This is a genomic window from Sinomonas flava (assembly GCF_039531875.1).
GTDB classification, from domain to species: Bacteria; Actinomycetota; Actinomycetes; order Actinomycetales; family Micrococcaceae; genus Sinomonas; species Sinomonas flava.
This window is the reverse complement of record NZ_BAAAQW010000012.1, coordinates 24,064-74,266: the sequence shown is the minus strand read 5'-3', so window position 1 is coordinate 74,266 and position 50,203 is coordinate 24,064. Positions and strand designations below refer to the sequence as shown.

Here is a 50,203-nt window from a genome sequence, read left to right as displayed (position 1 = left end):
GGCGCCGGCCGTCGCCGTGCGTGCCCCGTGAGGGCCTCAGGCCCCGTCATGGGCCCGCGTCAGGTCAGCGGGCGCAGACCTTCGCGTAGTTCTTCGCGAGGGACTCGAGGGCCTGGGCGGACCGGTCGCCCGGGCGATCGAGGGTGGAGCCGAGGTCGAGGCAGGAGCCCGTCACCGCCGGGACCGAGACTGGCAGCGTCACCGTGGTACCCGACTCCAGCGCCGAGGCCACGAAGGTCCCGCCCTGCAGCGCGTACGGAGCGCGGAAGTCCAGGGCTGCCTTGCCGCCGGCCACCGCGAAGGTGCCGATGAGCCGTGGCTCGCCGGATGCCGGGTAGTAGGTGAGCGAGAGCTGCGTGTTCGTCGGCGAGCCGAGCGAGGTGAGGTCGAGGCCTTGCACGGTGACGGTGAGCTGCTGGCCGCCGGTGACGGTGGCGGGCGCGTTCAGGACCTCGGCGCTGCGCTTGGCGAAGTCCGGCGCGACCGGCTGGTGGCCGGACAGGTAGCCGATCCACGCGTCCCGGTCGATCAGGCCCGAGTCGCGCGTGGACGTGCCCTGCGCGAACACATGGAAGTTGTCCCCGCCCTGGGCGAGGAAGCTGAACGTGCCGACGCGGTACGAACGCTGCGGGTCGATCGGCGCACCGTTGATGCGGACGGATGTGATGCGGTCGCCCTCCGGCCGGGTCGAGTCAAAGGTGTAGGTGAGGTTCTTCGAGGTGCCCAGCTGCAGGTACGGACGGCTCGGGACCTTGCCCGCCGCGTCGCGCTGCCACTGCTGCTCGAGCATCGTCTTGACCTGGGCACCGGTGAGCGACGTGGTCCAGAGGTTGTTCACGAACGGCAGAACAGCGTTCGCCTCGGCGTACGTGACGACGCCGTCCGGCGCGTAGTAGAGCTCCGAGCGGAGGCCGCCCGGGTTCACGACGCCGATCTCCGCGCCGCCGAGGGTCGGATCCTTGAGCGAGTCGAGGAGCGAGTCGGCGACGAGGCCGCTGAGGGTGGACGACGACGCACGGTCGTCGCGAGTGCCCCCGGAGAACGCGGTGGTGATGTCGGCGGTGACCGCCCCCACCGGCGTCCCGCCGATCGCGTCGGCTGCCTTGAGCGCCTTGTCGACGATGCCCTGGACCGCGGCGACGCGCGGGTATGCGGCGACCAACCCGGCGTCGTCCGCGGTGGTGCGCTTGACGTTGCCCTGGGAGTAGGCGACGACCTGCTTGGTTGCCGTGTCGACGCTCAGGTCGATACTGCCGATCCTCTCGCCGTAGCTGCCCGTCTGCAGCACGGGGCGGGTCTTGCCCGGCTGCCCGGGAACGGGGCCGTCCCAGGCGTATTCCTTGTGGGTGTGGCCGGTGAGGATCGCCGACACGTCAGCGGACGTCTGGGTCACGAGCTTCGAGAAGGCGCCCCCCGCGGCGATCTCGGCCTCGAGCGTCGCGCCCTCCGGGGTGCCGGCGCCGGCACCGTCGTGGTATTCCGCCACGATCACGTCCGCCGCGTTGGAGGCCTTAATCTGGCCCGCGACGCGGTTGACGGCGTCCGTCGGGTCCCCGAAGTCGAGGCTGGCGATGCCTCCCGGGGAGACGAGCATGGGCGTTTCCTGGGTGACGACGCCGACCACGGCGACGCGCACGCCGTTCGCGTCGACGACCCGGTACTCCGGCAGGGCCGGCGTCTGGGTGCCCTTGAGGTAGACGTTCGCGCCGAGGTAGTCGAACCTCGCGTTCGCACCGCCGTCGACGACGCGGCCCGTCAGGTCCGCGAAGCCCTTGTCGAACTCGTGGTTGCCCACAGCGCTGGCCTTGAGGTCGAGCGCGTTGAGCACGTCGATGGTTGGTTGGTCTTCCTGGCTCGCGGAGGCGAACAGGGAAGCGCCGATGTTGTCCCCCGCGGAGAGCAGGACGGCATTGCCACCCGGCGCGGAGGCCTTGAGCTGCTCGATGGTCCCGGCGACCTTGACGGTGTTCTTGTCGATGCGGCCGTGGAAATCGTTGATGTTGATCAGGCGGACGTCCACCGTCGAGGCGGCGGCTGCCGGGGCGGCCAGGGCAGCCGAGACCGGGATCGCCGCGAGGGGGGTCGCGGCCACGGCAGCCGCGATGAGGCCGCCGGAGAGCGGGCGGAATCTGTGGTTCACAGTGTCATTCCTCCAGTGTGGGTTCGGGTCACTTCGCCTGCCCGGGCGGGTTCCCGGCGTTGTCGGACTTCGAGGTGAGGTTGAAGCCGATCACGAACGGGTCGTGGTCCGAGGACCGGAAGGGGCCCGGCGCGTAGTAGTCGGTGACGTTGTAGTTGAAGCGGCTGTACTCGAGGGCCACCGACTCGACCGAGTTGATGTTCCAGATGTCTGCGCCGCTCACGGTCGCGTCCGCCGCCGGGGAGGCCAGCACGTGGTCGAGCGAGCCGACCATGCCGCCGAAGGCGTACGAGTGCTTGCCGCCGGTGCGCGGTGCCTGGTCGATGTAGCCCGCCTCGGCGAGCACGGCCATCGGATCCTCGAAGGCATAGGAATTGAAGTCGCCCAGGAGGAACACCTTCTCCGTGTTGGCGGCGGCCTTCATCTGCTCCGCGAAGCCGACCAGCGCGCGGGCCTGGGCTGTGCGGGCGAGGTTCGAGGCGCCCTGGCCCTTGTCGGTGTCCTCCGGGGTGGCAGCGGAGCCCTTGGACTTGAAGTGGTTCACGATCGCCACGAACTTGGTCGCGTTGTTGCCGCCCACGGGCTTGAACGCCTGCGCGAGCGGCTGGCGGGCGAGCCCGGTATAGGCCGCGTCGTCGAGGATCACCGACTCGTCGATCGGCTGCGCCATGTGCTTCTTGTAGATGAAGGCCGTGCGGATCACGTCCTCCTGCGCGGGCACGACGGCGGGGCTCGGCACAAAGGCCCACGTGGCCTCGCCCGTCGCAGCGTTGAGCGCGTTCACCAGGTTCTCGACGGCGGCGTCGCGCGGGAGCCCGAACTTCACCGAGTTCTCGATCTCCTCGAGCGAGACGATGTCCGCGCCGGAGCCGTTGACCGCCGCGACGATCTTGGCCTGCTGCCGCCCGAAGCTCTCTGCGTTGGCGGCGCCACGCGCATCGCAGCCACCGCGGACGGTGACTGGATTACCGTCGCGGTCGGTGTAGTAGGTGCACCCCGTGAGCTGGTCGCCCGTGGTGGGGGAGTAGTTGAGCACGTTGAACGTGGCCAGCTTGAGGGTGCCGCCGACGTCGGCCGGCTTGTCCGCGCGGGTGTTGCCGAAGTGCGCGGGCTGGGCCGTTGCGGCGTTCGACGGCGTGAGCTGCTCGAGCGGCTGCAGCTTCCACGTGCTGTTGCGCCAGTCGAAGACCGTGTCGCCCGAGAACGTCACGGGCGAGCCGATCCGGACCGGATCGATGGCGGTGAGGTATGGGAGCGGCTGGGCCTTCGTCAGGGCGTTGCTGAGGAAGTTGGTCGTGGCGCCGTCGTCGAGCGTGATACGGCGTGCCGCATTGTCGGCGACTGCCGCGTTGTACGCGTCCGAGCCGAAGGGTGCGAGCGCCGTCGGCTGCACGAGCGCGGACGTGCCCGCGGCGAGGCCGATCTCGCCGTACTGGTTCAGCGAGTAGTTGTCCGTGACCGTGAAGGGGCCCTCGGGGGCGACGAGCATGCCCTCGAGCGCTTCCTTCGCCGATTCGGACAGGGGGAGGACGAACGGCGTCGCCTTGACCTCCGGCACCGCCTCAGAGAGGACCCTGAGGCCTGAGGCCGCCACGCTCATCTGGGTGAGGTTGAAGTACTCGCTCACCGGTCCGGTCACCTCGACGTAGTCACCGCGATGCACGCTGCCGGCCGTCACCGGGGAATACACGAAGATCGCGTCCGATCCTGTGCGCTCATCCGCCGGGGTCCCTCCAGTGCCGGGCGTCTGGATGTAGTAGCCGTTGAAGCCGCCGGTCGCGTAGGCGGCGGTGACCTTGCCGCGCGTTGTGACGGTCTGGCCCGCGAGGGGGCTCGCGGAACCCGTGCCCTGGATGTCGGCAATGGCCTTGACCGCCGGCTCGGGATCGGGAGTTGTGCCCGTGCCGGCGGACCCCGAATTCTGCGGGGTGATCGCGGTGCTCAGCGTGAAGTCCGCCGAGTTGTCGTCGGTGTCCCTGCCGCCGGTGCGGTTGAGGCTGCGCACATCGGTGGTGGCCGACGGCGCGGCGGCGGCTTTGGTCTCGAACGTGTTCGACGTGCCGTACCCGACCAGGTCGGCGACGTCCGGATTGCCGGTGAGGCTCCCGGTCGGCAGCGCGAGTGCGCTGGCCTTGCGGGCCAGGATGAGCGTGCCGGTGGTGGCGGAGGGGTTGAGCGAGGCGGAGGAGACGTCCGGTGTCGGGAGGTCTGCAGCTGTCGACGTGGCACTGTTCGTGGCACCTCCGACCAGCAGGTAGCCGCCAGCTTTGATGGTCTTTCCGCTCAGGCTCACCGTGGCGTTGGACAGGCCCGTCCCGGTCGCCGAGCGGTACTGCAGCGACCACGTGCTCAGGTCGACATCCTGGGCAGAGGTGTTGCGCAGCTCGACGAACTTGTTCTTGAACGCGGCGCCGGCGCTGCCCCCCGAGAGGTAGGCCTCGTTGATGACGACGCCGGGCGCAAGGTCGGCGGCCGCGGCTGGGAGCGCACTGACTAGCGGCGACGCAACGGCCACCGCGGAGAGGGCAAGGGCCGCTCTCCGTAAGGGATTCCCCATATTCAGTTCTCTTTCACAGGAGTGACAGGCAGTGATGGGACACGCCGTAGCAAACCAGCCGAATGTGAACGGAAGTTTTCAGGATGCGGGCGGGAGCGTGTCCGGGTGCGGGGGACACGCCCCGGGCCGGTCTACCCCTCGGCGCCTTGCTCCCCGCCCTGGCCGAGATCCTGCATGATCCGGAAGGGTGCGCCCATAGGGTCAGTGATGGCCGCCATGCGGCCGAACGGGGTGTCCGCAGCCGGCATGAGGACGGTGGACCCCATGGCCGTGGCCTTCTCGATGGCCTCGTCCGTGTTCTCGACGCCCCAGTAGACGGTCCAGTGCGACGGCACGCCCTCGGGCAGGTCGCGTGCCGCGTCGAAGATCCCGGCCTGGGAGTTCCGGCCCTCGCCGAGGGTGGTGTAGCGGAACTCTGGGGTGTCGCTCATCACCGAGGTCTTCCAGGCGAGCGCCCTCTGGTAGAAGTCCACGCTCCTGTCATAGTCCCGCGTGTGCAGCTCGAACCAGACGGGAGAGCCCGGCTCGGCGACCTTGCCGAAGCCCGTCATCCCGGTGGGCTGCCACACGCCGAACGCCGCGCCGCCGGCGTCGCCGAACACGGCCATGTGACCCTGCTCGGGCACCTCCATCGGGGCCAGGAAGACCTGCCCCCCAGCCTCGGCCACGGCATCTGCTGTCGCGTTGAGGTCCTCGCTCGCCAGGTACACCGTCCATACGTCCGGCATCCCGGGCTGGTCCTCCATCCGGCGCATGAGGCCTGCCACCGCCTGGCCGTCCTTCGACGCCGTGACGTAGCCTCCGTACGCCTCCTCGTCGCCGACCTCGTACGTCCAGCCGAAGAGCGTCCTGTAGAACTCCTTCGAGCGTTCGATGTCGCTCGTCATGAGGTCGGCCCAGCAGGGTGCGCCGGGGGTGAACTGTGGTGCGGGCATGGGAGGCTCCTCGAGGTGGTCGAGCGCGTGTCTAGCCGAACGCCTCCGACGCTATGCGCGGGGTCTGACACTTTTCAAGGCTCCCGTGAGCCTGACGCCGGGCCGGTCGCAGCCGCTCCTGCGCACGGACAGAAACAGGGAAGCGGTGCCGTCCGGACCTGGTCCGGAGGGCACCGCTTCCCCACCATGCACACGCGGAAGGTAAGGGATTTGAACCCTTGGTACGGGGTGACCGCACACTGGTTTTCAAGACCAGCTCCATAGGCCGCTCGGACAACCTTCCCTGTGCCTAGTAGTGTTTCACAGGCAAGCAATCTCGTGAAACCGACCCCTCCACCCGCAGAGGAGCGTCCAGCATGAAGGCCGTGTTCATCGCCGAGCCCGGTGGGCCCGACGTCCTGCAGGTGCGCGAGGTCGACGCGCCGGCGCCCGGCCCGGGCGAGGTGCTCATCGACGTCGTCGCCGCCGGCATCAACCGGGCTGACGTCCAGCAGCGGCGGGGCTTTTACCCCCCGCCCCCGGGCGCGTCGGAAATCCCCGGGCTGGAGGTCTCCGGGCGCATCGCGGGCTTCGGCCCCGACGTGGCGCGGCCCTTCTCGGCGGGCGACAAGGTCGTCGCGCTCCTGTCCGGCGGGGGCTACGCCGAACAGGTCGCGGTACCCGCGGAGCAGGTGCTCCGCATTCCCGAGGGCGTCGACCTGGTCACCGCGGCGGGCCTGCCGGAGACGGCCGCGACCGTCTACTCGAACCTCTTCATGACCGCCCAGCTGCAGCCCGGCGAGCTCCTCCTCGTGCACGGTGCGACCGGCGGGATCGGCACGATGGCCATCCAGCTCGCCAAGGCGTACGGGGCGCGGGTTGCGGCGACGGCCGGGACGGAGGAGAAGGTCTCGACGGCCCGGGCCTTCCTCGGCGTCGACGTCGCCATCAACTACCACGAGGAGGACTTCGTCCAGGCGGTGCGCGACGCTTCCGAGGGCCGCGGCGCGGACGTGATCCTCGACGTCGTCGGCGCGAAGTACCTCGAGCGCAACATCGAGGCGCTCGCCACGTACGGGCGCCTCGTCGTCATCGGCCTCCAGGGCGGCGCCAAGGCGGAGCTCAACCTGGGGATGCTCCTGAACAAGCGCGCCGCCGTGATCGGCACGGCACTGCGCCCGCGGCCTGTTGAGGAGAAGGGCGTCATCATGACGGCCGTCAAGGAGCACGTGTGGCCCCTCGTGACGGACGGGCGCATCAAGCCGCTCGTCGATAAGACCTTCCCCCTCGCGGAGGTCGCCGCGGCCCACGAGTACTTCGACTCGGGGGAGCACGTCGGCAAGGTGCTTCTCACCCTCTAGCGCCGCTCGTCGCGCTTCGGCTACCGCTCGTCGCACCGGATGGCAGGGCCCGGAACCCCGGCTCCCACTGCACGTTCCGTGTGGCTATGGTCGGGACCGTCTGATCACTTCGCTCGAGGAGGAGCACCATGAGTTCCGTCTCTCGCGACGCTGGGGGAGCGTCGGAGACCACACCCGGACGGGGGCCAGCCTTGGCCCAGGACCCGGCCCTGCCGCCGGTCGCCGTCGACCCCACCACGCTCGAGGCCGAGGACCGCAAGTGGACCCCGACCAAGATCGCGATCTGGGCTGCGATCGCCCTCGTCGGCGGGCTCGCCTGGGTCATGCTCGCCCTGGTCCGCGGCGAGACGGTGAACGCCATCTGGTTCGTGTTCGCCGCCGTCTGCACGTACCTCATCGGCTACCGGTTCTACTCGAAGTACATCGAGAAGTACCTGCTCAAGCCGAACGACATCCGGGCGACCCCGGCCGAGTACAAGGCCGACGGCAAGGACTACGTCCGCACCGACCGCAACGTGCTCTTCGGGCACCACTTCGCGGCGATCGCCGGGGCAGGCCCCCTCGTCGGACCGATCCTGGCCGCGCAGATGGGGTATCTGCCAGGCACACTGTGGATCATCGTCGGCGTGGTCCTTGCCGGCGCGGTGCAGGACTACCTCGTGATGTTCTTCTCGATGCGGCGGGGCGGCCGATCGCTCGGCCAGATGGCCCGCGAGGAACTCGGCGTAGTCGGTGGAACCGCTGCCCTCATCGCCACGCTGCTGATCATGATCATCATCGTCGCGATCCTCGCGCTCGTCGTCGTGAACGCACTCGGCGAGAGCCCATGGGGCGTCTTCTCGGTCGCCATGACCATCCCGATCGCGCTCTTCATGGGCGTGTACCTGCGGTTCATCCGCCCGGGCAAGGTCATGGAGGTCTCGATCATCGGCTTCGTGCTGCTCATGGCCGCCATCATCGGCGGCGGGGCCGTGGCGAACACCGGCTGGGGCCAGGCCCTCTTCCACCTGGACCGCCTCCCGATCGCCTGGGGGATCATCGTCTACGGCTTCATCGCTGCCGTGCTGCCCGTGTGGCTCCTGCTCGCCCCGCGCGACTATCTCTCGACCTTCATGAAGATCGGCGTCATCGCGCTCCTCGCGATCGCAATCATCGTGGTCCGCCCCGAGATCACAGTGCCCGCCTTCAGCGAGTACGCGTTCAAGGACAACGGCCCCGTGTTCGCGGGCGGCCTGTTCCCGTTCCTCTTCGTGACGATTGCGTGCGGCGCCCTCTCCGGATTCCACGCGCTCATCTCCTCCGGGACCACGCCCAAGCTCATCGAGAAGGAGCGCCAGACCCGCTTCATCGGCTACGGCGGCATGCTCATGGAGTCGTTCGTGGCGATCATGGCGCTCGTCGCGGCCGTGTCCATCGACCGAGGCCTGTACTTCGTCATGAACTCCCCGGCCAACCTGACCGGAGGGGCGGTCGAATCCGCGGCCGCGTGGGTCAACGGGCTCGGCCTGGCGGGCGTCAACGTGACCCCGGACCTCCTCGCCAGCACTGCGCAGAGTGTCGGTGAGCCCTCCATCGTCTCCCGCACCGGCGGCGCCCCGACCCTCGCCGTAGGCCTGAGCCACATCATGCAGCAGTTCATCGGCGGCGCGGGCCTGGCAGCGTTCTGGTACCACTTCGCGATCATGTTCGAGGCGCTGTTCATCCTCACTGCGGTCGACGCCGGCACCCGCGTGGCCCGCTTCATGCTGCAGGACTCGCTCGGCAACTTCATCCCGAAGTTCAAGGACACCTCGTGGCGTCCGGGCGCGTGGCTGTGCACGGCGATCATGGTCGCGGGCTGGGGCTACATCCTCATCCTCGGCGTGACCGATCCGCTCGGCGGCATCAATACGTTCTTCCCGCTGTTCGGCATCGCCAACCAGCTGCTGGCGGCCATCGCACTGGCGGTGTGCCTGGCCATCGCGGCCAAGCGCAGGTCGTTCAGGCACCTCTGGATCGTAGCGCTCCCGCTCGCCTTCGCGGCGGTCGTGACAATCACGGCGAGCGCTTACAAGATCTTCTCGCCCGTCCCGGCGGTGGGGTACTTCGCGCAGAACGCCGCGTTCGCCAAGGCCCTGGCCGACGGCAAGACCTCCTTCGGCACGGCCAAGACCGTTGCCGCGATGGAGGCCGTGGTCCGCAACACCATGGTGCAGGGGGTCCTGAGCGTCGTGTTCGTGGTGCTCTCGATCATCGTGATCATCACCGCGCTCATCGCGACGGTGAAGGCCTTCCGCGGCATCGGCGTGGACACGGACCAGGAGGACCCCGCCGTGCCCTCGCGTGTCTTCGCCCCAGAGGGGGTCGTCCCGACGACTGCCGAACGCGCGGTCCTCGCCCAGTGGAGGGACGCCGGCCTCGACACCACCCCAGCGGCGCACCACTGATGAGCGGCTCACCTCTCGCGCGCGGTGAGGGACGGACGACGGCGCTCGCCGCCGTCCGCTCGTCCCTCACCGCCGCGCGGGCGTACCTGCGCGGCGTCATGGGCGCGGACGCCTACGAGAAGTACCTCGAGCACCACCGCGCCGAGACGGCCGCCGGCCGGTGCGACCATGCGGCCATGACCGAGCGCGAGTTCTGGCGCGACCACGCCGACCGGCAGGACGCCAATCCGCAGGGCCGCTGCTGCTGACCGGGCCGGCGGCGACGCCGCCCGTCCCGGCCCGGCCAGCGATGGCCATCCAGCCGGGGAGGCGGCTCATGAGAGTATGGCCCCATGACTGAACCCGGGAACGAGAACACGCCTTCCAGTGGCCTCGGCGACCAGGCGGAGGAGGCGGTGGAGGGCACCCCCGTCGAGGGGCCCGCGGCCGTCGGCGACGCGCCGTCGTCCGTCCCGGGCCGCGAGCGGCGGGCGAGCCTTCAGGAGCTCGTGGACGAGCCGGCGAAGGTCATGCGGATCGGAACGATGATCCGCCAGCTGCTCGAGGAAGTGAAGGGTGCGCCGCTCGACGAGGCGGCACGGAACCGCTTGGCGGAGATCCACGAGCGCTCGATCGCGGAGCTCGAGGACGGCCTCGCGCCCGAGCTGGTCGAGGAGCTGCACCGCATCACTCTGCCGTTCTCGGACGAGGCCGTCCCCAGCGAAGGGGAGCTGCGGATTGCCCAGGCCCAGCTGGTGGGATGGCTCGAGGGACTCTTCCACGGGATCCAGACCGCGATCGCCGCGCAGCAGGCGGCCCACCAGCTCGCCGCGGCCCAGGTGCAGCTGCGGCAGCTCCCGCCGGGGACGATGATCGCCCCGGGCGTCGTCATCGGCGAGAACGGGGAGCCGCAGCGCTCACCGCGCGGCGCCGGCGTGCGGCCCGGGGAACGGCCGGACCACGGTCCGGGCCAGTACCTGTGAGCACGGCCGTGGGGCTCTTCAAGGCCGCCCTGTCGGGGCGGCGCGACGACGCAGAGCTCGGCAAGGGCCTCTGGCGCCGCGCCCACGACCGCTTCCGGCGGGGCCTCGACCGATTCCACCAGATGCTCGAAGGGATCGACGACGACACGCTGTACAGCGAGCTTGTGGTGATCGCGAACGCCCTCGCCGAGCTCCTTCCACGGGTGCGGGCGGTGTGCGTCGAGGCGCAGAAGCGAGCCCCGAGCGAGGGCTACGAGATCCCCGGCGACTTCGCCGCCCTCCATCGTGCCCTGTCCCGGGCGGGCAACGCCCTGGCGACCACGGCTGAAGCAGCTGCGATGCTGCGCCTCGCCGTCGGCCCGGTCCCCGTCGGCGCGCTCTCGGTGCAGCGCCGTGCTGCGACCGTCCTCGAGCACGTGGAAGAGGCCGAGGGAATCCTGCGCGGCTGAGGTCGGAGACCGGTTTCTATTCCCGCGTTCGCGGAGCGCGAATCTCGTCCGGCAATCCCGGCAAACTCCTTGCCGGCGTCACACACAGTGGCAGGATGGAGCGCATGACTTCCGCAGAAACCCTGACGTCATCCGTGCTCACGTTCCACGATGGGAACACCATCCCCCAGCTCGGCTACGGCGTGTGGCAGGTCGAGGACAGCGTCGCCGAGAAGGTGGTGGCCGAGGCCTTCCACGTCGGCTACCGGCACATCGACACCGCCGCGATCTACGGCAACGAGGAGGGCGTCGGCCGCGCCATCGCCTCGTCGGGCCTGCCCCGCGAGGACCTGTTCATCACCACCAAGCTGTGGAACGCCGACCAGGGCCGTGGCAAGGTGCAGCCCGCGTTCGAGGCGTCCCTCGACAAGCTCGGGCTCGACTATGTCGACCTCTACCTCATCCACTGGCTCCAGCCCAAGCGAGGCCTCTACGTCGAGACGTGGCAGGAGCTCGTGAAGCTCAAGGAGTCCGGGCGCGTCCGCTCGATCGGCGTCTCCAACTTCACGGTGGAGGCCCTCGAGGAAATCGAGCGGGAGACCGGCGTCCTGCCGGTCATCAACCAGGTCGAGACGCACCCCTACTTCCCGCAGGCCGAGCTGCGCGAGTTCGAGAAGTCCAAGGGGATCCTGCACGAGGCCTGGTCCCCGCTCGGCCAGGGCAAGGATCTCCTCGCCGATCCGGTGCTTGGCGGCATCGCCGAGAAGTACGGGGTCAGCATCCCGAACCTCGTGCTCGGCTGGCACCTCGCACTCGGCAACGTGGTGATCCCCAAGTCCGTGACGCCGGAGCGCATTGCACAGAACTGGACGGCACTCGCCCTCGACCTCGAGCCCGCGGACGTGGAGGCGATCTCGGCGCTCGACAAGGGAGCGTCCGGCCGCATCGGCGCCGACCCCGCCACGGCCGACTTCGCCTAACCGTCGGACTGGCCGCCCCCCGCATCCGTCTGGGGGTCACCTCCTGGGGGTCACGTGAGGTGACCTTCAGGATCTGACTCCCAGAACGTGACCCCCAGACGGGGATGGGGGAGGGGGCCGTCAGGCCACCCGGAACTGTTCGGCGTCCGCGTCCTTGAACGTCAGCCCGTTCCCCGGCCGGCCCGCGTCCGGGGTGATCGTGCCGCCGGCCGGGTCCAGCACCCCGTCGAACAGCATCGCCTCCAGACGCACATGGTCGTGGAACCACTCGAGGTGGCGGAGCGCCGGCGCGGCCGCGGCCGGTGCGGCCGAGATCGCTGGGGCGCAGTGCCCCGAGAACCCGACGGCATGCGCCTGCGCGACCGTGGCGGCCCGGAGCCAGCCCGTGATCCCCCCGCACCGCGTCACGTCGGCCTGGACGCAGTCCACGGCGCCCGCCGAGCACATGCGTTCGACGTCGGCGAGCCGGGTGAGGTATTCACCGGCGGCGACGTCCGCGGAGATGGACTCCCGCACGAAGCGCAGGCCCGAGAGGTCCTCACTCGAGACCGGCTCTTCGAACCACGAGAACCCCGCCCCGTGGGCGGCCACCGCCACACGCGCGGCCTGCTTGGGCGTGTAGGCGCCGTTCGCGTCGACGAACAGCTCGGCGTCCGGACCGATCGTCTCCCGGGCAACGAGCATCCGTTCGATGTCCCGCTGCTCGGCCGAGCCCCGGTCCTGGCCGATCTTGATCTTGACCCGCGGGATGCCCTGGTCCGCGACCCATCCGCCGAGCTGGTCCGACAGCTGGCCGTCCGTGTAGGTGGTGAAGCCGCCGCTGCCGTAGACCGGCACGTCCTCCCGCGCCGCTCCGAGGAACCGGTGGAGCGGAAGCCCCGCGAGCCGTGCGGCGAGGTCCCACAGCGCGCAGTCGACCGCCGACGCCGCGTAGGCGCCCCCGCCTGACTGCCCGATGTTGCGCAGAGCGCGGGCCATCGCCTCCGCGCAGGCGGGGACGGCGAACGCGTCTGATCCCACGACCACGGGCGCGAGCGCGTCCGAGACAAGGCTGACCAGCGCCGAGGGCCCGTATGTGTAGCCGACGCCCTCGGCGCCGCCGGCCTTCGCGTGCACGACCACGATGGTCGTCGAGTCCCATGCGAACGTCCCGTCCGCCTCGGGCAGGTCGGTGGGCACCGTGTAGGCCGCTGCCCGGACCTCCAAGACCGGCGCGCTGGAGACGGGCGCTCCCGACGCCGGGTCCTTCCCCCCGCTCATGAGCGGTGCCCGGGCAGCAGCTCCTGGACCTTGGTCTTGAGGCCCTCCTTGATGAAGTCCCACGCGTTGGGATCGCCCTTGATCGCGCTCTTGGCCGCATTCATGGCCTGTTCGAGCGTTGCATGGGGCGGGATGGGCGGCACGTTCGGATCGGTCCGGACGTCCAGCACGGTCGGACGGGTGGCTCCGAGGGCCTCGTCCCAGGCGGCGCCGAGGGCGTCAGGCGTGTCCACCGTGATGCCTCCCAGACCGAGGCTCGATGCGAAGTCCGCATATCCGACCTCGGGGAGCGCCTGGGTCATCGGCACGGTAGGGGAGCCGCTGAAGGCGCGCAGTTCCCACGTGACCTGGTTCAGGTCGTTGTTGTGGAGCACGACGACGACCAGACGCGGGTCCTCCCACTCACGCCAATAGCGCGAGACGGTGATGAGCTCGGCGAGGCCGTTCATCTGCATCGCCCCGTCGCCTTCGAACACGATGACTGGGCGTCCCGGATTGCCGAACTTGGCCCCGATCCCGTACGGGACGCCCGGACCCATCGTCGCGAGGTTCCCGGAGAGGCTGCCGCGGACTCCCGGTGGGAACCTGAGCTGACGCGCGTACCAGTTCGCGGCGCTGCCCGAATCCGCCGCGACGATCGCGTCCGCGGGCATGCGCTCTGAGAACTCGGAGAAGACCAGGAGCGGGTTGACCGGGTCGGCGTCGACCAGGGCCTCGTCCCGCATGGTCTGCCACCATCGGGAGACCTTGTCCTCGAGGTCCTCGCGCCAGCCGCGGTCCTCCTTGCGCTCCAGGAGCGGGATGAGCGCGCGGAGGGCCTCGCCGGCGTCGGCCACCAGATTGACCTCGTACGGGTAGCGGAGCCCGATCATGGTCGCGTCGAGGTCGATCTGCACCCCACGGGCCTGCCCTTCCTCGGGCATGAACTGCGTGTAGGGGAAGCTCGAGCCGATGGTCAGGAGCGTGTCGCAGTCGCGCATCATCTCGTAGCTCGGCCGCGTGCCGAGGAGCCCGATGGACCCCGTGACGTAGGGCAGCGTGTCCGGGAGGGAGTCCTTGCCCAGGAGCGCCTTGGCCACGCCTGCGCCGAGGAGCTCGGCGACCTCCTGCACCTCGGCGGCCGCGTGCCTGGCACCGTGGCCGATGAGGATCGCGACCTTCTCGCCCGCGTTCAGCAGGTCCGCCGCGCGGTGGACCGCCGCCGGGTCCGGGGCCATGCTGGGCCAGGAGGTGCCGAGGCTCGAGGGGACCATCTTCATGGCGTGGGTCGGAGCGGAGTACTCGAGCTCCTGGACGTCCGACGGGATGATGACGGCCGTCGGCGCGCGGCGGGCCTGCGCGATCCGCAGGGCACGGTCGAGGACGTTGGGGAGCTGCTCGGGGACGGTGACCATCTGGACATAGTCCGAGGCGACGTCCTTGAAGAGCGTCGGCAGGTCCACCTCCTGCTGGTAGGAGCCGCCGAGGGAAGTGCGCGCAGCGTGTCCGACGATCGCGACCACCGGCACGTGGTCGAGCTTCGCGTCGTACAGCCCGTTGAGGAGGTGGATCGCGCCCGGACCGGAGGTGGCCATGCAGACGCCAACCCGGCCGGTGAACTTCGCGTAGCCGACGGCTTCGAACGCGCTCATCTCCTCATGCCGAGCCTGCACGAACTTCGGCCCCTTGCCCGCCCCGAGGGCTGTCACGATGCCGTTGATGCCGTCGCCCGGATAGCCGAAGACCGTCTCGACATCCCACTCCGTGAGCCGGTCGAGCAGGTACTCTGCAACGTTCTGTGACGCCATGTCAGCTTCTCTCCTCTTGCTGGTTGACGCGCCGCCTCCACTCGGGTGCGGCGTCTGCCGCTGTACCCCCGGGCGGCGGTGCGAAACGCAACCAGGGGGTCGGTCTCCTCAAGGGGGTGCCCAGGCCAGGCGTACGCTGGGCCGCATGAGCCACGCCGGAACGCCTCAGGAGGCGCACGACGGCGGCGACGCGCCCGCCGTCGGCGGGTCACCGCCGGGGGCCGGCAGGGGCAGCGGTTCGTGGGCGTCGACGCCCGCGATCCGGAAGACGATGCTCGGTAACCGCTCCAGGGACACCGCGCCCGAGCTGCGCGTGCGGCGCGCCGTGCACGCCATGGGCCTGCGGTACCGGGTGGCGGTCAGGCCGGTTCCAACCCTGCGCCGCACAGCGGATCTCGTGTTCAGCCGTGCCCGCGTGGCCGTGTTCATCGACGGCTGCTACTGGCACGGCTGTCCCGAGCACTACATCGAGCCCGCCCGCAACGTTGACTACTGGCGGCCGAAGATCGCGCGCAACCGGGAGCGGGACGCGGAGACGACTGCCGCGCTCACCTCGGCGGGCTGGCGGGTCCTGCGCTTCTGGAGCCATGAGGACCCGCACGACGTCGCCGGGCGGATTGCGGCGACGGTCCGGACGGCCCGGAGCGAACCGGGCTCTTGATTGATTCGGCGGCAAGGGGGTAATCAGCCAGAAGCTGACCCACCCCAGGAGGTGCCCGCCATGGACTCAACCCAGCTCGCATGGCTCATAGTCGGGATCGCGGTCCTGATCGTGATCATCATCATCGTGGCCGTCGTCGCACGACGACGCTCCGCACAGCACAAGCAGCAGATGCACGAGCGCGCCGAGAAGATCCGTGCCGAGGCGGCCCAGCATGAACTCGACGTCCGCGAACGCGAGGCCAACGCCAAGGAGGCGCAGGCCCGCGCCGAGCGTGCTGAGGTCGAGGCGGCCCGGCTGCGCCAGCAGGCCGACGAGACCCAGGGCGCCACGCGCGAAGAACGCGAGCGCATCGCCGAACGGCGCCAGCACGCCGACAAGCTCGACCCGAACGTGCCCGACCGTCCGGACCGGTCAGGCCGCGGCGACGGTTCGCGCCACGACGACGTTCCGACAGCGGAGCACCAGCCGGTGCACGACCGCGGCTCCGAGGTCCGCGACGATGGGCGCCACGTCCAGGACGACGTCCGAACCGTGCAGGACGGCCACCCCGTGCAGGACGATCATCCAGTGCATGACGACGCTCGCCGGGAGGACGCGAACAGGGTTCCGGACCGTGAGCGTCGGGACGCCCCCGGTGCGACCCGCGAGACGGACAGTGACACCACTGCCGAGAGGCCGGACAGGAGGACACCGTGACCCACAGCGTGAACCCGATCCAGATCCAGAAGTTCCTCGAAGGCGTCGACTACCCCGCCGACCGGTCAGCGCTTCTCGACGCCGCGCGCAGCCACAACGCGGACGACAACGTCATCCGGGCCATCGAAGGGATCCCCGAGGGGTCCTACGAGAAGCCGACCGAGGTCAGCCAGGCGATCGTCGCGGCCGGCCGCAGGCACGACTGACCACGCGCGCCTGACGACGCGCGACCGAGCACTTCGGACACGGCGGGGCCGCGATCCCCAAGGATCGCGGCCCCGCCGCCGTTGTGCACCCATCGCTCAGAACGGTTTGCCACCTGTCACGGGGACGACCGCCCCGGAGATGTAGCTGCCCTCATTGGAGGCCAGGAGGACGTACGCCGGCGCGAGTTCCGCGGGCTGCGCCGCGCGTCCCAGCGGAGTGTCCTGCCCGAACTCCGGCACATGCTCAGGCCAGCCGGTGGACGGGATGAGGGGGGTCCAGACGGGCCCCGGAGCCACCGCGTTGATGCGGATGCCCTGCTGGCCGAGCTGGGGTGCCAATGCCTTCACTAGCGCTACCTGAGCCGCCTTGGTCATGGCGTAGTCGAACAGCCCCGCCGAGGGCTGCACCGACTGGATCGAGCTGGTGATGATGATCGACGCTCCCGACTCGAGGTGGGGGCAGCGCCGACCGAAGGATCCAGAACTGGCTGTACAGGTTCGTCCGCAGCACCCGGTCGAATTCCTCGGTGCTCACGGTGTCCACGCCGTCGCGCGCCTGCTGGTAGGCGGCGTTGAGGACGATCACGTCCAGGCGTCCGAGCTTCTCGCGCACCTGCTGCGGGAGCGATGCCGAGAAGTCCTCGTCGCGGAGGTCCCCCTCGATCGCCACGGCTGTGCGGCCAGCCGCCTCGATCTCGCGGACGGCTGCGTCGGCGTCGTCCTTCTCCGTGGGCTGGAACGTGAAGGCGACGTCGGCGCCCTCTCGGGCGAAGGCGATACCCACAGCCCGGCCGATTCCGGAGTCGCCGCCCGTGATGAGTGCGGCCTTGCCGCGCAGGCGGCCGTGGCCCTCGTAGGTCTGCTCGCCGTGGTCGGGCTGCGGCGTGGTCTCTGCGGTGGTTCCGGGGGCCTCCTGGTCCTGCGGGGGAGCGTCCACCTGGGGATGCTCGGACCGGGGATCGGGGCTCGGTGATGAACTGGGAAGCTGCTCCGTCATTGCTGCTCCTGAGTCGGTGTGCGCTGAACGGCCTCGGCTTGACCTGGGCCCCACGCTACGCGCCACCCGTGCCCCGCGGAAGGCGCACGCGGCTGGCAGCGGCCCGGAGACACCGGGTCCGGCAGCGGGCGCGGGGTTGGGCGGAGCGCAAGAGGGTAGTGAGGCCGTCATGGGGCGTGCGAACAGGAGGCGCCGCGGCGCCGTGTTGACCCGTCGTCGGGCGGGGAAGGGCTTCGTGTATCTCGACGACGAGGGGTCGCGCATCGACGACCCGCAGATCCTCGAGCGCATCAAGGCCCTGGCGATTCCGCCTGCGTGGCGTCGGGTGACCATCTCCGCCGCGCCGGGAGCGCGGCTCCAGGCGACCGGAATCGACGCAGCGGGCCGCCGCCAGTACCTCTACCACCCTTCGTGGCGCGAGCGCCAGGACGCGCGGAAGTTCGCCCGGGCGCTGCAGCTGGCGCGCAGGCTTCCCTCCGTGCGCCGGACGGTGACGCGTGACCTCCGCGGCGAACGGGGGCCGCGGCAGCAGGCGCTTGCCGCCGCCGTGCGACTCGTCGACAAGGCCGGCCTGCGCGTGGGAAGCCGCCGATACGCGCGCGAGAACGGCACTTTTGGCGCGACGACGCTCACCCGCGCGCATGTCAGCGTGGAGGGTGAGCGGGTCACCCTTGATTTCCCCGGCAAGTCTGGCGCCCGGTGGGCGGTCGACCTCGTCGACCCGGACCTTGCCCGCTACCTCGCACCGCACACGGCAGGGCGCTCGCGCCGCGCGGCACTCGGCTACGACGACGGCCATGGCTTCCAGCCGATCGGCCCTTCCGGCGTCAACGGCTACCTCCGGCAGATCTCGGGGCTCGGCGTGAGTGCCAAGGACCTGCGCACCTGGCGTGGGACTGCCGTGGCGGGCGCGTCCCTCGCCTGGAGCCACGACGCCGGCCTGGACGCGGAGACCGCGTGGCGTAAGGCGGTATCCGAGGCCGCGGAGTGGCTCAACAACACCCCCACGGTCGCCCGTGGCTCCTACCTCGACCCCCGGCTGCTCGTCGCGTATGAAGAGGGGCGCACAGCGCGTGGCCCCTCGGACGCCGCCGTGGCGGACCTCCTCGAAGAGGCCTCCGGGGGAGCCCCTGCCGTCGGCGATACGTGAGAGACGGCGTGGCGCCAGGACGGCGGGCCAGCCCCAGCCTCCGGCCCGCCGTCAGTCATCTGCCCGAAGCCGTCAGGGGCTCTCCGGGAATTCGTCGGTCGTGGTCCCCTCGGTGTCCCCGTCGCGCGGGGTGAGGTAGCGCTCGCCTTCCTCTGTGCGCTCGACGGCGTACTCCGCCTCGACGGCGTCCATCGCGGCCTGGTCCACCTCGGTGGGCGGCTTCACGGGGCCCGGGTTCGGCGTTCGCTCGGCGTCGCCCCAGACGGCCCCGAGGCCCTTGGACGAGGGCGTCACGTCCGTGGCCTCCGGGGCAGCCTCCTCGTCGTGCGGATTGCGGGGGACCGGCCTTCCCGGCTCCTCGCGCAGAGCGTCGCGGTCGAGATGTGGATCGCGGGCGTTCGTCATAGCGTGCGTCCTCTCCTCTGGGCCGTCGCAGAGCGCGGCATAAGCATTGACCTAGGTCCTTCCCCCGAAAGCCCAGGGCGAAACGAACAGTCGCCGGTTCGGTGCTAGCAACAGGAAACGCCCTCAAAATGGCGGCTGAGAGGCGCTGAAGCTTCTCCTTTGGGGGTTGTAGCGGCAAGAAGAGAGTGGGACGGTGGAAACGGAGTCAAGCAACCGGCCCCGAAATCATCAAGAGGACGGTGCTGACCGTGGAGCTTGGTACATCATGATCGTCAATGCGCGGCCGCTGCAGCGGAGAGCGCTGATGTTCTCGACTCTCCCACCCTTCACCAACGGCATCCATGCGGCCATCGGCTGCGCACTCCTTCTTCGAGCCTTGTTCTCGGGGCAGTCCCCTCTCGGCTCCACCCCTGCGAGGTGGAGCCGAGGAACACTTCAGCTCTGAGAGCCAGCGCTCCAACCCCAGCGAGGAGGAAACACTCGCCGTGAAGACCACTCACCAGGGGACTCGGACAACGTCTCCTTCATTCAGTCGACCTGACCGTGCAGCAGCCAAGGGGGTCGTGGCCCTGAGGACCCGTCCTGGCCCGCTCGTCCGGGCAGTGGCACCGGCCGCACTCGCCAGCCAGGCACTCACCGCCGGCCGCCTCGCCGTCGAATACCTCGGCGTCGCCGACGCCCTCGCCCGCCGATTCCGCTGCCCCGGGCACGACGCCGACGACCTCCGCCAGGTGGCCCGGCTCGGACTCATGAAGGCCGCCCAGAGGTACCGCGCCGCGCTCGGTCACGGATTCGTTCCGTACGCGGTGCCGACCATCACGGGCGAGCTCAAGCGCTATCTGCGTGACCAGTCCTGGGTGGTCCGCCCGCCCCGGGCCATCCAGGAGCTTCGGCTCAGGCTCAACTCCGTGCGACCAGGACTCGCCCAACGTCTCGGCCACGACCCCACGACGGCGGAGCTGAGCGACGAATCAGGGGTTCCGGTCGCGGAGGTCGCCGAAGCGCAGATTGCCGAGGCCGCGATGGTCGGCCAGCCGATCGAACACGGCGACTCGTCCGAGGACCCGGAGGAAAGGCGGGTCACCTACATCTTCGGGTCGGAGGACCCGGGGTACGAACGAGTCGAGCAGATGCAGGCCCTGGCGGGGGCCCTCGAAGGCGCGACGGAGGCGGACAAGCGTCTCCTCTACCTCCGCTTCGTCAAGGAGATGACCCAGGACGCGATTGCCGAGGAGCTCGGTGTGAGCCAGATGCAGGTTTCCCGGCTTCTGCGGAAGCTGCTCGACCGGCTGCGCAGGCGCATGGCCGCCTAGCGGGTCACACCTCCAGCCCTCGGCCGTGCTCGGCCGGGAAGACGCTCGACGCCGTTGCCCTGCTCAAGCCGCGCGACGGCGTCGAGCACGTGTCCCGGCATGACGGCCAGGATCGCCGGGTCCGGCTCGGCTGCAAACGGGTCGCCGCGCCGGACGGCCGCATCCGTGAGGACGATGTGCGGCCCGTCGGCGGGAGGCCCCCACTGCTCGGGGGCGGCAGGGCCGAACAGCACGACCGACGGAGTGCGGTAGGCGCTCGCGAGGTGTGCCGCAGAGGTGTCCGCCGTGATGACGACGCGCGCGGCGCGCACCGCGGCCGCGAACTCGTCGAGCGCCCACTCCCCCGCCACGCAGGCGCTCTCCGCGAGGCCCGCCGCCGTCGTCACGTCTTGGGCGCGCGGACGGTCGGCCGCCCCGCCAGTGACGACGACGTCGTGCCCGTCCGAGGCGAGCTGGCACGCCACGGCGGCGAACCTCTCAACGGGCCACTGCCGGCTCCCGTAGGCGGCCCCCACATGGACGATCGTGGCGCCGACCGCAGGGGTGCTCGCCTCAGGCTCGGCCAGGTGATAGTCCTCGGCGTCCGCCGCGATGCCGTGCCAGCGCAGGAGGCGGACCCACCGCTCGCGTTCGTGGAGCGTGTCATCCCAGACGGGGCCCGGCCACCCCTTCGCCTCGTGGCCCAGCCTGTGCGCAGGCTGGAGCTCCTCGAGGCGGGTCCGGCTCTCGATCCCCTTGCCATGCAGGTTCACGGCGACATCCACGGGTCCCAGCGGCGGGAGCGGATCGTCGAGCCCGGGGGTGGGAAGAAGCCTGTTGATGCCCCCGATGAGCGGGACGATGGGCTCGAGCCAGGAAGCCGCCGCGAGGACGAGCTCATGCTGGGGGAAGGCTCGCCGCAGACCGCGCAGCGCCGGGACGGCCACGAGCAGGTCCCCGAGCTTGAGCGCCCGCAGGACGAGGAGTACGGGCTTGGCGTCTGAAGCGGACATGGCACCTCCGGGTCGTTCTCCAGGAGCGCCCGCGGCCTGAGCGTCGATAAGGGGCTTCCCCCTTAAGAGGTTTATTGTAACTTCTCGCGGGAACTGCTCCTTCATGGAGAACCGCCGCCGGAGTACCGCAGGGCACGCCAGGGCCAGAGGGCCGCGTCGTCCGTGGACCCCGCGTGCCGTCCTGTTCGACCGGGACGGCACCCTCGTCCACGACGTCCCGTACAACCGGGATCCGCGCCTCGTACGCCCCATGCCCGATGCGGCGCGCGTGCTGGACGAGCTGCGCGAGGCGGGGATTCCCACAGGTGTCGTGTCCAACCAGTCCGGCGTGGGGCTCGGCATCATCAGTCCCGACGAGCTCGAGGCCGTGAATGCGCGCGTCGAGGAGATCCTCGGCCCCTTCGACACCTGGCAGGTCTGCCCGCACGGACCGGACGGGCGCTGCCGCTGCCGCAAGCCCCAGCCGGGCCTGATCCTCGCAGCCTGCTCCGCCCTCGGCGTTGCTCCCTCGGACGCCCTCGTCATCGGCGACATCGGCAAGGACATGGAGGCCGCGCGGCGCGCAGGCGCCCGGGGCGTCCTCGTGCCCACACGCGTGACGCGCCGGCAGGAAGTCCTGGAAGCGCCGGCGGTGGCCGGCGACCTCACCTCCGCGCTCATCCTGGCGTTCGGCAGCCGGGAGCTGGCGTCTTCCGAACCACTCGCCACCGGCACCGGAGGTGCTCAGTGAAGCGAGTCCTCGTCGCTCGCCTCGACAGCTTGGGAGACGTCGTCCTCGCGGGCCCCGCAGTGCGGGCCGTCGCGTCGAGCGCGCTTCCGGTGCTCCTGACGGGTCCACGCGGGAGCGCTGCCGCGAAGCTGCTTCCCGGGGTCGACCGCGTCGTGGAATGGGACTGCCCCTGGATTGCCAACCCCGCGCCCCCGGCCACCCCACGCCACCTGCGCCGCCTCGAGCGGCTTGTTGCCCGCCTCCACGTGGAGGAAGCCGTCATCCTCACGTCCTTCCACCAGTCCCCGCTGCCCCTCGCACTCGAGCTGCGCCTCTGCGGCGTGCACCGCATCACCGGCCTGTCCGAGGACTACCCGGGCAGCCTCCTCGACGTACGCGTGACGAGCCGGGATGTCCCTTGGAGCGTCCACGAGGCGGACCGGGCACTCGCCATCGCCGCGGCCGCAGGCTTCACCCTACCGGCTGACGACGCCGGCCTGCCGGCACTCGTGCCGACCCAGCCCTCAGGCCTGAGGCCGGACGGGGACTACGTGGTGGTCCATCCCGGCGCGGACGCACCCTCGCGTGCGTGGCCAGCGGCCAACGCCGAGCAGCTCGTCGAGCTGCTCGCCGCGCGGGGCCTGCAGCCGGTGGTCACGGGCGGCCCCGGTGAACGGGCTCTCACGGCCCGCGTTGCGGGGGACCACGGGATCGACCTCGGCGGGCGCACTCCGCTGCCTGTCCTCGTGGACGTGCTCGCGGGAGCCCGCGCCGTCGTCGTGGGCAACACCGGGCCTGCGCATCTCGCGGCCGCGGCGGGCATCCCCGTCGTGAGCCTCTTCTCACCCGTCGTGCCTGCCGGGGTGTGGGCGCCCCGCGGCGCCCCCGTCGTCGTGCTCGGAGACCAGGACGCCCCCTGCGCGGCGACCCGCGCGCGTACCTGCCCGATCGAGGGGCACCCATGCCTCGCCCGAGTGAGCCCGGCCGAGGCGCTCGCCGCCGTCGAGAGCCTCCTCGCCGAGCACAGCGGGGTGGTGGCCTAATGCGCATCCTGCTCTGGCACGTCCACGGAGGCTGGACCGACGCCTTCGTCCGCGGAGCCCACGAGTACATCCTCCCGGTCGACGGCAAGCGCAGCGAGTGGGGGCTCGGCCGCGGCGGACGTGACTGGCCCGCGGCGACGGAGGCAACCTCGGACGAGCTCGTGCGCGACGCGGGGACGATCGACGCCGTCGTTCTCCAGCGGCCCGCGGAGGCGGACCGGCTGCGCAGCCTCGCCGGGCTGACGGCCGGGGTCGACGTGCCCGCCGTGTACGTCGAGCACAACACCCCCCGCGGCCGGGTCCCCGACACCCGGCACCACCTGTCCGGACAGCGCGAGATCCCGGTGGTGCACGTCACGCACTTCAACGCCCTGATGTGGGACTGCGGCGCCGCGCCCACGCGCGTGATCGAGCACGGCGTGGCCGACCCGGGCCTGCTGTACACCGGGGAGCTGCCCCGGCTCGGCGTCGTCGTGAACGAGCCGGTGCGCCGCGGCCGCACTGCGGGCACCGACCTCCTCCCGCGCTTCGCCGGCGCGGCACCGCTGGATGTCTACGGCATGGGCGGGGACCGCCTCAGGGGCGCTACCCATCTCGGCCCCGACCGGCTGCGCTGGGCCGGCGACGTCCCGCCGCCCCGGCTGCACACCGAGCTCGCCCGCCGGCGGGCGTACGTCCATCCGTTTCGGTGGACCTCGCTCGGACTTGCACTCATCGAGGCCATGCAGGCCGGGATGCCCATCCTCGCCGTCGGCTCGACCGAGGTGTGGCGCGCCGTGCCGCCCGAGGCCGGCCGTGTCAGCTCGAACCCCTCGGAGCTCGTCGCCGCGGCGCGGCACTTGATCCGTGAGGAGTCGGCCGCGCGGGAAGCGGGGCTCGCGGCCCGGGAGGCCGCGCTCGCCCGCTATGGGCTTGCGAGGTTCCTGGCCGACTGGGACGCGGTCCTGGATGAGGCGGCCGGGGGACTCTTCTCGCACCAGCGGGGCCGATCGGGCCCCCCGAGACACACCGCCTTCCCGAGCCACCGGGACCAGATGTGGAAGGAGCAGTAATGAAGATCTCGATGGTGTCGGAGCACGCGAGTCCTCTCGCCGCTATCGGCGGGGAGGATGCAGGCGGCCAGAACATCCACGTAGCAGAGCTCTCCGCAGCCTTGGTGCGCCGCGGCCACGGAGTCACGGTGTTCACCCGGCGCGACAGCCATCGCCTCCACTGGGAGCAGATGCTCCCCACCGGAGTGACCCTCGTCAACGTCGACGCCGGGCCGCCCCGCGCCATCCCGAAGGACAAGCTCCTGCCGCACATCCCGGAGTTCGCCGGGCAGCTCGCGGAGTACTGGCGGGGCGACACGCCGGACGTCGTCCACGGGCACTTCTGGATGTCGGGAATCGCATGCATCGAAGGTGTCGGGAAGATCGAGAGCCTCGGCATCGCCCCCCCGGTCGTCGCCGAGACGTTCCACGCGCTCGGAGTCGTCAAGCGGCGCCACCAGGGCGCGGACGACACGAGCCCTCCCGAGCGGCAGACGCTCGAACCGTGGGTTGCCCGCTCCGTCGACCGGGTGATCGCCACCTGCCCCGACGAGGCCTTCGAGCTGCGCACCCTCGGCGTCAACCGCCGCCGCATCTCAGTCGCCCCCTGCGGGGTGGACACCCTCCGCTTCACCCCGGATGGACCGGCGCGGGCGCGCGGGGGGCGCCTGCGGCTCGCGGTGATCGGGCGGCTCGTGCCCCGCAAGGGGATCGACATCGTGATCGAGGCCCTCGCCCAGCTGGCCAAGGCCGGCACACGCGGGGTCGAGCTGCTCATCGTCGGCGGAGCCAGCGCCAAGGACCGCGTCGCGGCGGACCCCGAGGCCCGGCGGCTCCGCGACCTGGCCGACTCCCTCGGCGTCGGGAATCAGGTCATCTTCACCGGTCAGGTCCCGCGCGACGAGATGCCCGCGCTCATGCGCAGCCTCGATGTCGTCGTGTGCACGCCCTGGTACGAGCCGTTCGGCATCGTGCCCCTGGAGGCGATGGCGAGCGGCGTGCCTGTCATCGCCGCGGCGGTCGGCGGACTCGCGGAGACGGTGGTCGACGGCGTGACCGGGTTCCACGTGCCGCCGCGCTCACCCGAGGCGCTCGCCGAGGCGATCAGGGTGCTCGCGGAGGATCCGGCGCGGCGCGCCTCGCTGGGGGCGGCCGGCGTCGAACGTGCCCGCAGCCGCTACACGTGGGACCGGGTCGCCGAGGACACGGAGCGGATCTACCGCGTCATGCGGGAACACTGGGAACGGCCCGAGGCGGATGTCGCGATGTCGCGCAGCAGACTGCGCCGCGTGCAGGAGGGGGCCTGAGGATGAACGGCGTCCCTTTTCCCCGACCGGCCGCACTCGGCGGCGTGAACGGCACCTCCCGCTCCGGCGGCCTACGCGCCATCGGCGGGCGGCGCCGCGCCATCCGTCCCGTGGACGGTGCCACGTTCCTCGAAGACCGCATCTCGGACCACCTCGGCGGCTCTGCGCGCACCCTTGAGGGCCTCCAGAGCCATGCCCCGCTGCTGGCGCGGTGGGCGCAGCACCTCGCGGTTCGCCTGGCCGACGGGGGCAGGCTCCTCGTGGCCGGGAACGGCGGTTCGGCGGCGGAGGCCCAGCACCTCACCGCGGAGCTCGTGGGCCGGTACGACGGCGAGCGGCGCCCCTTCTCGGCCATCGCCCTGCACGGCGACACCTCCGCCGTGACGGCCATCGGCAACGACTACGGCTACGAGCAGGTCTTCGCCCGTCAGGTCCGTGCCCACGCGCGGCCGGGCGACATCCTGCTGATGCTCTCGACCTCGGGCGCGAGCCAGAACCTCCTGTGCGCGGCCGAGGCCGCGCGGGACTGCGGGGCCGTGTCGTGGGCCCTCACCGGCCCCGCGCCCAATCCCCTCGAATCCGCCGTCGACGAGGCGCTCACGCTCGAGGGCCCCGGGTGCCACGTCCAGGAGTCCCAGCTCGTGGCGATCCACGCCCTGTGCACCTGCTTCGACGCACTCATCAGGGCCACGGAGACGCCCGCAGGACGTGATGCGCCCCTCGGAATCGACCAGCCATCAGTGAAGGGAGGACGGCCATGAGAATCGTCGTTGTGGGAGACACCCTGCTCGACATCGACCTTGCGGGACATGCCGGACGCCTCTGCCCGGACGGCCCAGCCCCCGTCGTCGACGTCCAGAGCCGCCGCGAACGGGCCGGCGGCGCCGGGCTCGTGGCGACGCTGCTCGCCCAGGACGGGCACGACGTCGACCTCGTCACCGCCCTGTCCGACGACGCCGCCGCCGACCGCGTGCGTTCCCTGCTGCAGCGGGTGCGCATCCATGAGGGCGTGCTGGGCGGGCCGACCCCTACCAAGATGCGGGTCGCGGCCGACGGGCAGCGCATCGCCCGGATCGACGAGGGCTGCGGCCAGAAGCCGTTCCCCCTGGTCGACGAGTCGATGCTCGTCCCGCTCCAGACCGCGGATGCCATCGTGGTCGCCGACTATGGGCGCAGGCTCCTCGAGGCCCCGCCACTGCGGGCCGCGCTCGAGACGGCATCACGTCGCGTGCCGGTCGTGTGGGACCCGCATTCGCACGGTGCCCGGCCGATCGGTGGCGCCGCGGCTGTCACGCCGAACCTGTCCGAGCTCCTCGACCTGTCCGGACGGGACGTGAGCGGGCTGGGCGCGATCGCGACGGCGGCTGGCCGGCTGCGGGAGCGATGGCATGCGCAGTCCGTGGTCGTGACCCTCGCGGAGCGCGGGGCGCTCCTGTCCGACAACGGCAGCGCCATCCATATCGGTGTGCCCAGCGCCGGTCTGCGCATCGATGACTCGTGCGGCGCGGGCGACCGCTTCGCCTCCGCCCTCGCAGCGGCCCTGGCCGGCGGAAGCAGCCTCGAGGAGGCGGTTGAGACGGCGGTGGCCACCTCCGTGGCATTCCTCGCCGCCGGCGGCGTCGCCGCGCTGCACTCCACCCCCACGCCCTCCAACGGGCAGCACCCTGCCGAGACTGCGGGGGACGACGAATCGCCGGCGTTCGCCCTCGCGCGCCGCGTCCGGGCGGAGGGCGGGCGCGTCGTCGCGGCGGGAGGCTGTTTCGACCTGCTCCACGCGGGGCACCTGCGCCTCCTCGAAGCCGCCCGCAGCCTCGGCGACTGCCTCATCGTCTGCCTGAACTCGGACTCGTCCGTGCGCCGGCTCAAGGGAGAGAGCAGGCCCGTGATGGACGAGCGCGACCGCGCCGACCTGCTCCTCGGGCTCAGCTGCGTCGACGCCGTGGAGATCTTCTCCGAGGACACACCGGAGCGCCTCCTGGCCGGGCTGCGTCCCGACGTCTGGGTCAAGGGCAGCGACTACGAAGCCGAGCAGCTGCCCGAATCGGCGCTCCTGCGCCGGTGGGGCGGCGAAGTGGTCACCGTCCCCCTCCAGCCCGGGCGCTCGACGACGTCGCTCGCCTCCGCGATCGCGGCCCTCGGCTGAGGTGTGCCACGGCTGAGCCCCGCTCTTCGACCCATCCGACCGAAACCCGACGACATGACATCAGGAGGAACCTGCGCCATGACTGAAGCCCTGCAGACCAACGAGACCCTGACGACCCAGACCGACGCCTCTCGCACCAGGATCTCCGGAAGCCCCCTGCGCGGAGCACGCGTCCTCGTCACCGGCGGAGCCTCCGGGCTCGGCGCGGCCGTTGTGGAGGCCGTCTCGGGGGAAGGCGGCGTTCCGCTCGTCCTCGACCGCGCACCCGTGGCCGCTCCGCTGAAGGGCTGGCAAGTGGACCTCTCCGAGCGCGAGGCGGCCGAATCCGCCGTCGCCCGTGCGGCGGAGGAGGCGGGCGGACTCGACGCCGTGGTCTGCGCCGCGGGCGTGGACCGCTGCGGAGAGCTCGCCGAGGTCCCCGCGGACGAGTGGGAGAAAGTGATCCGCGTGAACCTCCTCGGCACAGCGGCGGTGGTCCGTGCCGCGCTCCCGCACCTCATGCGCTCACACGGACGCGTCGTCACCGTCGCCTCGACTCTCGGCCTCCGCGGGGCCGCCGGGGCCAGCGCCTACTGCGCGTCGAAGTTCGGAGTGATCGGCTTCAGCCGTGCTCTCGCGGCCGAGCTGAAGGGCCGCGTCGGCGTCACGACGTTGATCCCGGGCGGCATGGACACGGCGTTCTTCGACGACCGCCCCGAGCAGTACAAGCCGCATGACCGCAGCACGCTCAACCGCCCCTCGGACGTGGCACGCTCGGTCGTCTTCGCCCTCTCACAGCCGCAGGGATGCGAGGTCCGCGAGCTCCTCGTCGCCGGGTCCCTCGAGGACTCCTGGCCGTGAGCCCGTCCGACCTCCTGGCCAGGCTCAGCGCCCGGCCAGGAGGTCGCGGGCGTCCGCCAGCACCCTCTCGGTCGCCACACCGTCAACCCACGGCACCTCGTGCTCGCAGGGCTGCAGGAAGGGATCGGTGCCGTCCGCGCCGCACACCGGGCACAGCTGGCGCCACGAGACCTGCACCCGGTGGTGGCGGCGGCCCGTCGGCCCGGCGTTGATGAGGTTCGGCCCCCAGTACACGGAGGCCGTCGGCGTTCCCAGCGCCTGGGCCAGATGCCGGGGTCCGCTGTCATTCGCCACGACCAGGCGGGCGGTCGCGAGGAGGCCCAGGAGCCCTTGGAGGGACGTGCGCCCGGCTGCGGAGGCGATGCGTCCAGCCGCGCTGGGAGCCAGCCCTGCGGCGTCGTGCGCGATCCCGTCCGCGAGCCCGCGCTCGCCGTCGTCCCCCACGACGAGCACCTGCCACCCGTCCGCGGCGAGTTCCGCAGCGACGGCGGCGAAGCGGTCGGCCGGCCAGCGCCGGCGGGGATCGGTCGCCCCCGGATGCACGACGACGAGTCCCGGCCCGGGGCGCAGCCACTCGGCTGCTGCTGCGCCGTCGGCCGGGATGACGGCGAGACGCGGGTCGGTCACCACCGCGGGCGCGCCGGCGAGCGAGGCCACCTCGAGCCAGCGGCTCACCTCGCGCTGATAGTAGACGTGGGGCATGTCGCGCTCGAGCCGGAGGGCCTCCCGGGTGGCGCAGCCGACAGTGTGCGGTGCGCCCAGAGCCGCCACGAAGGGGTTGGAGTTCGCTCCCCCGCCATGGAGCTGGACGGCCAGGCCGACGCCCTCCGAGCGCAGGCCCGCGACCACCTCCTGGGTGGCAGGGTCGTCCCGCCAGGTGCGGCCCTGTGCGTCCGGAGCGTCGGGGAAGAAGGGGACGCGGACGATGCGGTCCGCGGGCGTCGGGCGCCCTTCGAGGACCGGGGCGAGCTTCGGCGTCGTGAGGAGGACGATTTCGGCGTCCCGGTAGGCCGCCCGGAGGGCTTCGAGCGCGGGAAGCGCCGCGACCAGGTCGCCGATCCCGCCGCCCCGGAGCACGGCGATCCGGCGTACGTCCTCGAACGGCGCTTCGTCGGTCTGCGCGGTGGCCCCCACGGTGCTGGCTTCTGCTGTCATCGTCCCTCCCGGCCCCTCGGGCCCTCCCTGCGCGGGCCCTCGTCGTCTTCGCCGTACCCCTGGGCTCGCCGCGGCAAACGGCGGTCGCACCGCCACCGGCACGCCGCACGTCCTCGGCCCGGCGGACGCCTATGTGCACGGAGCGCTGTGTGAGCGCACACCCGAGGGGTAACAAGCCGGTGCCCCAGCGTCAGGAGGAACGATGATGAGCGGCCTGCCCCACGAGGCCCGCCCCGACGAGGACCCAGTACCGGGAGCTGCGAAGGCACCCTCCCATCAAACACTCCCTGAGACCCGCGCGCAGAGCGTTGTCACGGAGATCCGGCGTGACCCCCGCACGGGACAGCCGGTTGCACGGCCCGTCCAGTCAGACCCGGCGCGGGCCGACGCAGCCCTCCGCTCGGCCCGCAGCGCCTGGACGATGTGGCGGCGTGTGCCGCAGGCGCAGCGCTCGGGGACCCTGCGCGAGCTCGCGGGAGCCGTCGAGTCCGCCGCCCATGAGCTCGCCGACCTGAACAGCCGGGAGACCGGGCGCCTCTTCGACGACGCGCTGGCGGGCGTGCGGTCCGGGGCCGAATCGCTGCGCCGGTACGCCGAGCTGAGCCTCCTCCGCTCCGGCCCCACCCTCGCCGGAGCCTTCTCGGGCCTCGACTTCACCGTCTACGAGCCACGCGGCCTCGTTCTGGGGCTGACGTCCTGGGATGACCCCGTCGCCACGGCGTGCGGCATAGCCGGCGCAGGCCTCGCGGCGGGGAATGTCGTGCTGCTCAAGCCCAGCGAGCGCTGCTCCGCGCTCGGCCGGAGGCTGGGGCGGCTCTTCGCCTCGGCGGTTCCCCCCGGCGTGCTCAGCACCCTCACGGGCGACGCCGAACTGGGCGCCGCGCTCGCGGGCGACGACAGGGTGAACGCGATCGTCCACGTCGGGTCCGCCGCGGTGGCGGACAGCCTGGTCGCGGCGTCGTGCCGCACCGGGGCCCATTTGGTCAGGGGGAGGGGCGGCAGCAGCTCCCTCATCGTCGACCGCGGTGTGGACCTCGGCTGGGCCGCCGCCTGCACGGCCCAAGCGGCCTTCCGGCACGCTGGCCAGCTCCTTTCTGCGCCGCGGCGGATCTTCGTCCTGCGCGATGTCGAAGAGGTCTTCCTCGACGAACTCGCAGAGCAGGCCCGCCGGTGGGCGGCGTCCGAGCGGGTGGGGCCGGTTGTCGACGAGTGGGCCCGGGGCGAGATCCACCGCGCCGTGCTCTCGGCGCTCGACGACGGCGCGGTCGTCCTCGCCGGCGGCCAGTTCGACGAAGGACCCGGATCCTTCTACCCGCCCACCGTCCTCGCACGGTGCGCACCGTCGATGAGCATCATGCGCGACCAGGTCCGCGGCCCAGTGGCTGCCGTCATGTCCGTGCAGACCTTCGACGAAGCGGTCGCGGAAGCGGCGGAGGAGCCCTGCGGCGCCTCGGCGACCGTCCTCACGCGGGACATCGGGCATGCGCAGCTGGCGGCCGCCGAGATCCCGGCGTCCAACGTCGCCGTCAACGGCCTGGCCGTGGGCGTGACCGGCACGGACGCGCCGGGCCTTCCCCAGGCGGGCAGCACGGCGGGATTCGGCCCGCGGCTGCTCGACGAGCTGAGCCGACCGAAGGTCATCCATCTCGAGCCGCCCGTGGCTGCCCGCGGGAGAGGGGAGTACTGAAGCATGGACGCCGAGCGCATTCTCGCTGCACTCCAGGGGAACCGGCCGTCGATCCTCGTGGTCGGCGACGTCGTGCTGGACCGGCGCTGGGAGGGGAGCGCCGAGCGCCTGTGCCGAGAGGGGCCCGTCCCGGTCGTCGACGTGGAGCGCATCGAGGACGCCCCGGGCGGAGCGGGCAACACCGCCGTCAACCTCGCCGCTCTCGGGGCCCGTGTGCGTCTGGTGGCCGTCGCGGGCGACGACGAGGCTGGCCATGCGCTCGCGGAACGCCTTGCTCAGTCGGGTGTGGACGCCCACGGGCCGGTGCGCAGCCGGGGCAGGAGCACGTCGGTGAAGTCGCGCATGGTGGGCCAGGGGCAGCTCCTGCTGCGCGTCGATGCGTGCCGGATCGCGGATGCCGACGAGGCCGACGCTGTCGCGGCTGCTGCCCTCGAGCTCGCCGGCAGGGTGGACGCAGTGGTCCTCTGCGACTACGGACTGGGCGCCCTGGCCCGCATCGACCGGGGCGCGCTGCGCGCGGCGGCCCGAGCGCTCATCGTCGATGCCCACACCCCGGCCGCCTGGCGGGACCTCCATGCTGACGTCGTGACCCCGAACGCCGCCGAGGCAGCAAGCATCGTCGGGGACGCCCCTCCACACGGAGACCGCCACTCGTGGGCGGGCAGGAACGCGGATGAGCTCCTCAACGCCACCGGGGCCGAGCACACACTCGTGACCCTGGACCGGGACGGTACGGTCCTGCTCGGCCGGGCCGGGGTGCTGCACGAGACCCACGCCCGTCCCGCCCCCGAGCAGAACGCCGTGGGCGCAGGGGACACATTCGTCGCAGGGGTGGCGTTCGCGCTCGCTGCAGGCCTTGCCCTCGACGACGCCGCCGACGTCGGGCAGGCAGCCGCGGACGTCGTCGTGCAGGTCCCGGGCACGACGACGTGCACCGCCGACCGCCTCCAGGCCGCGCTCCGCTCGGCCCAGCTCCCGCCCTCCGACCGGGTGCCGGGCAGCCTCCCAGCCGACGCGGGCCGGACGGCTCAAAGCAAACGGGGCGGCGTGGCGACCTGGGAGGCCGTGCGCGCAGCGTCGGAGGCGGCCCGCAGCCAGGGCCGGGCGGTCGTCCTGACGAACGGCGTCTTCGACGGCCTCCACCGGGGCCACGCGGCGTTCCTCGAGGAGGCGGCCGGCCTGGGCGGACTCCTCGTGGTGGGCGTGAACTCGGACGACTCCGTGCGCCAGCTCCGCGGCGACCCCCCCGCCGTGGGCGAGGAGGACCGCGCTGCCGTGGTCGCCGCGCTGGCCGCCGTCGACCACGCTGTCGTGTTCGACTCCGAGACCGCCGTCCCGCTCATCCGGGAGCTAAGGCCCGACGTCTACGTCAAGGGCGGGGACTACCTTCCGGGCATGCTCGCGGAGGCCGAGGCGGTCCGCGAGGTCGGCGGCCGGCTCGAGACGCTCGGGTACGTGGAGCGGCCCGCGCTCCGCCCACGTGTGCGGCGGGCCGGAGGATGAGCCGCCGCAGCCCCCACGAATGGGGGAACCGGCCCGACGCCGCGGCACCACCGCCGCTCGAGGTCCTCATCCCAACCCGCAACCGGCCCGCGGAGCTCGCCACGACGCTGGCGGGTCTCGCCGCCCAGGATGCCGAGGACTTCGGGGTCGTCGTCAGCGACCAGAGCGAGGGCGCCGCGGACTGGGAACACCCCGCCGCGGCCGCCATGCTGCGGGTCCTGCGCGCCCAAGGGCGCCGCGTCGCCGTCCACCGGCACCTTCCCCTCCGCGGCCTCGCCGAGCACCGCGACTTCCTCCTGGGCGTGTCCGCAGCGCCGCTGGTCCTGTTCCTGGACGACGACGTGTGGCTGGGCTCCGAGGCAGTGAGGGCCCTGGCCGAGGCCATCGGAAAGCTCGGCTGCGGATTCGTCGGCATGGCGGTCCAGGGGCTGTCCTATCTGGACGACGTCAGGCCCCACGAGCATGGAGAGCTCTCCCTCTGGGGGGACCGCGTCGAGCCCGAGAGGCTCAGCCGCGGAGGTCCCGGGTTTGACCGCTGGCGCCTCCACAACGCGGCGAACCCCGCCCACCTCGCCGCGCGGCTCCGCGAGGCGGGGGCCTTCCGCCACCGGGCCTGGGCCGCCTACCGGGTGGCCTGGGTGGGCGGGTGCGTCCTCTTCCGCCGCGCCGCGCTCGCAGAGTGCGGGGGCTTCGGCTTCTGGAAAGACCTCCCGCCGGACCACGCGGGGGAGGACGTCGTCGTGCAGTGGAGGGTCATGGAGCGGTACGGCGGCGCAGGCATCCTGCCCTCGCACGCCGTGCACCTCGAGAGCCCGACGACGGTCGAGGACCGCAGCACCGAGGCGGCCGAGGCCCTCGGGCTCGCCTGCCGGTGAACACGCCGCGGGACTGGTGTGAAACGAGGCCCGAACGGGAAGTATCCCGTGAAGAAGGAGGCCTAGCTGATCGATGCCATCTGAAACCACGGAGTACCGGAGGCAGACCCGGTACGGCATGTACCACCGGCGGGAGACCTATGCCGAGAAACTGGACCGGAACTGGTCCGAGATCCTGCAGGAGCTCCGCATCCTTCAGACCGGCCTCCAGCTCCTCGCCGGATTCCTGCTGACGCTTCCGTTCCAGAACCGCTTCAGCATCCTCGACGCCTACAGCGTGGGCCTCTATCTCGTCCTCGTGGTCATCGCGACCGCGGCGCTGCTCGTGGTGCTCATGCCGCTGAGCGTGCACCGCCGCCTGTTCCGCCGCAAGGTCAAGAACCGGCTGGTGCAGAGCGGCGACTGGGCGGCCAAGGCGGGCCTGGCGCTCGCAGCGCTGCTCCTCACCGGCACCACCTCGCTCATGTTCGACGTCGCCTTGGGCCGCTGGCAGTCTTGGGTCGTGGCCGGATGCCTTCTCGTGATGTGCCTCGTGATGCTCGTGGCTGTCCCGTCTGTGGTGGCGCGTACGCCGGAGCCCACGGTGCAGCCCGAGGACGAGGTCATCAGGCACGGCCCGGACGACCCGTACGGACCCTCCCAGTCTGACGCGACGGACCGCGACAACGGCGGTCCTTCGGAGGACGACGCGGCTGCGGGCGGCGCGCGGCATCGGGGGAAGTAGGCGCTGGCGAGTGCGTCGCCCGGGCCCAAGTTCCCTAGCGTCCCACGGAAACCGCCACCTAGGCTCGGGCCATGAGCGAAACCGAGCAGAACGTCCAGATGAGCGGCCGGCGCGGGATCGTCGTCGGAGTCGACGGCTCTCCCCTTTCCATCGAGGCCCTGCGGTGGGCGGCCCGTATGGAACCGACCGTCGGGGGGCCGATCACGGCGGTGTCGGTCTGGCACATCCCCACCTCCGGTGCCGCCTTCGCGGGGTACCCGGGGATCGACTGGAACCCCGAGCAGGACGCGGCAGGCGTCCTCGATGCCGCCCTCGGGGAGGCGTTCGGACCCACCCGCCCGGAGGGCCTCATCGCCAAGGCCATCGAAGGCCGGCCCTCGCAGGTGCTCGTCGAGGAGAGCGAGGACGCTGGAATGCTCGTGGTGGGTTCACGCGGCCTCGGCGGCCTCATGGGAACACTGCTGGGCTCCGTGAGCCGAGCCTGCGCAGAGCACGCGAAATGCCCGGTCCTCGTGCTCCACGGGGAGGAGACCGCAGCACCGCCGTCGGCCGGGGAGCAGGCGTAGCCATTCTGTGATCTCACCGGGGCCCAGGGACCCTTTACAGCCCGTGAGTCCGGGCGTGTACTGGTAGAGGCCAGCGGCTTCGGGCGCCGGCGCGAAGGCACCGACCTACCCACCACTGACCGATCCCCCGGGGGGACCGGGGGTGTCGAGTTGGGAGGAGCAACCCATGAAGAAATGGATGCGCTGGGAGGACTACGTGGCGATCGCCGCGGGTCTCTACACGGCGCTCGCCGTCCTGTGGACGTCACAGACGGCTTCGTCGACGACGCTCATGCTCGTCTTCGGCGTCCTGCTCATTGTCACGGGCGTCCTGAACCTCGCGATGCCGGGAACGCCGTGGCTCGAGTACGCGCAGGCCGCCTGCGGAGTGCTGCTGTTCCTGTCCCCGTGGATGGGCGCATACACCTCTCACACAGGTGCGTCGTGGACGTCGTGGATCGCTGGGATTGTCGCCGCTGGCGTGACCGCCGCGGCCATCAAGCCCGCCATGGACGCGCGCCATCACCGCGTGATGCCCTCGCACTGAGCGAGTCTCCCTTTCCGATCGGCCGCGGCCCCGTCACCGGAGCCGCGGCCCTTTCACGTCTCCCCCGACGCGCGACGGTCAGGCGTGCCGGGCCCGCACCCAGACGAACTCCTGGGCTGGGAGGGTGATGCCGTCGGAGAGCAGCACCGTCTGGCCGGTGAAGAGGTCCTCCGCCGCGGGGGCGAACCCGGACAGCGTCCCCGGGGCGATGTGCTGGGCACTGTCCGAGAAGTTCGCGAAGGCGACCACGGCGCCGTCGTACGCGGGCCGCTGGTAGCCGAGGACGTGATCGCTCCCCGTGGCGAAGTCGATGAGCCGGTTCCCGGCCAATTCCGGCGTCCTGGCCCGCACTGCCAGCATCTTCTTGAGGCCCGCGTAGATCTGCCCCTCGATGGTCCACGGGTCGTTGCGGTGCGCATACCGCGCGGCCGGGTAGTGCGGCCGGTGGACCCAGCGGGAGTCGGAGCCGTGCCCGGGCTCGTCGGCGTAGGCGTAGTCGTTGAGCTGGCCCACCTCGTCGCCGAGGTAGATCAGGGGAATCCCCCCGGTGCTGATCGCGATCGAGTGCGCGAGGAGGATGCGCCGGACGGCCTCCTCCGTGCCGTCCTCGAGTCCGCACAGGGACGCCGTGGTGCCGGAGATGCGGCAGTCGCCCGTCTTCGGGTTGTCCTGGAAGGGCACGCCGCGGGCGAAGCTCCCGGGGTACCGGTTGACGTAGAAGCGGTTGAGGAAGCGGCGGTGGTCGAAGCCGTTGATGCCCAGTTCGGCGGCGTCCTCGTCCGCGAACGTCCAGCCGATGTCGTCGTGGCTGCGCACGTAGTTGACCCAGGCGGTGCCCGCGGGGAGGCTGTGCCGGCGCTCGAGGGCCTGAGCGAGGAGGCGGACGTCCCGCGTGGCCAGTGCCTCCCACGTGAGGGCCATCTCGAGCGGGTTGTAGGAAATCTGGCACTCGGCGGGGTCGATGTACTTGACCACCTCGTCCGGGTGCACGATGGCCTCGGACTTGAACACGAGCGACGGGGCGGCGAGCCGGCACACCGCGTTGAATGCGCGCAGGAGCAGATGCGCCTCGGGCAAATTCTCGCAGGCCGTGCCGAGCTGCTTCCAGATGAACGCGACCGCATCCATCCGCAGGATCTCCACGCCCTGGTTCGCCAGGAAGAGCATCTCCCCGGCCATGGCCCTGAAGACCGCCGGATTCGAGTAGTTGAGGTCCCACTGGAAGGTATGGAAGGTTGCCCACACCCAGCGGCCGTCCGGCATGGGGACGAAGGCCCCCGGATGGTCGTCGGGGAAGATCTCCCGGACGGTCTGCTCGTAGGCGTCAGGCATGGCCCGGTCGGGGAAGATCCAGTAGTAGTCCTCGAACTCGGCCTCGCCCGCCGCGGCGCGCCGGGCCCACACGTGCTCGTCGGAGGTGTGGTTGAAGATGAAGTCGACGACGAGGCTGATCCCGTTCGCCCGGAATTCCGCGGCGAGGGCGCGGAGCTGATCCATGGTTCCGAGCCTGGGGTTCACCTCGCGGTAGCTCGAGACGGCGTACCCGCCGTCGGAATTGGGCTCAGGCGCGAGGAAGAGCGGCATGAGGTGCAGATAGGTCAGGCCGAGCTCCCTGAAGTAGGGGATACGCTCCCGCAGCCCCTCGAGGGTCCCCGCATACCTGTCCACGTAGCAGACCGCGCCCAGCATGCGCTCGGACTGGAACCAGTCCGGCTCGGCCTCGCGGCGCTCGTCGAGGGTCTTGAGGTCCTCGGACCGGTCCTGCCAGGACGCCGCACATTCGACGACAAGCCGCGCGAGGTGGTCCTGCCAGTCCGCCCGAGTCCCGTAGAGCTGCTCGAAGAGGCGCTCCAGATCAGGGAAGTGGGTGTCGAAGCGGCGGCGGAACACCTCCCAGCCGGGTCCTGAGCGGACGACGCCGCCGTCCGCCTCGAGCGCGGCGAGCACCCTCTCGCGGGGCTGCTGTCCGGCGGTGGCCCGCTCCGGCGCGGTGGCCTTCTCCGACAAGGTTCCTCCTGGGCTCGCGCGACCGCGGCCCGGCAGGCCCGCATGGACCTACGTTACGGCGCGTGCGGGCGCGGCGGAACCGTCCGCGGGGGCGTGGGCGAGCGGGCCTGGCGGGGCGGCGTCGCAAGGACGCCTACCGGTCGAGACGGCCCGCCGTGGTGTTCCCGATGACGCCGAGCACCCACAGGACGAAGAGGACCAGGGCTATCGAGAGCACGGTGAGACCTCCTGGGGAAATGTGCCTTCACGGGTCACCAACCGCTCCCGCCCACTTCAAGCACATCCGCCGCGTTGCCCTCTTCGGGAAGGGCTGAGGGAGTGCGAGAGTGGATCCAGGGGCACGGCCCGAGAGTCCATAGGAGGGGGCGTGGGATCAGATGAGCCCGGAGGCCCGGAGGTGGCCGGCAGCCACCTCGGCCGCTACCGCCAGATCGCCGAGACCCTGGCCCGGCACGGGCTGGGTTTCGCCATCGGGGCGGCCCGCCTACAGCGGTGGGTGCCGCTGCGCCGCGGGCTCCTCGGCCCCGAGGCCCGTCGGGAGCCCTACTCCAACCCCGAGCACCTGCGGCTGGCCTTGGAACAGCTCGGCCCGACGTTCATCAAGCTCGGCCAGGCGCTCTCCACCCGGCAGGACCTCCTTCCGGGCCCCTACCGGCAGGAGCTGGCCCGCCTCCAAGACCAAGCCCCGCCGGTCCCAGCGGCTTCCGTCGTGGAGGCCATCGAACGCGAGCTCGGGGGAGCCCCCCAGGAAGTCTTCGCCTCCTTCGATCCCTCCCCGTTGGCCAGCGCCTCGCTGGGCCAGGCGCACGCGGCCACTCTGGCCGACGGGACCGAGGTGGTGGTCAAGGTCCGCCGGCCCGGAGTGGTCGAGCAAGTCGAGCTCGACCTGGAGATCATCGCCAACCTCGCCGCTCAGGCCTCGCGGCATTGGGATGCCGCTGCGGACTACGACGTGGCTGGCATCGCCGAGGAGTTCGCCCGGACGCTGCGGGCAGAGCTGGACTATCTGGCGGAGGCCCGCAACGCGGAGCGCTTCCGTGCCAGCTTCTCAGCAGATCCTGGGATCCACGTACCCCGGGTCTATTGGGACAGCACCACCTCCCGGGTCCTGACCCTCGAGCGGATCCGGGGCATCAAGATCAGCGACCTGGCCGCGCTCGACGCCGCGGGAATCGACCGCCGGGCCCTGGCCGCACGCTACGCAGATGCCGTGGCGAAGATGGTCTTCGAGGACTGCTTCTTCCACGCCGATCCGCACCCGGGCAACCTGTTCGTGGAGCCCGACCCCGCGCTCCCAGGCGGGCGGATCGGGCTGATCGACTTCGGGATGGTCGGCACTGTCGATCCTCAGCTCCGCGACCACCTCTCTGGTCTGCTGATCGCGGTGTCGCGTCGGGATCCCCGCGCCGCGGCGCGAGCTCTCTCCGACGCCTCCACCGGCAGGAGGCGTCCGGACCTGGGCCGCCTCAGCGAGGACCTGGCCCCAGTCATGCGCCTGTATGCCGAGCGGCCGCTGTCCGAGGTGCCGCTTGGAGCGTTCGTTCGGGAGCTCCTGGTCGTCGTGCGCCGCTACCGCCTCCAGCTGCCCCGAGAGCTCGCCCTGCTCCTGCGGATGCTCGTGATGGTCGAGTCCCTGGCGGTCACGCTGGATCCCGGATTCCAGTTCGGCGCCGTGATCGGTCCCTGGGCCGAATCCCTCGCCCTGGAGAGGTTCGCCCCGCTCGCCGTCCTCCGCCGCCTCGGGCAGGCCGGAAGCGAGCTGGTGGACGCGGCCGGCCGCCTGCCCCGCCAGCTTCGCGCTCTGGAGGATGCCCTGGAGCGCGGCGGAGCTCAGATCAGCCTCCGCCCCGGCGAGCTCGATGAGCTGGTCGCACACCTGGATGCGGCGGCCCAGCGGGTGGCGGTCGCCACCCTTGCCGCGGCATCGATCCGGAGCCTCGGGGAGATCCTCGCCTCCCAGCCCCAAGGGCGGACCCGGGCCCTGCGGACGGCCCTGACGGGGGCCGGCATCGTCGCCTCTGCCTCGCTGGCGGCCTATCTGGCGTGGACCGGGCGTCGGCGGACTTGACCCCGCTGCCCCTCCGACCCACGAGGACCTGGTAACACGCCGCAGGGTGGGGCCGGGCAGCTGGGCCCCTCCGTCGGCAGCTGTGCTCCCCAGAGGCACGAAAAAGCCCCTCCTGTCCGCGTTTCCGCAGGCCAGAAGGGGTTCTATGGAGCCTCCTAGCAGGATCGAACTGCTGACCTTCTCATTACGAGTGAGACGCTCTACCGTCTGAGCTAAGGAGGCAACCGGGACTCCGCCTGAAGCGGAACCACCGAGTGAATACTCTAGTCGAGCCATGCGGCCCCGGTCAAAACGACGTCAGGGGCTCTTTCCGGCCCCTGTTCACCCGCAGTACGCGGCGAGTTCAGGAGTGCGATGGCCCGGGCTGGGATGCTCGGCAGAACCCGGCCCACGAGGGGCCCGACGAGAGGATCGAGGTCACCTGTGACGCTGCAGCTGGCGGCCGAGCACACACGCGCGATGCGTCTGGCCGTGCTGGACATGAACGGCACCACCGTGACGGACGGCGGCGCCGCCGAGAGGGCGGTCGAGCAGGCGCTGGCCTCCTGCGGCGTCACCGGCGAGCGACTCGCCGACGCCCTCGCGCGGTCCAGGCGCAGCGCCGGGCTGGACCGCAGCGCGCTCTTCGCCCAGGTCTTCGCCGACGACGGCGAGTCGGCCCGCGCAGCCGCGCGCACCTTCTCCGCGGCCTACGACGCCATGATCGCCGAGGGGGCTGTGGAGCCCGTCCCCGGTGCTGAGGAGACCGTCCACGCGCTGCGCGAGCGGGGGGTCAAGGTGTGCCTCGCGACGGGCTTCGGCCGGCACACCCAGAACAGCATCCTTGAGGCCCTGGGCTGGATGGGCCTGGCTGACCTCTCGCTCTGCTCCGAGGACGCAGGCCGGGGCCGGCCGTCCCCGGACATGGTGCTCACCGCCGTTCTGGCGCTGGACATCGAGGACGTGCGCGACGTGGTCGTCGTCGGGGACACGGAGGCAGACATCGCCTCGGGCCTGCGCTCCGGTGCGGGCGCGGCGGTCGGCGTCCTCACCGGCGCCCAGACGGAGGCCGAGCTGCGCGCGGCGGGGGCGACCGACGTCGTGCGCTCCATCGCGGACCTGCCCGCGCTCCTGTGGCCCGAGCCCGCCGGCTTCCGCCAGTCCTAGCCTCCCCGGTGCCCGGCGCGGGCGCCCGTCAGCAGCGGGCGCCGTCGGTGGGCGCGGAGCCGTCGACGAGGTAGGAGTCCACGGCCTTGTCGACGCAGGACGAGCCGCGCCCGTAGGCCGTGTGGCCCTCGCCCTGCCACGTCAGGAGCGCGGCGTTCCCGAGCTGCTTCCGTAGCGAGCCGGCCCACTCGACCGGCGTCGCCGGGTCTCCGGTCGTGCCGAGGACCATAATCGTGCTCTCGCCCGAGTAGGCCGCCGGGGCCGGCGTGCGGACCGGTTTGGCAGGCCAGTCGCGGCAGTTCACGCCGCCATAGGCGAAGGACTCCCCGAGGGTCGGGGAGACCTCGGCGAGCTGTGCGGCCTCCGCCCGCATCGCTGTGGGGTCGGACTGGGTCGAGTAGTCGAGGCAGTTGTACGCGAGGAACGCGAACGACGAGTTCGAGCTGTACGTCCCATTGCTCTCGCGGTCCGCCGCGAGGTCCGCGAGCCGCAGCATCCCGCTGCCGTCGCCCCGCAGCGCCGGGCCGAGGGCCTGGGTGAGTGCGGGCCAGTTGCGGTCGTTGTAGAGCGGGAGGATGAATCCGTTGACGAAGTCCGTCGCGGTCACCTTGCGGCCGCTGCTCGTATTCAGCGGCTGGTCCTTCACGCGCGCAATGAGGGCCTGGATCTGCGCGACGGCGTCGTCCTCGGTGCCCGACAGCGGGCACCCGGACTGCGTGAGGCAGGAACGGACGTAGGAGTGGACGGCTTTCTCGAAGGCGCGGGCCTGGCCCACGGTGATCTCGTGGTTCGACAGGGACGAGTCGAGCGCGCCGTCGAGCACCATCCGGCCCACACGGTCCGGGAACTGCGAGGCGTAGGTCGAGCCGAGGAACGTCCCGTAGGAGTACCCGAGGTAATCGAGGCGCACCTGGCGGGTCGCGGCGGCGCGGATGATGTCGAGGTCCTTGGCGGCGCTGACGGTGTCCGTGTGCGCGAGGATGGGCCCCGAGTTCGCGGCGCACGCGTCGATGAGCGCCTTCTGTTCGGTGAACGCCTGCTGCAGGCCGGCGTCGGTTGACGGGTCCACGGTCGACTGGCGCATCCTGTCCCGCTCGGCGTCCTTGACGCACGTGATGGGGGCGGAGCGCTTGACGCCGCGCGGGTCGAAGCCGATCACGGAGTAGTTGTCCAGGAGCTTCTGGCTGAACATGGACTTCGCGGAGTCCTTGACCATGTCCACGCCGGAGCCGCCCGGGCCGCCCGGGTTCACCACGAGGCTCGCCTTCGCGTTCCGGCCGGTCAGGCGGATGAGCGACAGCTTGACGGTGTCACCGGAGGGGTCGGCGTAGTCAATGGGCACCGAGACGGTGGCGCACTCGTAGCTGCCCTCGCAGCTGGACCAGGAGACCTCCTGCGTGTAGAAGCGCTCGAGCCCGGCGGGTGCGCCCTCGGTCGCGGCGGCTTCCGCGCTCGGCTGGCTGCTCTCGAACGGCGCGCACGCTGTGAGGGTGAGGACGGCGGCGAGCAGCGCCACGAGAGCGGTGCGGATCCGGCGCACGACGGCGCGTGGGCGCTCCGGGCGCGGGGAAGCGGGGTTCGTCACTGGTCTCCTAGATCAGGCCAACGGCCATCGCCTCGACCGCGAGGAGCGGGGCGACATTGGTTGTCGTGATGCGTTGGCGGGTCAGGTTGATGGCGTCCATGCGGGCAAGGGTCGTCTCCGGCGTGGAGGCCGCCGCGAACTGGCCGATCTCCTCGGCCAGGTGCGCGTTCACGGGCTCCACGCCTCCGTCGAGCTGGACCATGAGCACGTCCCGGTAGAACGAGAGCAGGTCCGTGAGGGTACGGTCGAGGGAATCCGTGACGCTGCGCTTCGCCCGGCGCTTCTGGTCCTCTTCGAGCGCCCGGACCTGGGCACGCAGGGACGGCGGGAGCTTGTCCCCCTCGCCGACGCCCAAAGTCGCGAGCAGCTTGGCCCGCTCCGCGGCGTCGCGCTCCTCGTTGGAGGAGGCGGCCTCCTCGGTCGCGATGCGGACGAGCTGGTCCGCGAGGGCCACGGCCTGCGAGACGGTCTTCAGGGTCAGCGGCACGCGGACCGTCTCGGCGCGCCGCTCGCGCGCGTCGGCGTCGTGGGCGAGCCGGCGGGCGATGCCGATGTGGCTCTGCGCCGCCCGCGCCGCCTCGAGGGCGAGCGCCGGGTCCGCGCCGTCGCGCTCGACGAGGAGGGCAGCGACGTCCGCGACGGGCGGCAGTCGCAGCCCCACCGGGCGGCAGCGGGAGCGGATGGTGACGAGCACGTCCGCAGGGGAGGGCGCGCACAGCATCCAGATGGTCCTGGGGGTCGGCTCCTCGATGGCCTTCAGGAGCACGTTCGTGGTCCGCTCCGCCATGCGGTCGGCGTCCTCGACCACGATGATGCGGTACCGGCCGGATTGCGGGCGGTCCCCGGCCTTCGCCACCATCTCGCGCGCCTCGTCGATGGTGATCGTGACCTTCTCGGTCCGGACGAACGCGACGTCGGGGTGCGACTCCGCGAGGATCGTCAGGCAGCCCGTGCACTCGCCGCAGCCGCGGGCCATGACGTCGTCGACCTCGCAGTTCAGGGCCGCGGCGAAAGCCTTGGCCGCGGTCGAGCGGCCCGAGCCGGGGGGACCGGTGAACAGCCACGCGTGGGTGAGCCCGTCGCCGGCGGCGGCCCGGCGGAGCTGGTCGACGACCGGGGCCTGGCCGCGCAGGGCGTCCCACACAGTCATGAGGCGACCCGTTCGTCGAGGGCGGATGCGACGGCCTCGAGCACCTCGCGGGCGATCTCGGTGGGCGGCCTCGCTCCGTCGATGACGCGGTACGCCTCGGGGCGCGCGGCCGCGAGGTCGAGGAAGGCCCGGCGCACGCTGCGGTGGAACGCGTCCGGCTCGGACTCGAGGCGGTCCTCGGCGGCGTCGCCTGCGGTACGCCGCGCGCGGCCCTCGCCCTCGTCGACGTCGAGCAGGATCGTCAGGTCTGGCCAGAGCCCGTCCGTGGCCCACTCGTTGAGGGCCCGCACGTCGTTGGGACCGAGCCGCCGCCCGACCCCCTGGTACACCACCGACGAGCCGATGTAGCGGTCCGTGACCACGACGGCGCCGCGCGCGAGCGCCGGGCGGATCGCCTGGGCGACGTGGGCGGCCCGGGCGGCGGCGAAGATGAGGGCCTCCGTGCGCGCGTCGATCTCGCCGTGCCCGTGGTCCAGGACGAGAGAGCGCAGCTTCTCGCCGATCTCGGTCCCGCCCGGTTCCCGGGTCAGCAGCACCTCGCGGCCGAGCGCGTGCAGGGAGTCGGCAAGGAGGCGGGCCTGGGTGGATTTCCCGGCTCCGTCCCCGCCCTCGAACGCAACGAAGAGGCCCGGGGCGCTCTGGCTGCCGGGCATGGCGGAGGAAGGGGGAAGGACGGAGGGACTCACCTCTCCTAGGGTACCGGGAGAGGCTGGACGTGCGGTGGACGTGCCCCGGCCTGTGGACAACTCGGCGCTGCGGGCGCCGCGAGTGAGTGGCCTACATTGGGGGCATGACCGCTGATCCCACGTACCCCCACCTCGACGACGCCGCCCTCGCGGCCCTGTCCCCGGAGACGCTTGCCGTCGCCGCGGGCCGTCCTGAGCGGGGCCCGGACAGCCCGGTGAACCCGAGCATCGTCCTCTCGTCGACGTTCGTGGGACTCGGAGGGATCGACCAGACGGCCCGCGGCTACGCCCGCTTCTCCAACCCGACCTGGGAACCGTTCGAGGATGCGGTGGGCAAGCTCGAGGGAGCGCCGCTGCCGGCGCTGCTGTTCAGCTCCGGCATGGGAGCCGTCGCCGCCGCCATGAGCCTTGTCCCCGTGGGCGGCGTGCTCGTCGCGCCGCGCCATTCCTACTCCGGCACGCTCGGGCTCGCCCAGCTCAAGGCCGAGCGCGGCGAGCTGGACCTCCTCGAGGTCGACATCGAGGACACCTCCGCCACGGTGGCCGCGCTCGACGGCGCCGACGTCCTGTGGGTCGAGAGCCCCACGAACCCGATGATGGAGGTCGCCGACCTGCCCGCGCTCGTCGCCGCCGCGAAGGCCCGCGGGGTGCTCGTCGTCGTCGACAACACCTTCTCGACCCCCCTGGGGCAGAAGCCGCTCGCGGTCGGTGCGGACGTCGTCGTGCATTCGGCGACCAAGTACCTCGCGGGCCACTCGGACGTGCTCCTCGGCCTCGCCGTGACGGCGAACGAGACGCTGCGCGCACGGCTCCACCAGCACCGCACCCTGCACGGCGCCATCGCCGGGCCAGTCGAGGCATGGCTGGGACTGCGCGGCCTGCGCACCCTCGCGCTGCGCGTCGAGCGGTCCCAGGCCACCGCGGGGGAGCTGGCCCGGCGTCTGGCCGAGCACCCGGCGGTGACGCGTGTGCGCTACCCGGGCCTCCCCACCGACCCGGGCCACGAGCGCGCCGCGGCGCAGTTCGAGGGCTTCGGGTCGATCGTGAGCATCGAGCTGGCCACGGCCCAGGCCGCCGACGCCTTCGTCGGCCGGCTCGCCCTCTGGCTCCCGGCCACGAGTCTGGGCGGGGTGGAATCCACGATCGAACGCCGTCGGCGGCACGCTGCCGAGCCGCTCAGCGTGCCCGAGGGGCTCGTGCGGCTGAGCGTCGGGATCGAACATGCCGACGACCTGTGGGCGGACCTCAAGCAGGCCCTCGACGCCGGGCTGTAGGCTGAGACTGTGGACGGCAAGGCCCTCATCGACCTGATCACTCTCGCCTCGTTCTACGTGACGGGGTTCATCTGCGCTGCCATCGCCGTCTGGGCCTTCATCGACTGCCTCATCCGCAGGGGGCCCGCGTTCGAGGCGAACTTCAAGCGCACCAAGGGCTTCTGGCTGGGGCTCACCGGCGGAGCGGCGCTCGTGACGCTCCTCGGCCTGCTGTTCCCCGGGAGCGGGTTCATCTTCGCGTTCGGCGGCTACGGCCTGTTCAACATCGCCGCCGTCACGGCGGCCGGGGTGTACCTCGCCGACGTGCGCCCCGCGGTCATGTCCCGCTGACACACCCCACCACCCCCGCCGAGGTCACCCCGTGTGGGGGCGAGGTCACCCCGTCCCGCACCTAGACTTGCCTGCGTGGTGCAGAAGGCGAGGCCGATCCGGACCGCGCCCGGGCAGCGCGTGCGCGGCGTCGTCGGCAACGTCACCCGCGGCACCACCAACCCCAACCGCATGCGCCGCGTCGACAGGTGGATCACCGGCACCCAGGCGCGCCGGCTCCTTGCCCCGCCGCCGGCACCGCTCGCCGTCGACCTCGGCTACGGCGCCTCCCCGATCACCGCAGTCGAGCTGTTCCTCCGTCTCCGCGCGCTGCGCCCCGACGTGCGCCTCACGGGCGTCGAAATCGAGCCGACCCGCGTGGCCGCCGCCAAGCCCCTCGAGCGCGAGGGCCTCGACTTTCGCGTCGGCGGATTCGAGCTCCCCGTCGACGAGCCGCCCGTCCTCGTGCGGGCCTTCAATGTGCTGCGCCAGTACGAGGAGGCCGACGTTGCGGCCGTCTGGGACCTCGTGCGCTCCCGGCTCGCCCCCACGGGGATCTTCGTCGAGGGCACGTGCGACGAGGTCGGCCGCCGGGCCGCCTGGGTGACGCTCGACGCCGTCGGCCCCCGCGCGCTGTCCCTCGCCGTCCGCTTCGGGTCCTTCGAGCGGCCCTCGGACGCGGCCGAGCGGCTCCCCAAGGCGCTGATCCACCGCAACGTCCCCGGCGAGCGCATCCACGCGTTCCTCTCCGCGCTCGACGCCGCGTGGCTGGCTGCCGCCCCGCTCGCGGCGTTCGGCACCCGGCAGCGCTGGGTCGCGATGTGCCACACGGTCAAAGCGGCAGGCTGGCCCGTCCTGCACCGCCCGAGCCGCTGGCGTCTGGGGGAGATCACGGTGACATGGGGCGCAGTCGCCCCCGACGGCCTGCCCTGACGCTGTCCCGTGCGGGTTCGTCACGGAAACGGACCCCGCCCCGGCTCCCGATAGCATGAGCCCATGACCTACACGCTCATCCTGCTGCGCCATGGGCACAGCGAGTGGAACGCCAAGAATCTGTTCACCGGCTGGGTGGACGTGGACCTCAACGACCAGGGCCGCGAGGAGGCGCGCCGGGGCGGCGAGCTCCTCGTGGAGAAGGGCTACCTGCCCGACATCCTGCACACGTCGCGGCTCAAGCGCGCGATCAACACCGCGAACATCGCCCTCGACGCGGCGGACCGCGGATGGATCGACGTCAAGCGCTCCTGGCGCCTCAACGAGCGCCACTACGGCGCGCTCCAGGGCAAGGACAAGGCCCAGACGCTCGCCGAGTTCGGCGAGGAGCAGTTCATGGTCTGGCGCCGCTCCTACGACACCCCGCCGCCCGCTCTCGCGGACGACTCGGAGTTCAGCCAGGTCGGGGACCCGCGCTACGCGGACCTCGGCGACGAGATGCCCCGCACCGAGTGCCTCAAGGACGTCCTGACGCGCCTCATGCCGTACTGGGAGTCCGAGATCAAGCCGGACCTCACCGCCGGCAAGAAGGTCCTGGTGACGGCGCACGGCAACTCGCTGCGCGCCCTCGTCAAGCACCTCGACGGGATCAGCGACGACGACATCGCCGGCCTGAACATCCCCACGGGCATCCCCCTCGTCTACGAGCTCGACGAGAACTTCGAGCCCATCACGCGCGGCGGCACCTACCTCGACCCCGAGGCCGCGGCGGCCTCGATCGAGGCGGTCAAGAACCAGGGCCGCAAGTAGCAGCCCCGGCCTTCCCCTGACGGCAGCGCAGACGACGGCGGCCGCCCACCTCGCGAGGTGAGCGCCCCCCGTCGTGCGTGGTGGCCTCAGTTGGCCGCGCTGTCGCCGTCCCATTCGCCGGTGACGAGGTAGGAGACCTTGCGGGCCACCGAGACGCCGTGGTCGGCGAAGCGCTCGAGGTAGCGGCTCGCGAGCGCGGCATCGACGGTGCTGCTGGGGCTCTCCGACCATGACGGGTCGGCGACCGAGCGGAAGACGCTTGCGTGGAGCTCGTCGATCTCCGCGTTGGCGCCCTGGATCTTCGCCACGAGGCTCATATCGTGGGTCTCGAGGAGCTCGGCAACCGACTCGATGATGAGCTGGTCGAGTTCGGCCATACGGCTGAACGTCGGGCGCACCGCCGCGGGGGCCGCGTTCTCGGGGTAGCGCAGTCGGGCCAGCTGCGCGATGTGCCGGGCGAGGTCGCCCATGCGCTCGAGCGAGGCGCTCATGCGCAGCGACCCCACGATGATGCGCAGGTCCGACGCCACGGGGCCTTGGAGGGCCAGGATCTCGATGGCCTTCTCGTCGAGGGCGGTCTGCTTGAAGTCGATGTGCGCGTCCGCCGCAATGACCTCCTGGGCGAGCTCGACATCCGCCGTCTCGAAGGACGTGACCGCCTTGCTGAGTGCTTCCGCGACAAGCTTGGCGATCTCCGCGAGCTCCTCGCGGACCTCTTGGAGTTCTGCCTGGAATACCTTGCGCACAGGACGTCCTTTCACTGGGTGCTCCGATTCGGGCGATCGACCCGACGCTCGATCCGTCACACTGTCAGCGGCGGATGAATTGTTGCCCGCCTGGAAGTGAACGTTAGTTGAACCGGGGGTCTGCGGCCAGCTGACCGGCCCGGAGGCGCGTGGTGCCGGGCCTAAGCTAGGGGAGTGGATCCTCTCGTCGTCGGCATCGTGGCGGGCCTTCTCGGCCTGTCATTCGGCGCCTTCGGTGTCCTCGCGTTCCGGGCCAGCCAGCGCCAGCGGCAGCTCCTGGAGGGCCCCACCCCGGAGCCCGGATTCCCCGAGGGCGCCGCGGACGTGCTCTCCGTGCTCGGCAAGGCCTTCGTCGTGGTGGACGCCATTGACGGGGTCGTCCGCGCGAGTCCCGCGGCGTACGCGTACGGGCTCGTGCGCGGCCATACGGTGGTGCACCGGGAACTGCTGCAGATGACGGCGAAGGTGCGCGGGAACGGTGTCATCCTCGAGAAGCAGTTCGAACTGCCCCGCGGCCCGCTCGGACAGGGCACCATCATCGTCAGCGTCCGCGCCGCCGTGCTCGGGGACGAGTACATCCTGCTCCTCGCCGATGACCGCACCGAGATCACGCGCACCGAGCGCATCCGCAACGACTTCGTCGCGAACGTCTCCCACGAGCTCAAGACGCCCGTCGGCGCGATCTCCCTGCTCGCCGAGGCCCTCGAGACCAGCCCGGACGACGAGGACACCGTGCGCCGGTTCGCGCAGCGCATGCACAAGGAGGCGAGCCGCCTCGCGGCCCTCGTCCAGGACATCATCGAGCTCTCCAGGCTCCAGGGCGCCGACGTCGTCCACCAGGGCAAGCCGGTGGACATCAACGACGTGGTGGCGGACGCCGTCGACCGCTCCCGGCTCGCCGCCGAGGCCAAGAACATCGAGGTCCGGGTGGGCGGACGCACGGACGTGCCCGTGTACGGCGACGCCGACCTGCTGGCGAATGCCTTCCGCAACCTCATCGACAACGCGATCCGCTACTCGCCCGAGAACACGAAGGTCGGGGTCGGGATCCGCCACAAGGACGGTCTTGTGAGCGTGTCCGTCACGGACCAGGGCGAGGGCCTCAAGCCCGAGGACCAGGAGCGGGTGTTCGAGCGGTTCTACCGCGTGGACGCCGCGCGGTCGCGGCAGACCGGTGGAACGGGGCTCGGCCTGAGCATCGTCAAGCACGTGGTCGAGAACCACGGCGGCGAGGTCACGGTGTGGTCCCAGCCCGGGAAGGGTTCGACCTTCACGGTGAGGCTGCCGGATCTGGAGAAGGAACCGGAAGAAGAGAGCGCGGCCGCCCGGCCGCCTGAGCAAGGAGCTATCGCTTGAGCAGGATCCTGATCGTCGAGGACGAGGAGTCGTTCAGCGACCCGCTGTCCTTCCTCCTCGCGAAGGAGGGGTACGAGGTCGAGGTGGTGGACAACGGCAGCGAGGCGCTCGTCGAATTCGACCGCAACGGTGCCGACCTCGTCCTCCTCGACCTCCAGCTTCCGGGCACGCCCGGCACAGAGGTCTGCCGGCAGCTGCGTGCGCGCTCGAGCGTTCCCGTCATCATGCTCACGGCGAAGGACTCGGAGATCGACAAGGTCGTGGGCCTCGAGCTCGGCGCCGACGACTACGTGACCAAGCCGTACTCCTCGCGCGAGCTCGTGGCGCGGGTCCGCGCCGTCCTGCGCCGCCACGGCGAGCCGGAGGAGCTCATCTCCTCCACGGTGCACGCGGGGCCGGTGCGGATGGACGTCGAGCGGCACGTGGTGAGCGTCGACGGCGAGCAGATCGCGCTGCCGCTGAAAGAGTTCGAGCTCTTGGAGATGCTCCTGCGCAACTCCGGCCGCGTGCTCACCCGGGGCCAGCTCATCGACCGGGTGTGGGGCTCCGACTATGTGGGCGACACCAAGACGCTCGACGTCCACGTCAAGCGCCTCCGCTCCAAGATCGAGCCCGACCCCTCGAGCCCCCGCTACCTCATCACCGTCCGCGGCCTGGGCTACAAGTTCGAGCCCTGATCCTCCCCTCCCGTTCCATCGACTGCTCCACAAGTGTCGTTCTGGAGCCCCAGAACCGCACTTACGGAGCAGTCGATGGAGTGGGGACGCAGGCGCACGCACAAGCCAC

44 protein-coding genes, 2 tRNA genes and 2 pseudogenes are annotated in these 50,203 nt (G+C 71.4%); 32 read left to right on the top strand and 16 right to left on the bottom strand.

All coding sequences use genetic code 11. From position 1 onward, the window contains the following. Positions 1-64 precede the first annotated feature (64 nt). The 4 genes and pseudogenes from ABD298_RS16705 to ABD298_RS16690 form a co-directional block, all read right to left on the bottom strand. A pseudogene (locus ABD298_RS16705) lies at positions 65-2,026 on the bottom strand (bifunctional metallophosphatase/5'-nucleotidase); the annotation flags it as partial. 142 nt (positions 2,027-2,168) lie between these two features. Beyond that, complete coding sequence (locus ABD298_RS16700; protein ID WP_344300925.1) at positions 2,169-4,697, bottom strand: ExeM/NucH family extracellular endonuclease; 2,529 nt, start codon at positions 4,695-4,697, stop codon at positions 2,169-2,171. 131 nt (positions 4,698-4,828) lie between these two features. Continuing rightward, a complete protein-coding gene (locus ABD298_RS16695; RefSeq protein ID WP_344300923.1) occupies positions 4,829-5,632 on the bottom strand; it encodes a VOC family protein in 804 nt (267 codons plus the stop codon). 195 nt (positions 5,633-5,827) lie between these two features. Further along, positions 5,828-5,915 (bottom strand) — tRNA-Ser (locus ABD298_RS16690). A 73-nt stretch (positions 5,916-5,988) separates the two neighbouring features. On the opposite strand from ABD298_RS16690, the gene ABD298_RS16685 reads away from it, so the two are divergent. The 6 genes from ABD298_RS16685 (at position 5,989) to ABD298_RS16660 (ending at position 11,768) form a co-directional block, all read left to right on the top strand. Further along, complete coding sequence (locus ABD298_RS16685; RefSeq protein WP_344300922.1) at positions 5,989-6,972, top strand: NAD(P)H-quinone oxidoreductase; 984 nt, start codon at positions 5,989-5,991, stop codon at positions 6,970-6,972. Between the two features lie 128 nt (positions 6,973-7,100). Continuing rightward, positions 7,101-9,398, top strand: coding sequence for a carbon starvation CstA family protein (locus ABD298_RS16680; RefSeq protein WP_344300921.1), 2,298 nt, complete (start codon positions 7,101-7,103; stop codon positions 9,396-9,398). After that, positions 9,398-9,646: a YbdD/YjiX family protein gene (locus ABD298_RS16675; protein WP_344300920.1), complete on the top strand. Its 249-nt coding sequence runs from the start codon at positions 9,398-9,400 to the stop codon at positions 9,644-9,646. The genes ABD298_RS16680 and ABD298_RS16675 overlap by 1 nt, the downstream gene beginning before the upstream one ends. A gap of 84 nt (positions 9,647-9,730) precedes the next feature. After that, positions 9,731-10,360 carry a bacterial proteasome activator family protein gene (locus tag ABD298_RS16670; RefSeq protein WP_344300919.1) on the top strand — a complete coding sequence of 210 codons (630 nt, stop codon included), beginning with the start codon at positions 9,731-9,733 and terminating at the stop codon, positions 10,358-10,360. 8 nt (positions 10,361-10,368) lie between these two features. Continuing rightward, positions 10,369-10,809 (top strand): hypothetical protein, encoded by a 441-nt coding sequence (locus ABD298_RS16665; RefSeq protein WP_344301001.1) that lies wholly within the window; start codon positions 10,369-10,371, stop codon positions 10,807-10,809. A 104-nt stretch (positions 10,810-10,913) separates the two neighbouring features. Beyond that, positions 10,914-11,768: an aldo/keto reductase gene (locus ABD298_RS16660; RefSeq protein ID WP_344300918.1), complete on the top strand. Its 855-nt coding sequence runs from the start codon at positions 10,914-10,916 to the stop codon at positions 11,766-11,768. A gap of 120 nt (positions 11,769-11,888) precedes the next feature. Here the strand turns inward: ABD298_RS16660 and ABD298_RS16655 are convergent, their stop codons facing one another. Together ABD298_RS16655 and ABD298_RS16650 are read right to left on the bottom strand one after the other, a co-directional pair. Next, entirely contained in the window at positions 11,889-13,028 is a 1,140-nt protein-coding gene (locus ABD298_RS16655) for an enolase C-terminal domain-like protein (RefSeq protein ID WP_344300917.1), read from the bottom strand. Then, on the bottom strand, positions 13,025-14,815 hold the full coding sequence (locus ABD298_RS16650) for a thiamine pyrophosphate-requiring protein (protein ID WP_344300916.1): 1,791 nt from the start codon (positions 14,813-14,815) through the stop codon (positions 13,025-13,027). The genes ABD298_RS16655 and ABD298_RS16650 overlap by 4 nt, the downstream gene beginning before the upstream one ends. Positions 14,816-14,960: 145 nt before the next feature. Here ABD298_RS16650 and ABD298_RS16645 point away from each other — a divergent pair, with 145 nt between their 5' ends. Genes ABD298_RS16645 through ABD298_RS16635 form a run of 3 tightly spaced genes read left to right on the top strand, consistent with a single transcriptional unit; the run spans position 14,961 to position 16,381 of the window. Next, positions 14,961-15,476 (top strand): very short patch repair endonuclease, encoded by a 516-nt coding sequence (locus ABD298_RS16645; RefSeq protein ID WP_344300914.1) that lies wholly within the window; start codon positions 14,961-14,963, stop codon positions 15,474-15,476. 60 nt (positions 15,477-15,536) lie between these two features. Continuing rightward, complete coding sequence (locus tag ABD298_RS16640; protein WP_344300913.1) at positions 15,537-16,175, top strand: hypothetical protein; 639 nt, start codon at positions 15,537-15,539, stop codon at positions 16,173-16,175. Continuing rightward, the gene (locus ABD298_RS16635) at positions 16,172-16,381 is read left to right on the top strand and encodes a DUF2795 domain-containing protein (RefSeq protein WP_344300912.1); all 210 of its coding nucleotides are present in this window, start codon (positions 16,172-16,174) and stop codon (positions 16,379-16,381) included. Before ABD298_RS16640 ends, ABD298_RS16635 begins: the two co-directional genes overlap by 4 nt. Positions 16,382-16,477: 96 nt before the next feature. Here ABD298_RS16635 and ABD298_RS16630 read toward each other — a convergent pair. Then, positions 16,478-17,378 (bottom strand): annotated as a pseudogene (locus ABD298_RS16630) (SDR family oxidoreductase). A gap of 235 nt (positions 17,379-17,613) precedes the next feature. Between ABD298_RS16630 and ABD298_RS16625 the strand changes: the two are divergent. Then, positions 17,614-18,528, top strand: a complete 915-nt coding sequence (locus tag ABD298_RS16625) for a DNA topoisomerase IB (RefSeq protein ID WP_344300910.1) — start codon at positions 17,614-17,616, stop codon at positions 18,526-18,528. Positions 18,529-18,600: 72 nt separating this feature from the next. Here the strand turns inward: ABD298_RS16625 and ABD298_RS16620 are convergent, their stop codons facing one another. Next, positions 18,601-18,933, bottom strand: coding sequence for a hypothetical protein (locus ABD298_RS16620; protein WP_344300909.1), 333 nt, complete (start codon positions 18,931-18,933; stop codon positions 18,601-18,603). A gap of 563 nt (positions 18,934-19,496) precedes the next feature. Here ABD298_RS16620 and ABD298_RS16615 point away from each other — a divergent pair. After that, complete coding sequence (locus ABD298_RS16615; RefSeq protein ID WP_344300908.1) at positions 19,497-20,246, top strand: sigma-70 family RNA polymerase sigma factor; 750 nt, start codon at positions 19,497-19,499, stop codon at positions 20,244-20,246. Here ABD298_RS16615 and ABD298_RS16610 read toward each other — a convergent pair. Beyond that, positions 20,243-21,238 (bottom strand): glycosyltransferase family 9 protein, encoded by a 996-nt coding sequence (locus ABD298_RS16610; RefSeq protein WP_344300906.1) that lies wholly within the window; start codon positions 21,236-21,238, stop codon positions 20,243-20,245. The genes ABD298_RS16615 and ABD298_RS16610 overlap by 4 nt on opposite strands. A 103-nt stretch (positions 21,239-21,341) precedes the next feature. Here ABD298_RS16610 and ABD298_RS16605 point away from each other — a divergent pair, with 103 nt between their 5' ends. The 7 genes from ABD298_RS16605 (at position 21,342) to ABD298_RS16575 (ending at position 28,311) form a co-directional block, all read left to right on the top strand. Next, a complete protein-coding gene (locus tag ABD298_RS16605) occupies positions 21,342-21,968 on the top strand; it encodes a D-glycero-alpha-D-manno-heptose-1,7-bisphosphate 7-phosphatase (RefSeq protein ID WP_344300905.1) in 627 nt (208 codons plus the stop codon). Beyond that, complete coding sequence (locus ABD298_RS16600) at positions 21,965-22,990, top strand: glycosyltransferase family 9 protein (protein ID WP_344300904.1); 1,026 nt, start codon at positions 21,965-21,967, stop codon at positions 22,988-22,990. Before ABD298_RS16605 ends, ABD298_RS16600 begins: the two co-directional genes overlap by 4 nt. Then, entirely contained in the window at positions 22,990-24,042 is a 1,053-nt protein-coding gene (locus ABD298_RS16595; protein WP_344300902.1) for a glycosyltransferase, read from the top strand. Before ABD298_RS16600 ends, ABD298_RS16595 begins: the two co-directional genes overlap by 1 nt. After that, positions 24,042-25,328 (top strand): glycosyltransferase, encoded by a 1,287-nt coding sequence (locus ABD298_RS16590; RefSeq protein ID WP_344300901.1) that lies wholly within the window; start codon positions 24,042-24,044, stop codon positions 25,326-25,328. The genes ABD298_RS16595 and ABD298_RS16590 overlap by 1 nt, the downstream gene beginning before the upstream one ends. A gap of 2 nt (positions 25,329-25,330) precedes the next feature. Continuing rightward, positions 25,331-26,089, top strand: a complete 759-nt coding sequence (locus ABD298_RS16585; RefSeq protein ID WP_344300900.1) for a D-sedoheptulose-7-phosphate isomerase — start codon at positions 25,331-25,333, stop codon at positions 26,087-26,089. Then, on the top strand, positions 26,086-27,471 hold the full coding sequence (rfaE2, locus tag ABD298_RS16580) for a D-glycero-beta-D-manno-heptose 1-phosphate adenylyltransferase (RefSeq protein ID WP_344300898.1): 1,386 nt from the start codon (positions 26,086-26,088) through the stop codon (positions 27,469-27,471). Before ABD298_RS16585 ends, rfaE2 begins: the two co-directional genes overlap by 4 nt. A gap of 141 nt (positions 27,472-27,612) precedes the next feature. After that, positions 27,613-28,311 (top strand): SDR family oxidoreductase, encoded by a 699-nt coding sequence (locus tag ABD298_RS16575; RefSeq protein ID WP_425564474.1) that lies wholly within the window; start codon positions 27,613-27,615, stop codon positions 28,309-28,311. 24 nt (positions 28,312-28,335) lie between these two features. Here the strand turns inward: ABD298_RS16575 and ABD298_RS16570 are convergent, their stop codons facing one another. Further along, the gene (locus ABD298_RS16570) at positions 28,336-29,466 is read right to left on the bottom strand and encodes a glycosyltransferase family 9 protein (RefSeq protein ID WP_344300896.1); all 1,131 of its coding nucleotides are present in this window, start codon (positions 29,464-29,466) and stop codon (positions 28,336-28,338) included. A 205-nt stretch (positions 29,467-29,671) separates the two neighbouring features. On the opposite strand from ABD298_RS16570, the gene ABD298_RS16565 reads away from it, so the two are divergent. The 6 genes from ABD298_RS16565 (at position 29,672) to ABD298_RS16540 (ending at position 35,347) form a co-directional block, all read left to right on the top strand. After that, complete coding sequence (locus ABD298_RS16565) at positions 29,672-31,153, top strand: aldehyde dehydrogenase family protein (RefSeq protein WP_344300895.1); 1,482 nt, start codon at positions 29,672-29,674, stop codon at positions 31,151-31,153. 3 nt (positions 31,154-31,156) lie between these two features. Further along, positions 31,157-32,656 carry a PfkB family carbohydrate kinase gene (locus ABD298_RS16560; RefSeq protein WP_344300894.1) on the top strand — a complete coding sequence of 500 codons (1,500 nt, stop codon included), beginning with the start codon at positions 31,157-31,159 and terminating at the stop codon, positions 32,654-32,656. Further along, the gene (locus ABD298_RS16555) at positions 32,653-33,531 is read left to right on the top strand and encodes a glycosyltransferase family A protein (RefSeq protein ID WP_344300893.1); all 879 of its coding nucleotides are present in this window, start codon (positions 32,653-32,655) and stop codon (positions 33,529-33,531) included. The genes ABD298_RS16560 and ABD298_RS16555 overlap by 4 nt, the downstream gene beginning before the upstream one ends. 73 nt (positions 33,532-33,604) lie before the next feature. Next, the gene (locus ABD298_RS16550; RefSeq protein WP_344300892.1) at positions 33,605-34,255 is read left to right on the top strand and encodes a DUF6328 family protein; all 651 of its coding nucleotides are present in this window, start codon (positions 33,605-33,607) and stop codon (positions 34,253-34,255) included. Between the two features lie 71 nt (positions 34,256-34,326). Beyond that, a complete protein-coding gene (locus tag ABD298_RS16545) occupies positions 34,327-34,821 on the top strand; it encodes a universal stress protein (protein WP_344300891.1) in 495 nt (164 codons plus the stop codon). Positions 34,822-34,987: 166 nt separating this feature from the next. Further along, positions 34,988-35,347, top strand: a complete 360-nt coding sequence (locus tag ABD298_RS16540; RefSeq protein WP_344300890.1) for an SPW repeat domain-containing protein — start codon at positions 34,988-34,990, stop codon at positions 35,345-35,347. A 78-nt stretch (positions 35,348-35,425) separates the two neighbouring features. On the opposite strand, the gene ABD298_RS16535 is transcribed toward ABD298_RS16540, so the two are convergent. After that, on the bottom strand, positions 35,426-37,354 hold the full coding sequence (locus ABD298_RS16535; RefSeq protein WP_425564468.1) for an alpha-amylase family protein: 1,929 nt from the start codon (positions 37,352-37,354) through the stop codon (positions 35,426-35,428). A gap of 367 nt (positions 37,355-37,721) precedes the next feature. Between ABD298_RS16535 and ABD298_RS16530 the strand changes: the two genes are divergently transcribed. Then, on the top strand, positions 37,722-39,422 hold the full coding sequence (locus ABD298_RS16530) for an ABC1 kinase family protein (RefSeq protein ID WP_344300889.1): 1,701 nt from the start codon (positions 37,722-37,724) through the stop codon (positions 39,420-39,422). Between the two features lie 146 nt (positions 39,423-39,568). On the opposite strand, the gene ABD298_RS16525 is transcribed toward ABD298_RS16530, so the two are convergent. After that, positions 39,569-39,644 (bottom strand) — tRNA-Thr (locus tag ABD298_RS16525). A 201-nt stretch (positions 39,645-39,845) separates the two neighbouring features. Here ABD298_RS16525 and ABD298_RS16520 point away from each other — a divergent pair. Continuing rightward, entirely contained in the window at positions 39,846-40,568 is a 723-nt protein-coding gene (locus ABD298_RS16520; protein ID WP_344300888.1) for an HAD-IA family hydrolase, read from the top strand. Positions 40,569-40,596: 28 nt separating this feature from the next. Here the strand turns inward: ABD298_RS16520 and ABD298_RS16515 are convergent, their stop codons facing one another. From ABD298_RS16515 to tmk, 3 genes are read right to left on the bottom strand one after another with little or no spacing between them, the layout of a single operon-like run. Then, positions 40,597-42,153 (bottom strand): alpha/beta hydrolase, encoded by a 1,557-nt coding sequence (locus ABD298_RS16515; RefSeq protein ID WP_344300887.1) that lies wholly within the window; start codon positions 42,151-42,153, stop codon positions 40,597-40,599. Positions 42,154-42,160: 7 nt separating this feature from the next. Next, positions 42,161-43,303 carry a DNA polymerase III subunit delta' gene (locus ABD298_RS16510; protein WP_344300886.1) on the bottom strand — a complete coding sequence of 381 codons (1,143 nt, stop codon included), beginning with the start codon at positions 43,301-43,303 and terminating at the stop codon, positions 42,161-42,163. Then, positions 43,300-43,956, bottom strand: a complete 657-nt coding sequence (gene tmk, locus ABD298_RS16505; RefSeq protein WP_344300999.1) for a dTMP kinase — start codon at positions 43,954-43,956, stop codon at positions 43,300-43,302. The genes ABD298_RS16510 and tmk overlap by 4 nt, the downstream gene beginning before the upstream one ends. 137 nt (positions 43,957-44,093) lie before the next feature. On the opposite strand from tmk, the gene ABD298_RS16500 reads away from it, so the two are divergent. The 4 genes from ABD298_RS16500 to ABD298_RS16485 all read left to right on the top strand — a co-directional run bounded on the left by ABD298_RS16500 (position 44,094) and on the right by ABD298_RS16485 (position 47,315). Further along, complete coding sequence (locus ABD298_RS16500; protein ID WP_344300885.1) at positions 44,094-45,263, top strand: trans-sulfuration enzyme family protein; 1,170 nt, start codon at positions 44,094-44,096, stop codon at positions 45,261-45,263. 9 nt (positions 45,264-45,272) lie between these two features. After that, entirely contained in the window at positions 45,273-45,593 is a 321-nt protein-coding gene (locus ABD298_RS16495) for a DUF2516 family protein (protein ID WP_208711628.1), read from the top strand. Positions 45,594-45,668: 75 nt separating this feature from the next. Continuing rightward, the gene (locus ABD298_RS16490) at positions 45,669-46,505 is read left to right on the top strand and encodes an O-methyltransferase (protein ID WP_344300883.1); all 837 of its coding nucleotides are present in this window, start codon (positions 45,669-45,671) and stop codon (positions 46,503-46,505) included. A gap of 63 nt (positions 46,506-46,568) precedes the next feature. Then, on the top strand, positions 46,569-47,315 hold the full coding sequence (locus tag ABD298_RS16485) for a phosphoglyceromutase (protein WP_208711630.1): 747 nt from the start codon (positions 46,569-46,571) through the stop codon (positions 47,313-47,315). Positions 47,316-47,401: 86 nt separating this feature from the next. Here the strand turns inward: ABD298_RS16485 and phoU are convergent, their stop codons facing one another. Beyond that, entirely contained in the window at positions 47,402-48,061 is a 660-nt protein-coding gene (gene phoU / locus ABD298_RS16480; protein WP_344300882.1) for a phosphate signaling complex protein PhoU, read from the bottom strand. A gap of 174 nt (positions 48,062-48,235) precedes the next feature. On the opposite strand from phoU, the gene ABD298_RS16475 reads away from it, so the two are divergent. Together ABD298_RS16475 and ABD298_RS16470 are read left to right on the top strand one after the other, a co-directional pair. After that, positions 48,236-49,417, top strand: coding sequence for a sensor histidine kinase (locus ABD298_RS16475; RefSeq protein WP_344300881.1), 1,182 nt, complete (start codon positions 48,236-48,238; stop codon positions 49,415-49,417). Beyond that, positions 49,414-50,094 (top strand): winged helix-turn-helix domain-containing protein, encoded by a 681-nt coding sequence (locus tag ABD298_RS16470; protein WP_344300880.1) that lies wholly within the window; start codon positions 49,414-49,416, stop codon positions 50,092-50,094. Before ABD298_RS16475 ends, ABD298_RS16470 begins: the two co-directional genes overlap by 4 nt. Positions 50,095-50,203 lie beyond the last annotated feature (109 nt).

Bases quoted from the DNA above. Each gene is read 5' to 3' on its own strand.
- ABD298_RS16570 (WP_344300896.1), bottom strand. From the start codon at position 29,466: ATGACAGCAGAAGCCAGCACCGTGGGGGCCACCGCGCAGACCGACGAA.
- ABD298_RS16685 (WP_344300922.1), top strand. From the start codon at position 5,989: ATGAAGGCCGTGTTCATCGCCGAGCCCGGTGGGCCCGACGTCCTGCAG.
- rfaE2 (WP_344300898.1), top strand. From the start codon at position 26,086: ATGAGAATCGTCGTTGTGGGAGACACCCTGCTCGACATCGACCTTGCG.
- ABD298_RS16565 (WP_344300895.1), top strand. From the start codon at position 29,672: ATGAGCGGCCTGCCCCACGAGGCCCGCCCCGACGAGGACCCAGTACCG.
- ABD298_RS16500 (WP_344300885.1), top strand. From the start codon at position 44,094: ATGACCGCTGATCCCACGTACCCCCACCTCGACGACGCCGCCCTCGCG.
- ABD298_RS16680 (WP_344300921.1), top strand. From the start codon at position 7,101: ATGAGTTCCGTCTCTCGCGACGCTGGGGGAGCGTCGGAGACCACACCC.
- tmk (WP_344300999.1), bottom strand. From the start codon at position 43,956: ATGCCCGGCAGCCAGAGCGCCCCGGGCCTCTTCGTTGCGTTCGAGGGC.
- ABD298_RS16585 (WP_344300900.1), top strand. From the start codon at position 25,331: ATGAACGGCGTCCCTTTTCCCCGACCGGCCGCACTCGGCGGCGTGAAC.
- ABD298_RS16655 (WP_344300917.1), bottom strand. From the start codon at position 13,028: ATGAGCGGGGGGAAGGACCCGGCGTCGGGAGCGCCCGTCTCCAGCGCG.
- ABD298_RS16550 (WP_344300892.1), top strand. From the start codon at position 33,605: ATGCCATCTGAAACCACGGAGTACCGGAGGCAGACCCGGTACGGCATG.
- ABD298_RS16700 (WP_344300925.1), bottom strand. From the start codon at position 4,697: ATGGGGAATCCCTTACGGAGAGCGGCCCTTGCCCTCTCCGCGGTGGCC.
- ABD298_RS16660 (WP_344300918.1), top strand. From the start codon at position 10,914: ATGACTTCCGCAGAAACCCTGACGTCATCCGTGCTCACGTTCCACGAT.
- ABD298_RS16555 (WP_344300893.1), top strand. From the start codon at position 32,653: ATGAGCCGCCGCAGCCCCCACGAATGGGGGAACCGGCCCGACGCCGCG.
- ABD298_RS16670 (WP_344300919.1), top strand. From the start codon at position 9,731: ATGACTGAACCCGGGAACGAGAACACGCCTTCCAGTGGCCTCGGCGAC.
- ABD298_RS16590 (WP_344300901.1), top strand. From the start codon at position 24,042: ATGAAGATCTCGATGGTGTCGGAGCACGCGAGTCCTCTCGCCGCTATC.
- ABD298_RS16610 (WP_344300906.1), bottom strand. From the start codon at position 21,238: ATGTCCGCTTCAGACGCCAAGCCCGTACTCCTCGTCCTGCGGGCGCTC.
- ABD298_RS16620 (WP_344300909.1), bottom strand. From the start codon at position 18,933: ATGACGAACGCCCGCGATCCACATCTCGACCGCGACGCTCTGCGCGAG.
- ABD298_RS16645 (WP_344300914.1), top strand. From the start codon at position 14,961: ATGAGCCACGCCGGAACGCCTCAGGAGGCGCACGACGGCGGCGACGCG.
- ABD298_RS16695 (WP_344300923.1), bottom strand. From the start codon at position 5,632: ATGCCCGCACCACAGTTCACCCCCGGCGCACCCTGCTGGGCCGACCTC.
- ABD298_RS16510 (WP_344300886.1), bottom strand. From the start codon at position 43,303: ATGACTGTGTGGGACGCCCTGCGCGGCCAGGCCCCGGTCGTCGACCAG.
- ABD298_RS16675 (WP_344300920.1), top strand. From the start codon at position 9,398: ATGAGCGGCTCACCTCTCGCGCGCGGTGAGGGACGGACGACGGCGCTC.
- ABD298_RS16540 (WP_344300890.1), top strand. From the start codon at position 34,988: ATGAAGAAATGGATGCGCTGGGAGGACTACGTGGCGATCGCCGCGGGT.
- ABD298_RS16650 (WP_344300916.1), bottom strand. From the start codon at position 14,815: ATGGCGTCACAGAACGTTGCAGAGTACCTGCTCGACCGGCTCACGGAG.
- ABD298_RS16605 (WP_344300905.1), top strand. From the start codon at position 21,342: ATGGAGAACCGCCGCCGGAGTACCGCAGGGCACGCCAGGGCCAGAGGG.
- ABD298_RS16545 (WP_344300891.1), top strand. From the start codon at position 34,327: ATGAGCGAAACCGAGCAGAACGTCCAGATGAGCGGCCGGCGCGGGATC.
- ABD298_RS16485 (WP_208711630.1), top strand. From the start codon at position 46,569: ATGACCTACACGCTCATCCTGCTGCGCCATGGGCACAGCGAGTGGAAC.
- ABD298_RS16560 (WP_344300894.1), top strand. From the start codon at position 31,157: ATGGACGCCGAGCGCATTCTCGCTGCACTCCAGGGGAACCGGCCGTCG.
- ABD298_RS16595 (WP_344300902.1), top strand. From the start codon at position 22,990: ATGCGCATCCTGCTCTGGCACGTCCACGGAGGCTGGACCGACGCCTTC.
- ABD298_RS16640 (WP_344300913.1), top strand. From the start codon at position 15,537: ATGGACTCAACCCAGCTCGCATGGCTCATAGTCGGGATCGCGGTCCTG.